The following is a 57671-nucleotide window of genomic DNA, read 5'->3' on the forward strand; positions in this document are numbered from 1 at the left end:
GATGAGGCGGGTCGCGGTCGAGACATGGGTGCAGTGGCACCGGCTGCTGATCTCGTGGCGACACGACCCGCGCACTGTCATCGAGGCCCTGCTGTTGCCGGTGATGTTCCTGCTGGCAGTCGACCTCGTGTTCGGGCGGCCGGTGACCGCGGTCTCCGGCCACGATGCGCTCTACGGCACCGTGCCGATGACGGCTCTCGTCGGCGCGGTCTTCGGATCCTCCGCTGCCGGCATCGCGCTGATGCGGGAACGCGATGAGGGTCTGCTCGCGCGGATGTGGGTGTTGCCGATCAGCCGGTCCTCGGGCCTGTTGGCCCGTTTCGCCGCTGAGGCCGCACGCATCCTGTTGAGTGTGGCGGTGGTGCTCGTCGCCGGGGTCGCGCTAGGTTTCCGCTTCACAGAGGGTATTTGGGTGCTGCCGCTGTACGTGTGCATACCGGTGTTGTTCGGACTCGGCTTCTCGGTGCTGGTCGTCACCGTGGCTGTGCGGCTGAGCAATGTCGTGGTCGCCGAGGCGACCGGACTGGGCATCGCACTTCTTGTGTTCTTCTCGACCGGGTTCGTCCCGCTCACGCAGTACCCGGCGTGGTTGCAACCGGTGGTTCAGTACCAGCCGATGAGTTGCGCCATCGATGCGATGAAGGGCCTCGCCCTCGGTGGTCCGGTGGCTGCCCCTGTATTGGGCGTGCTGGTGTGGTCGGTCGGTACGGCGGCGGTGTGCGCGGCGCCGATGGTCGCCGGCTACCGCAACGCAAGCACCCGGTGAGCTAGCTCCGTCAGGCGGCTTTCGCGATCTCGACGGCGATGTGGAGTTCGACGTGGCTGTCGTAGATCTCGATGGTGCCCGGGGGTGGTGGTGCGGTGGAGTGGTAGATCCCGCCGGTGGGGGTTTTGAAGGTGGCGCCGTGGATGCGGTCGCGTTCGGTGGTGGTGACCTGCCAGCCGTCGGCTTCTTTGGTGTAGTTGCAGGCCGCGCATTCGCCGAGGCCGTTGAGCGCGCTGGTGGGTCCGCCGTGGCAGTGGGGCTGGGCGTGGTCGTGGTGGCGGATCGGGGCGTCGCAGTACGGGGTGCGGCAGGTCTGGTCGCGCAGGTCGATGAATGTCGCCAACGCTTTCGGGAAGCAGCGTGAGCGGGACTCCATCGCCACCAACGCATTACTTCGCGGGTGCCGGTAGAGCCGGCGCAGGGTGGCCTTGGACCGCTTGTCACGCACGGCGGCGTTGACCAGGCCCCGGCCGACGGCGGCCGGGATGGGGCCGTAGCCCTGCAGATGGGCCGGTGTCTCGTCGCCGCCGAGCAGGGTCTGATCGGAGATGACGAGGTTGACCGCGACCGGCGCCGCGACGTCGGCGGGGGTGCCGGTGATGCGTTCGACGAGGGTGTCGGCCATGACCTGGCCGCGGGAGCGGTCGTCGAAGGTGGTGTCGGCGGCCCTCTTCAACGCGGCATACACCCCCACACCTTGGGCTACGGGCAGCAGTGCCGTCACATAGGTCATGGTGTCGGGCGCGGGGCGAATCGTCACCGTGCGCTCACCGACCGCCTTGGCGGCCCGGTCGACGACGGCCTGGGGGTCGAGGCGGTAGGCGATCGTCTTGGCCTCGGAGGTGATCCGCTTGTCGCCCTTGCCGGCCAACTGCCGCACGTTCCCGCACAGTTCGGCATCGAGGGTGCCGCGGTCGGCGATGCTCAGGCAGGCCGATTCCCGCACGATGAGGGTGGCGCGCCACTCCGAGAGCGCCCCGCATTCCAATGCTGCCAATGTGTGCGGCATTTCGTGGACCAGGGCGCGGGCGAATCCGAGGTGGCGGCCACCGCGGTTGGGGGAGTCGCGGCGGGCCAGCGCGATCTCGGCGGCCAGCCCGCGGCCCCGCTTGGCGGCGGGCACTCCGGCGGCAGCCTCGGCGGCGCGACGCATCCGGTCCAGTTCGGCGGTGACCCGGGCCTGACCGGCCGCGGCAGCGGATTTCGCCGCCTCCAACTCCTCGAGGCGTGCCCGCAACCCCGCCTCATCGGCACTGGGAGGCACCGTCGCCAACTGTTCGAACATGTGTTCGATCATAAACCAACCCTCCGACACGCGCCAGATGCGACATCCGCGCGGAAGTCCCGCCGGTCAGGCGGGCGGCGCGGGTGCGGCGGGGTCGGCCGGTGCGGGCAGCGCCTCAGCGGTCACCGGGGCCTGGCAGGACAGCGAGCCGAAATCCGGGTCGTCGCGGTTGGGGATCAGTCGCGGCGCGACGAAGTCGTCCGCCTGGGCCACCAACTGGTCGTCGACCAGGATCTCGCAGTGCAGGTTCGCCGAATACGGCCACTTGACCTGGACCTTCATCGTGGCAACGCCGGAAGCGGGCAGCACGGTGTTGATGTCGACCACCCGACCGGGAACCATCGTCGGGTTCGCGGTCTGGGTCTGGTCGCCCTCCGCGGCGTAGGTGATCGTCGCCCCGCGGGACACACCGTCGACGCGGGCCCGGTAGACGATGTTGTGCAGCACCTCGGTGCCCGTGGGCGGTGCCTCCACCTGCGGTTGGCCCTCGGGATCGGCCGGCGCGAGAGCCGGGGTCAGCTGCGCGCCCGCGAACAGCGCGGCCGTCGCGGCGGCCACCATCCATCCGCGCTTCACGAAACTCATGAGCCGACCTTACTACCCGCGCCACGTCAGGGCCACGCCGTTGTCCGCCAGCCAGCTGTGCAGGTCATAGCCGTGCCGGGTCAGTCCTTCGACCGTGTCGAGCGCCGTCCGCACCGCCTTTTCAGCAACCTCGGGAGCGAGCAGGCCGTCGCGGACCGCGGCCAGCAATTCGTCGACGTCCTGCACGTCGACTCCGCGGCCCGTGCGTACCGCCAGGTCCAGGTAGTGGTCCTCGGACCGCCAGACGTCGGGCCCGGCGGTGAAGTGGCCGACGTCGAGATAGTGGTCCTGGTCGCGTTCGTGACCCGGGTTGAAGTGGAACACGGTGGCCCGCAGGTTCAGCGCGGGAAGCAGCCACGACTCGAGATAGTGGAACTGCTCGCGGCCGGGCGTCGGGCGCGCGAGGTACAGCCCCCACGGTGTGACCGTGTAGACGTCGACGGCCCGCACGATGCCCTTGGGGTCGGTGTTCGTGCGGGCGCGCAGGTCGAATGTCTCGGTTTTCGGCGGGTGGATGGCGTCAGGATAAGGCGTGCGGACGGCCGCGGGAATGAACTTGTCGTACCTCGCGCTTACCCTGGTGAACATGGCTTTCGCTACCGAACATCCCGTACTCGCGCACTCCGAGTACCGGCCTGTCGAGGCGATGGTGCGCACCGGTGACCGGTTCGAGGTGGTCAGCCCCTACGACCCCGCGGGTGACCAGCCGGCGGCCATCGAGGAACTCGAGCGCCGGGTCAGGGCGGGGGAGCGCGACATCGTCCTGCTGGGCGCCACCGGCACCGGCAAGTCGGCCACCACCGCCTGGCTCATCGAGCGGCTCCAACGCCCCACGCTGGTGATGGCGCCGAACAAGACACTGGCCGCTCAGCTGGCCAACGAGTTGCGGGAGATGTTGCCGCACAACTCGGTCGAGTACTTCGTGTCGTACTACGACTACTACCAACCCGAGGCGTACATCGCGCAGACGGACACCTACATCGAGAAGGACAGCTCGATCAACGACGACGTCGAGCGGCTGCGGCACTCGGCCACGTCGAGCCTGCTGTCCCGGCGCGACGTCGTCGTGGTGGCTTCGGTGTCCTGCATCTACGGACTGGGCACGCCGCAGTCCTACATGGACCGGTCGGTGGAACTGCAGGTCGGGCACGAGGTGCAGCGCGACGCACTGCTGCGCCTGCTGGTCGACGTGCAGTACACCCGCAACGACATGTCCTTCACCCGTGGCTCGTTCCGGGTCCGCGGCGACACCGTCGAGATCATCCCCTCCTACGAGGAGCTGGCGGTGCGCATCGAGTTCTTCGGCGACGAGATCGAGGCGCTCTACTACCTGCATCCGCTGACCGGTGACGTGGTCCGCAAGGTCGACTCGCTGCGCATCTTCCCGGCCACCCACTACGTCGCGGGGCCCGAGCGGATGGCCCAAGCCATCTCCAGCATCGAGAAGGAACTCGAGGAACGGCTGGCCGAACTGGAAGGCCAGGGCAAGCTGCTCGAGGCGCAGCGGCTGCGGATGCGGACGAACTACGACCTCGAGATGATGAAGCAGGTCGGGTTCTGCTCGGGCATCGAGAACTATTCGCGGCACATCGACGGTCGCGGACCGGGCACCGCACCCGCCACGCTGATCGACTACTTCCCCGAGGACTTCCTGCTCGTCATCGACGAGTCGCATGTCACCGTCCCGCAGATCGGCGGCATGTACGAGGGTGACATGTCCCGCAAGCGCAATCTCGTCGACTTCGGCTTCCGGTTACCCTCCGCCGTCGACAACCGCCCCCTGACGTGGGAGGAATTCGCCGACCGCATCGGCCAGACGGTGTACCTGTCGGCGACCCCCGGGCCCTACGAGATGAGTCAGACGGGCGGCGAGTTCGTCGAGCAGGTCATTCGTCCCACGGGGCTGGTCGATCCGCAGATCGTCGTCAAGCCGACCAAGGGCCAGATCGACGACCTCATCGGCGAGATCCGCAAGCGCACGGCGGCCGACGAGCGTGTGCTGGTCACGACGTTGACCAAGAAGATGGCCGAGGACCTCACCGATTACCTGCTGGAGACGGGCATCCGGGTGCGTTACCTGCACTCCGAGGTCGACACGTTGCGCCGCGTCGAACTGCTGCGGCAACTGCGGCTGGGGGAGTACGACGTGCTCGTCGGCATCAACCTGCTGCGCGAAGGTCTCGACCTGCCCGAGGTCTCGCTGGTGTCGATCCTCGACGCCGACAAGGAAGGGTTCCTGCGCTCGGCGCGCAGCCTGATCCAGACCATCGGTCGCGCGGCGCGCAACGTGTCCGGTGAAGTGCACATGTACGCCGACAAGATCACCGACTCGATGCGGGAGGCCATCGACGAGACCGACCGCCGTCGGGCCAAGCAGGTCGCGTACAACGCGCAGCACGGGCTCGATCCAAAGCCGCTGCGCAAGAAGATCGCCGACATCCTCGACCAGGTCTACCGCGAGGCCGACGACACCGACGCGACCGTCGAGGTCGGCGGTTCGGGTCGCAACGCCTCTCGGGGCAGGCGCGCGCAGGGCGAGCCAGGGCGGGCAGTGAGCGCGGGGATCATCGAGGGCCGCGACACGTCCAACATGCCGCGGGCGGAATTGGCCGACCTGATCAAGGACCTGACCGAGCAGATGATGACGGCCGCGCGGGATCTGCAGTTCGAGCTGGCCGCCCGGATCCGCGACGAGATCCACGATCTGAAGAAGGAACTGCGCGGCATGGACGCCGCGGGGCTGAAGTGACCGGCCGCGGGCTTGACCTGAACAGCGGTTGAGCTCCTAGCGTGGCGGATGTGAATGACGTGAGCACCGTCCCGGCCGGCAGTTGGCGCGCGCTGCTCGGCCGCGAACGACTGGGAACCGCAACGCTTCTGGCGGGCGGCGTCGGGCTGTACGCGACGAACGAGTTCCTCACCATCAGCCTCTTGCCCAGCACCGTCGCCGACATCGGCGGCCAACGGTTCTACGCCTGGGTCGTCGCGGTGTACCTGGTGGGCTCGGTGGTCGCGGCCACCGCGGTCAACCCGTTGCTGCTGCGATTCGGCGCGCGGGCGTCATATCTGGTCACGCTGACCTCGTTCGCGGTGGGCACCGTCGGCTGCGCGTTGGCCCCGTCGATGGAGTTGCTGCTCCTCGCCCGCACGCTGCAGGGTGCCGCGGGAGGCGTGCTGGCCGGACTCGGCTACGCGGTGATCAACGCCGCGCTGCCGAGTTGGCTGTGGACCAGGGCGTCGGCGCTGGTGTCGGCGATGTGGGGTGTCAGCGTGATCATCGGCCCGTCGATAGGTGGCCTGTTCGCCCAATTCGGGCTCTGGCGATGGGCCTTCGGCTCACTGGCGATCCTGGCTGTGGCGATGATGGCCCTGGTGCCGATCGCGCTGCCCGACACCGGCGGCGAGGCGCCGTCGGTGCGCACCGGGATCCCGCTGTGGTCGCTGCTGCTGCTCGGCGCGTCGGCGTTGGCCATCAGCGTCGCCGGCGTGCAGCAGCACCCCGCCGCCACGGCGGGCATGCTCGCCGCAGGCGTCCTGCTGATCGCCGCGTTCCTGTTCGTCGACCGCCGCGCGAAGGCCCGGGTGTTGCCCCGTGCGGCGTTCGAACCCGGACCGCTCAAGTGGATGTACCTGACGATCGGCATCCTGATGGCCGCGACGATGGCCGACATGTACGTGCCGCTGTTCGGCCAACGGCTGGCCGGCATGGCGCCGGTGGTGGCGGGATTCCTGGGCGCGGTGCTGGCGATCGGCTGGACCACGTCGGAGATCATGAGTGCATCGGCGCACGGACGGCGCGCCGCCCGGCTGGTCGCCGTCGCGCCGTTGCTGATGACCGTCGGGCTCGCGGTGACGGCACTCACGATCGACGACGGCCCACGGTGGCCGGTGATCGCGGTGTGGGCGGTCGGTCTGTTCGTCGCCGGTGTGGGTGTCGGAGTGGCGTGGCCGCATCTCTCCGCCTGGATCATGGGGGTCGACGACGACCCGGTCGAGAGCGGTGCCGCCGCAGCGGCCATCAACACCGTGCAACTGGTGTCGGGCGCCATCGGCGCAGGGTTGGCCGGCGTGGTGGTGAACATGGCCGACGGCGGCGATGTGGGCGCAGCCCGATGGCTGTTCGCCGTGTTCGCGGCCTTGGCGGCGATCGGTCTGCTCGCCTCCTACCGCGCGAGTCGCACCACCTAGTCGGGGTCGTCCTCGAGTTGGCGGATCGAGGTGACGCCGTCGATCGCGGCGAGCACGGTCGGCGCGTTGAGAATTCCGTTGCCGGACAACGTCAACAGCACACCGGCACTGTGGGCGGGCGCTCCGAGGGGCTCGCCGCCGGTGTCCGAGGCGAGTTCGGAGAGCTGCCATCCCCGCCGGTCGCAGGCAGCGAGCACGTCGCGCATCACGCTGCGGCCCTCCGCATACGTCAGGTGCAGGCGGATCGATCCGCTCAACCGGGCGGCGAGGCGGCGCGTCAGTGGCATGAACCCGAGCACGATCAGGAAGTGCATGGCCGTCACGGTGCAGGCGAGGAGCAGCAGACCGGCGCCTGCGGCCATGCCGATCGCGGCCGACTCCCACACCGCGGCCGCGGTGGTCAGCCCGTGTACCGAGCCGCGACGGAAGATGATGATGCCTGCGCCGAGAAACCCGATGCCCGAGACGATCTGGGCTGCGACCCGCGACGGGTCCACCTCGACGGTGCCCGGCACCACGACGTCGAGGAACCCGTACTTGCTCACCAGCAGGATCAGCGCCGCGGCGGTCCCGACGATGGTCTGGGTGCGCAACCCGGCGCTCTTGCCCTGGATCTCGCGTTCGACGCCGATGAGCGCGGTCAGGCCGAATGCGACGAACAATTCGACGATCTGCCGGGGCCCCTGCCCGGGACCGCCGAAGAACGGGTCACCGGCCGCCAGCCACGCCTCCATGCCGATCAAGTTAGCTGCACCCGCGGCCGGGCCCGGTGTGCCGCGCCGACCGCCGATCACGGTGATCGAAACCCTGGCGCAGGCGTCCACCTGCTGACATGGTGGGGAACATCGCGGGTGTGGCTGAGTGGCTAGGCACCGGCCTGCAAAGCCGTTTACACGGGTTCGAATCCCGTCATCCGCTCCGAATAAGGCGCTCGTGGCGTCACGTCGAAGCTGCGGGCCCCCAGTATTTCTCGCCGTTGCTCCGGCGAAGATCCGCGAGTGCTCTCGTGATCGACTCCACGTCCGAAGCGTCGGAGAACAATCGTTCGATCAGTTCGAGGTTCGCACGCGCCCAGTCGACTTCCTCGGGGGCGGACAGGTAGCGGATGTCGTCGTCGCGCAGCACGTACTGCCTGATCAACGAGATTCCGAAGCCGTCGCCGGGAAGACGGGTCGATGACGCAGACAGCTCGAGCTGTCCGCGGTCGAGGACGATCAACCAGGTCAGATCGGGCCCCGAAACGGTCAGCGATGCGTTCGGCGCGTGGGTTCGCGAGTCGGTGAACCGGTACCGCGGATCCGCGTAGATGAACTCGAAGTGCCCCAGGAAGATCTCGAGCAGCTTCTTCACACCGCGACCGTGGCCGGTGTGAAGCGGACGGGCATCGACTTGATCCCGTTCATCAGCACTGAACGCACCCGCTCGACCGGTCCGGCCAGTTCCAGGTCGGCCATCCGGGTGAGCACCTCGGGGAAGATCGCGGCGGCTTCCACCCGCGCGAGGTTGGCGCCCAGACAGAAATGCGTGCCGCCGCCACCGAAGGCCAGGTGCGTATTCGGTGTCCGGCCGACGTCGAAGCGGTCCGGATCGTCGAAGTGGGCCTCGTCGCGGTTGGCGGACGGGTAGAACATCGCCACCCGTCCGCCCGCCCGGATCGGGATGCCGCCCAACGCGGTGTCGCAGGTCGCGGTCCGGGTGAATGCCGCGACCGGACTGGTGTAGCGCAGCATCTCCTCGATCGCCGACGGCAGCAGCGACGGGTCGTCCATCAGCCGGGCCCGCTGGCCGGGGTGCTCCAGCAGCGCGACAGTGCCTCCGGCGATCAGGTTCCGGGTGGTGTCGCCGCCCGCGTTGAGCAGCAGCAGGAAGAACATGTTGAACTCGAAGTCGGTCAGGCGCTCGCCGTCGACCTCGGCATGCAGCAGCGCACTGGCGATGTCGTCGGCGGGCTCGGCGCGCTTCCGGATGGCCAGGTCGTTGGCGTACTCGAAGACCTGCATCTGAGCCCGCTCAACGGCCGGGCTCATGTCCCCGGTGTTCATCTGTTCGGAGAGCGCATACAGCCGGCGGCCGTCCTGCAGCGGGATGCCGAGGAGTTCGGCGATGACGTACGACGGCAGCGCCCCGGCGACGTCCTCGACGAAGTCGCATTCACCACGCTCGATCACGTCGTCGACGATCTGCCGTGCCATGTCGGTGAGGTGGCTGCTCAGCCGGGCGACGTGGCGTGGGGTGAATCCCTTGCTGACCAGCGCGCGTAGGGCCGTGTGCCGCGGCGGGTCCATGCTCACCATGATCAGTTCGAGCTGGTAAGCGTTCTCGGGACGGGGCACGTCGAAGAACACCCCGGTCGCCTGCGACGACCACGTCGCGCTGTCCCGCGACACTGCGCGCACCTCGTCGTAACCGGTCAGTGCCCAGAAACCGCTGTCGCCGTGCGGGTGCCAGGCCACCGGGGCGTGGCGGCGCAGCGCGGCGAAGGCCTCATACGGCGCGCCGCGTGCATAGGTCTCCGGATCGGTGAAATCCACACCGCCGATGGTGATGGCGTCCTCGGGCATGCGGAACCTCCCCCCGGCGTGGAAAAGCCACACCATGGCGAACGTTAGCGCCGACGCGAGCCGCCGTGGCGATTTCGGCGGATCCGGCTCAGCGCACCGCGGGCAGCTTCAGCAGCAGCCGGGCGCCACCCATTGGGCTTGTCTCCAAAGACGCTGTCCCACCGTGCAGCTCGGCTTGCTGCGCGACGAGTGCCAGACCAAGGCCCGACCCCGACCGCGAGGCGGTCGACCCGCGGGAGAACCGTTCGAACACCAGCGTGCGTTCCTGCTCGGGCACGCCGGCGCCGTTGTCGTCGATGGCGATCTCCACGTTGTCGCCGGAACGTAGTGCGCTCAAGCGGATCTCGGTCGCCTTGCCGTGTTTGACGGCATTGGCGATGGCGTTGTCGACCACGAGGCGCAGGCCGGCGGGCAGGCCCAGGATGTGCACGGGCGCCGACGGCACCAGCGACAGATCCAGTCCCGGGTAGCTGCGCACCGCGTCGTGGGCGGCCCGGTCGAGGAGTTCGGTGACGTCGACGGGCACATGGTCCGCCGCGGTCATCAACTGACCCTGTGCCAGCCGCTCCAGCGCGGTCAGGGTGGCCTCGATGCGGCTCTGGGTCCGGATCACGTCGCCGATGACCTCTGCGCGCTGATCGTCGGTCATCTCCAGCGTGGCGAGCACTTCGAGGTTGGTGCGCATCGCGGTCAGCGGTGTCCGCAGTTCGTGTGAGGCGACGGCGGCGAAGTCGCGCGCCGATTCGAGCGCCGCCTTGGTGCGTGCCTGCTCGTCCCCGATGCGTGCCAGCATGCCCTCGACAGCCTCGGCGATCTCGACGGCCTCCCACACGCCACGCACCTGCACCTCGTCGGGATTGGACTGGGCATTGATGGCCCGGGCCTGCTCGGCGAGCAGCCGGAACGGGTTGATCATGATCAGCCACATCACCCAGACGACGACCACGGTGGCGGTGAGGACGCCGCCGCAGATGAGCAGTACCCGAAGGTGCAGCTGATCGATCCGCTTCTGCGTCTCGGCCAGCGGCGCGCCGAGGGCGATCGACGCCGGCCCGGCAGTGAAGGTGCGCACCCGGTACTCGACGCCGTCGATCGTGGTGTCGGCGTAGCCGTCCGGCAGCTGGGGCAGCACGGTCTCGCGGGGCACCGACAGCGTGACGCCGCTGATGCGGGCGGTCCGGATCAGGGTGCCGTTCGGGATCGTTCCCCCGGTGGGCAGCGGCTGCGGGTTGAGCAGCGTGCTGATGTCGCCCAGGCTGCTCACGGAGTCGAGCTGCCGGTCGAGCTGGCTGTACTGGTCGTTGGTGACGCCGACCCACACCCACACCCCGAGGGTGATCACCAGTGCGGCCACCGACACCGCGGCGACGATCACGATCGTGCGCAGGGACAACACCGGCATCGGCGATCGCAGCAGCCGGTAGATGCGGTCATCGACACGCATCAGCGACCCTGTCCGTCCACGTGGTCATCTTGCCTGACCGGGAGGCGGCGGTGAGCCGCGCCGCGCGGCGTCGGGCATGATGCCCCGGTGCAGTCCCCGCAGCTGGCCGACATCGTCGACACCCTGGACGTCGCGCAGGTGGGTGAGGACGCGTTCCTCGCCACGCAGCTCGACAACGCCCACCACCACATCGTGGGTGGCCACATCGCCGGTCAGGCGCTGGTCGCCGCGGGAAGAGCGGCGACCGGCCGGTTACCGCACAGCTTCCACGTCTTCCTGCTGCGTGCGGGCGACGCCCGTTACCCGGTGGAGTTCGAGGTGAGCCGGCTGCGCGACGGCGGCACGCTGGCCACGCGGCGGCTGACGGGCCGCCAGGACGGCAAGGTGCTGCTCGAGGCACTCGCCTCCTTCACCACGCCGGTGGACAGCCTGGAGTATCACCAGCCGCTGCCCGAGGTGCCCGCGCCCGAGGACCTGACGCCGATCCAGGAGCAGCTGCGGCCCTACGCCGAGGAGGTGAACGGCTACTGGGTGCGGCCGCAGCCGTTCGACCTTCGCTACGCCGACCCGCCGCCGCGGCTCGCGCTCGACCTCCCTGAGCCGTCGCCGCGGATCCGGATGTGGTGGCGACCGGCGGGCGACGCGGACATCCTGGCCGGGGCCGACCCGCTGATCCACACCGCGCTGCTCGTCTACGTCTCGGGCACCACCGTGCTCGAGACCACGATGACGATGCGGCGCACCACGCAGACCAGTGTGTTCAACGCGCTGATCGACCACGCGATGTGGTTCCACCGGCCGCCCCGGCTGTCCGACTGGATCCTCTCCGATCAGGTCTCGCCGAGCGGTGTGGACGGTCGCGGGCTGGCCACCGCGACGATGTTCAACCGCGGCGGCGAACTGCTGTGCACGGTGACCCAGGAGGTCTACTTCGGCCGAGCCTGATCCAGCAGGCCTGCGGCCACCCGCAGGTCGGCGGTCAGGCCCTCGAACGCCTTCTCGCGGTCCTCGGGCGGGCCTCGCAGCACCGATGACGGGTGCACGGTGGCGACGACCTGCGGGTCGACGTCCAGGCCGGTGGTCGACGGCGGCAGGCGCAGCACCTCGCCGCGGTGGGCCGTGACGCGGAAGTCGTTGCCCAACAATGCCTTCGCGGCGGTGGCGCCGAGCAGCACCACCACATCGGGTTCGACGGCATCGAGTTCGGTGATCAGCCACGGGCGGCAGGCCACCACCTCGGTGCGGCTGGGCGTCTTGTGGATCCGGCGCGTGCCCCGCTCGGGCAGCGTGAACTTGAAGTGCTTGACGGCGTTGGTCACATAGACGGCGTCGCGGTCGATTCCGGCGGCGACGAGCGCCCGGTCGAGCAGCTTGCCTGCCGGACCCACGAACGGCGCACCCGCCCGGTCCTCCTGGTCGCCGGGTTGTTCGCCGACCAGCATCATCGTCGCCGCTTTGCTGCCCGCCCCGAAGACGGTCTGGGTGGCGTCGAGGTACAGGTCGCAGCCCTTGCAGCCCTGGGCTGCCTCGGCGAGCACCGCGAGATCGGCGGTGGCGGGGACGAACTCCTGAGCGCCGGGTGGACGAGCGGCCATGTCGGCAGGACTACCCGCCTCTACGGAGTTCTATCGGGCTACCGGGTCGACTTGGTCACCTGGGCGAAGCTGAACTGCCAGCGCTCGACGACGTGGAAACCCATCCGCTCCGGCACCCGGTAGGCCGGCGCCCCGCCCAGCCGCGGCCCCGGTTCCAGCGCCGCCCCCGACTCGCGGTCGGGCACCGTCTCGTCGCGCTCGGAGACCGTCCACAGCACGGTGCACTCGCGGATGCGGTCGGCGACGCCCCGGATGCCGAGGTGGGTGTCCCACAGCCAACCCCGCTCTGCGGCACGCCGGCCTCGCCCGGGATCGACCAGCTGTGCATAGGCCGCCGGACGTGCGGCGGTCAGCGGCCGGATCGGGCCGGGCAGCCAGTCGGTGGTGTTGTCCAGCACCAGGCAGTCGCCCGGTCGCGAATGGGCGGAGACGACGTCGGCGACCTGGCTGAAGTCCATGCCCTCCTTGGCATACGGCCCGCGCTGGACGAACACGTAGTTCGGTGTGGCGGCCACCGCGAACACCGCCAGCCACGCGGTGATCCGCTCGCGGCTGCGGCCGACGGTGGTGACACACACGCCGAGCAGCAGCGCCATCGCCGGTGCGGTGAAGGTCAGGTAGCGCGGATAGTAGATCGGTCCGGCCAGCGCCGAATAGGCCACCAACACCGCGGTCGGGAGCGCGATCCACGCGGCGGCAAGGACGGCCAGCCGCCGGTCGCCGTCGGTCATCAGCCGGACCCGCCGCAGCACCACCGGAGCCGCGAGCGTGAGGCCGGCGAGGACCGCGAACGGAACGCTGTGGTCGAAGTACTGCTCCTCGGCGATCTCGACCACGGTGTCGGTGCTCAGGGGAGCGATCCACCGCACCTGGATGATCTGCGTGCGGCAGTAGATGAGGAACGGTGCCACCGCCAGCACCGCTGCAGCGGTGGCCGCCAGCCAGCCGAGCACCGCGGCGCGCCGGGGAGCGAGCACGGCCAGCAGAACCGCATGCACCAGCGCGAGCAGCACCAGGAAAACGTTCAGCACCGTGCACAGGATCAGCGCGCAGGAGTAGACCGCCCACCACGAGCGGCGCCTTCGGCGGACGGCCCCGACGAGAAGCACGCTCACCCAGACCGCGGCCAGTGCCGACAGGGCGTAGGACCGGCCCTCGATCCCCGCCCAGGTGACGCGCGGCAGGATCGCGAAACATATCCCCGCGCAGACCGCCGCCGTCCGGCCGGAGAACTGCCTGGCGAGCACCACCACGCCCGCCGCCGCACCCGCCACGGCCAGGCAGCTCGAGAACCGAATCCAGAACTCGGTTGCCGGGAACACGGCGAACCACCCGTGCATGAGCAGGTAGTAGAGGCCGTGCACCGCGTCGATGTTGTGCAGCAGCCGCCACAGATCCGCCACCGGCCTCGTCGCGGCAGAGATCGTCGCCGCCTCGTCGAACCACAGCGACGGCCGGGCGGCGCCCGCAGCGCTCACCACGCCGGTGAACAACGCCACCGCCAGGGGGTCGAACCGACCGGCTCGCAGTGCTCGACGGGCGTCCTCACGACGCTCCGGTTTCAGTGACAGATCCACGCGCTCGACTCGTTACCCTCTCGACGACCGGCAAAACCGTAACCCGGCGGATTCCCGTTCGCCCGTCCGTCCGCTCCCGGTGCGTCGCCCGCAGCGGCGTCTGCTGGGCATCACCGCCGAAAGTGCCCACCGACCGCGGTGCCCCAGTAAGGTCCTGCATGTCTTTGCTGGGGATTCGGGGCGACAGGAGTGGGGCACCGCGCGATGCCGTTCCAGGATTTCCGGGAGTTCCTCGATGCACTGAGGTCCCGAGGCGAGTTGATCGACGTCACCCGGCCCGTCGCACTCGAACTCGAGGTGTCCAAGGCGATGCGCAAGAGCGCGTCGGTCAGCGGCCCCGCCGTCGTGTTCCGGGACAACGGAACCCGATTCCCGTTGGTCGGCGGGGTGTACAACTCGCGGGCCAAGGCGCTGATCGCGTACGGCTGCGACGAGGACGCCGTGATGGCGCACATCCTCGAGGGACTGGGCCGGCGGATCCCGCCGGTGGTGGTCGAGGACGCCCCCGTGCACGAGAACGTGATCCTGGGCGACGACATCGACCTGACGACGTTGCCGGTGCCCCGCTACAGCCCCGACGACGGCGGCCCCTACATCACGCCGGGCATCGTGGTGAGCCGCGACCCCGACACCGGCGTGCCGGACATCGGGCACTACCGGTTCGAGGTCATCGACTACCGCACGCTGTCGTTCCTGGCGATGCCCAACCACCGCTTCGGCAAGCATCTCGCCAAGGCGGTCGCCCGTGGCGACAAGACGTTTCGCGCCGCGCTGGTGATCGGCGTCGATCCGATGCTCGCCTATACCGGCCCCATCCAGGTGCCCGAGAACACCAATGACTTCGAGGTGGCCGGCGGCCTGCGCGGCGCGCCCGTCGAACTGGTGCGCTGCCGCACCATCGATCTGGAGGTGCCTGCGCGCGCCGAGTTCGTCATCGAGTTCGAGGTGGACTTCACCGAGACCGTGTTCGAGGGTCCGCTGGGGGAGTACACCGGGTACTACACGCCGGGTTCGATGAAGCCGATCGCGCGTCCGCTGGCTCTGACCCACCGGAACGACCCGTACTTCCAGGCGCTGCTCACCGGCAAGCCGACCACCGAGAACCACGTCCTCAAGCAGTTGGCGTTCGAGGCGTCGTTCCTCAAGTCGATGCAGGCGACGTTCCCGACGATCGAACGGGTGGCGATCCCGCCGTCGGGAGGAGTGAACTTCCGGGTGGTGATGGCGATGCGCCCGCGGTTCACCGGTGAGGCGCGCAACGCCATCCTGACCGCGATGGGCTCGAACGTCCGGCCCAAGACGGTGATCGTCGTCGACCCCGACATCGACGTCCAGGATCCGGGTGAGGTCGAGTGGGCCATCGCGTTCCGCTCCCAGCCGGCGCGTGACGTGATCATCGTCGACGGACTGCCCGGAGGGCCGCTGGATCCGACGCTCGACGAATCCCTGGAGCCCGACCGCCGCACCGGATCCGCACTCGGTATCGACGCGACCTACCCGTACGGCACGGTGGTGAAGATCGCCGGCGACGCCTGCGGTCCCGCCCTCGCCGAGCACGGCGCCGAATTCGTCGGCCACTTCACAGAAGTGGCCGACGTCCCGGGATGGCGCGACTACGACTTCCCGGAACTGGCGCCCTGATCACCCGCAGAGACGAAAGGCCTCTCGATGCCCGAGATCCATCACGAGATCAAGATCGCCGCGGCACCGGAGCGCGTGTTCGAGGCGTTGACCACCCGCGACGGCGTGGCCGGGTGGCACACCCCTGCGGCCGAGGGCACCGGTGAGGTGGGTGCCGAATGGGTGTTCCGCTTCGCGGATCACCCCGAATTCGGTTGGGAGATCGTCAGTTCCGACTCGCCACGCCTGGTCGAGTGGCGGTGTACCCGCGGTCCCGGCGACTCGGTGGGGACCACTGCCACGTTCACGCTGACCGGAACCGACGACGGCCGCACGCTCGTCGAGCACGTCCACGCCGGCTGGCCCGGCACCCACGGCAACTTCCGCAAGTGCAACACGACATGGGGCGTGCTGCTGCACCACCTGCGGGACTACGTCGAGACCGGCGACGCCGCACCGGCATTCGAGTGAGGAACGCGTCATGCCCCAGCAGAGCCTGAGCGAGTTCGTCGACGAGATGGAGAAGGCGGGGATGCTGGTCCGCATCACCGACGAGAAGCGGGTGGACGAGCTGCCCGCGGTGATGGAGGCCAACCCGCTGACCGCGGTGCTGGTCGAGCACGTCACCGACTGCGAATTCCAGTTCCTGGCCAACGCGTACTCGAATCAGGACCAGACGGCGTGGGCGCTGGGCTGCGAGAAGAGTGAGACCGGCCGGCGGATGGTCGAGCTCGGCAAGGGCCGGATCAAGCCCGAGGTCGTCGACACCGCACCGTGCAAGGAGGTCATCCTCACCGGCGACGACGTCGACCTGACCCGGCTGCCGCTGTTCCTGCACCACGATCGTGACGGCCACGCGTACACGAACGACAACCTGGTGGTGAGCAAGCACCCGGACACCGGTGTCTACGACTGGGGCATCTACCGCAGTATGTTCCGGACCAGGACCGAGAAGATGTTCGACATGACGTGCACGTCACACCGGGCCCGCCTGAATGCCCAAGCGGCACAGGCCAAGGGGCACAACCTCGAACTCGCGATCGTCCTGGGCGGGCCGCTGGTGGACAAGGTGGCCGCACTGACCGGCGTGCCACCGGGTACCGACGACTTCGAGGTGCTCGGCAGCTTCTACGGTCATCCCGCGAAGCTGGTGCAGTGCGAGACCATCGACCTCCTGGTGCCGGCCAACGCGGAGATCGTGCTCGAGTGCGAACTGATGGCGACGGAGGGGCTGACGCACGACGAGGGCCCCTACGGCGAGTTCACCGGCATGTACGGCGGCGGGATCAAGGCGAACTACCGCGCGGTGGTCAAGGCGATGACCTTCCGCAGCGGTGGCATCTTCCAGCACGCGACGATCGGCGGAAAACACCCCTGGTACACCGACAACATGTTGCAGCTGCCGATGATCGAGTCCGATCTGTACGGCGGCCTCGCGGTGGCGGGAATCGACGTGAAGGAGGTCCGCGCGCCACTGGGTGGGCTGTCCAACATCGTCTACGCGAAGATCAGGCCGCGCGGTGCCGGCGACTCGAAGCAGGCGCTCGGGGTGATGCTGACGTGCTCGAAGCAGGGGCTCCCGAAGATCGCGATGGTGTTCGACGAGGACGTCGACATCTGGGACGACAACGCGGTGCAGTTCGCGATGGCGTTCCGGTACATGCCGCATCTCGACACGGTGACCATCCCGAACGGCAACACGATGACGGTCGACCCGATGATCGCCGAGGACGCGGCGCCCGGCACCGCGTCGAAGATCGGTTTGGACTGCACCATCCCGATCAGTCCGAAATTCGTGCGCTCGCATTTCGACCGGAGCACGGTGTTCGAACTCGGTGATCCGCCACCCGACGTCGTGGTGATGTCCGAGGAGGACCTGACCGCCGACATGGGCGACTTCATCCGCGCGGCGCCGCGGACCTGGAAGGAGATCCTGCAGCAGTACAACGGCCAGCCCTACAAGGTGGTCTACGGGGCGTTCAGCAATCTGCGGCCCCAACTGGGCCGCTGCGGTGACGAACCGTGGTACCGCTACACGTTCTCCGACACCGACTTTGCCGTCGACGTCGGGGAGGCGCCGTCGTCCAATTTCGATCCCCGCCACCGGGAGACGTGAAACTCGTTGTGATGACCTGGATCACGTCGGGTCCGCGGATGCGAGTTCGCCGCAGCGGCGGGGCAGTGGGTCGCGTTGGTCACCGTATGGCGCGGTGCGCAACGCCGGGTGACTAACATCAGTGCCGGTAGAACGGCTGACGCCGGGACCGGACGCCATCGCCGGGTGTCGTGAATCGCACCGATTCCACGGCGGCGCGGGTTACTGTCTCGGGTGGCGGCGATGCAACTGACACTTGGAGGACATGGATGAGCGCCTATCAGACCGTGGTGGTCGGCACCGACGGTTCGGATTCCTCGTTGCGCGCGGTGGACCGCGCCGGCCAGATCGCCGCCGGGTCGGGTGCGAAGCTGATCGTGTCGACGGCGTACTTCCCGCAGAGCGAAGACCAGCGGGCCGCTGACGTGCTCAAGGACGAGGGCTACAAGATGTCGGGCAACGCCCCCATCTACGCCATCCTGCGTGAGGCGCGCGACCGTGCGAAGGCCGCAGGCGCCGAGAACATCGAGGAGAAGGCCATCGTCGGCGCCCCCGTCGACGCCCTCGTCGAACTCGCCGAAGAAGTCAACGCCGACCTGCTCGTCGTCGGCAACGTCGGTCTGAGCACCATCGCGGGCCGGCTGCTCGGATCGGTGCCCGCCAACGTCGCGCGCCGGTCCAAGACCGACGTGCTGATTGTGCACACCACCCCCTAGGGGCCGCCTCCCCGTGTGACAATCGGGCTGTCGAGGAGGTCAACGATGACGTCTACGGTCAGCCCGATCGGCCTTTCTCCGCGGGAGAACGGCGCTCCGCCACCCGAGGTGCCGCTGCGCGACATCGACCTCGGGTCGCTCGACTTCTGGTCGTGGGACGACGATCGCCGTGACGGCGCGTTCGCCACCCTGCGGCGGGAGTCGCCGATCACCTTCTTCGAGGCGCCGCAGTTCCCGGGCTTCCCGACCGGCGCCGGGCACTGGGCGCTGACGTCGCACGCCGACGTGCACTTCGCCAGCCGCCACCCCGACCTCTTCAGCTCCAGCCCGACGAGCACGTCACTGGGCGACCAGGCGCCGGAGATCTCGGAGTTCTTCGGCTCGATGATCACGCTGGACGATCCGCGCCATCAGCGCCTGCGCTCGATCGTCAATCGGGCCTTCACGCCCAAGATGCTGGCGAGGATCGAGGCCAGCGTGGCGGAGCGGGCCCGCCGCCTGATCGACGACATGATCGCCGCACACCCCGACGGCAGCGCCGACTTCGTCGCCGAGGTGGCCGCACCTCTGCCGCTGCAGATCATCTGCGACATGATGGGGATCCCGGACGAAGACGAGGAAAAGGTCTTCCACTGGACGTCGATGATCATGGGGATCGGCGACGACGAGGCGTCCGGCGACTTCGACGAGATCGTCTCGGTGGCCACCGAACTGGCCGGCTACGGCATGCAGCTCGCCGAGGACCGGCGGTCCCGGCCCGGCGACGACCTGACCACGAACCTCGTGCTGGCCGAGGTCAACGGCGAGCGGTTGTCCTCGACGGAGATCGCCTCGTTCTTCATCCTGCTGTGCGCGGCAGGCAACGAGACCACACGCAACGCCATCAGTCACGGCATGGTGGCCCTCACCCGGTATCCGGATCAGCGCCGCACCTGGTGGTCGGACTTCGACAACGTCGCACCCACCGCGGTCGAGGAGATCGTCCGCTGGGGTTCACCGATCATGTACATGCGCCGCAATCTGACCCGCGACGTCGAGTTGAGCGGCGTGCAGATGAAGACCGGCGACAAGGTGTCCATGTGGTACTGCTCGGCCAACCGTGACGAACGGGTCTTCGACAACCCCTGGTACTTCGACGTCACCCGTTCGCCGAACGCGCACATCGGCTACGGCGCGGGCGGCGCCCACTTCTGCCTCGGTGCGAACCTCGCGCGCCGCGAGGTCCGGATGCTGTTCGGAGAGCTGCACCGCCAGGTGCCCGACATCGTCGCCACCGGGGAACCGGCGATCCTGCGGTCGGCGTTCGTGCACGGCATCAAGCGGCTGCCGGTGGCCTGGACCCCGCCCGCCTGACGCGTCCTACCAGCCCATCGAGCCGGGCACGCCCTTGAACGGGCCGGCCACCCGGCTGGTGATCCAGCCGCCGTAGAAGCCGCCCGGCTGCGGGGACACCTCTTCGCCGTCGACGGTGCAGCGGTCCATCTGCGCCGCCATCACCGCCACCGCGCCGGCGAGTGGGCGGAATCCCGCGGTCGGCTCGGGGTAGGTCCACGCGGCCCGCGGCGTCACCCGGTCGCCGCCGACGACGTCGTAGTAGCGGGCGTGGCCCTTCCATTCGCACCACGACGCGCCGTCGGCGGCCCGCAGCGCGCCGGGACGGAAGTCGTCGATGGGCAGGTAATAGGTGGGCGGGTGGCTGGTCTCCAGCACCCGCCAGCCACGGTTGGTGGACGCGACGGTCTCGCCGCCCAGCTCGACGGTGATCCGGCCCGGGAACTCCTCGAGCCGCGGCGGCCGCGGGTAGTCCCACACCGACTCCTGGCCGGGCAGCGGCCTGTCCGGGGTCGGCCTACCAGCCACGTTCGCGCCACTCGCCGAGGTGCGGCCGCTCGGTGCCGAGCACCGTGTCGTCGCCGTGGCCGGGGTACACCGTGGTGGTGTCGGGGTAGACGTCGAAGACCCGGCTGGTGACGTCGCCGAGCAACTGCTCGAAGTCGCCGGGCTGCCACGTCTTGCCGACGCCACCGGGGAACAGGCAGTCACCGGTGAACAGTTGCACGCTGTCGCCGGCGGCGGGTCCGCTCAGCGCCAGCGCCACCGAGCCCGGCGTGTGCCCGCGCAGGTGGATCACGTCGAAGGTGAGGTCACCGATCTCGATGGTGTCGCCGCCGTCGATGAACCGGTCGGGCCGCACCGGCAGCGGATCGGCGTCCAGCCGGTGGGCCGCGGTGGGCGCGCCGGTGATGTCGACGAGGTCGGACAGCGCCTGCCAGTGGTCGAAGTGCTGGTGGCTGGTGACGATCAGCGAGAGGTTCGGCGCCTGCATCTCCACCAGTTCGGTCAGCAGGTCGGCATCGTTGGCGGCGTCGATGAGTAACGACTCGCCGGTGCGGGAACACGTGATGAGGTAGCTGTTGTTGTCCATCGGGCCCACCGACATCTTGATGATCGTGGCGCCAGGCAGCGTGCGCTTGGCGGCGGTCTGGGGTTCCACGTGACCGGTGTAGTCGTCGTCGATGGCAGTCATGACCGCAACGGTATCCGACCACCGGCCGCCGTCCGGGCGGGTTGTCGGACCGGGCACATAGCATGGGCTTGAGCTGTGTCATGCGGGTCCGCGACACAGACGGAATGGGAGAGAGAACCGTTGGCTGACCGCCTGATCGTCAAGGGTGCTCGCGAGCACAACCTGCGCAGTGTGGACCTTGACCTGCCGCGCGACGCCCTCATCGTGTTCACCGGCCTGTCGGGCTCGGGCAAGTCGTCGTTGGCGTTCGACACCATCTTCGCCGAGGGCCAGCGCCGGTACGTCGAGTCGCTGTCGGCCTACGCACGCCAGTTCCTCGGGCAGATGGACAAGCCGGACGTCGACTTCATCGAGGGCCTGTCTCCCGCGGTGTCGATCGACCAGAAGTCCACCAACCGCAACCCGCGGTCGACCGTGGGCACCATCACCGAGGTGTACGACTACCTGCGGCTGCTCTATGCCCGGGCCGGCACCCCGCACTGCCCGGTCTGCGGTGAGCGCATCGCCCGTCAGACGCCCCAGCAGATCGTCGACCAGGTGCTCGCGATGGACGAGGGGCTGCGGTTTCAGGTGCTGGCCCCGGTGGTGCGCACCCGCAAGGGCGAGTTCGTCGACCTGTTCGACAAGCTCAACACGCAGGGCTACAGCAGGGTGCGGGTCGACGGCGTGGTGTATCCGCTGACCGACCCCCCGAAGCTGAAGAAGCAGGAGAAGCACGACATCGAGGTGGTGGTCGACCGCCTCACCGTCAAGTCCACCGCCAAGCAGCGGCTCACCGACTCGGTGGAGACGGCGCTCGGTCTCGCCGACGGCATCCTGGTGCTGGAGTTCGTCGACCGCGACGACGACCACCCGCACCGCGAGCAGCGCTTCTCGGAGAAGCTGGCGTGCCCGAACGGACACCCGCTCGCCGTCGACGACCTGGAGCCGCGGTCGTTCTCCTTCAACTCTCCCTACGGCGCCTGCCCGGAGTGCACCGGCCTCGGCATCCGCAAGGAGGTCGACCCCGACCTGGTCATCCCCGATCCGGACATGACCCTCGCCGAGGGCGCGATCGCACCGTGGTCGATGGGGCAGACGGCCGAGTACTTCACCCGGATGCTGGCCGGTCTCGGCGAGTCGATGGGCTTCGACGTCGACACCCCGTGGAAGAAGCTGCCCGCCAAGGCGCGCCGGGCGATCCTCGAGGGCTGCGACGAGCAGGTGCACGTCCGCTACCGCAACCGGTATGGCCGCACCCGGTCCTACTACGCGGACTTCGAGGGCGTGATGGCGTTCCTGCAGCGCCGGATGGAGCAGACCGACTCGGAGCAGATGAAGGAGCGCTACGAGGGATTCATGCGCGACGTGCCGTGTCCGGTCTGCGAGGGCACCCGGCTGAAGCCGGAGATCCTGGCCGTCACCATGGCCGCCGGCGACCACGGGGCGAAGTCGATCGCCGAGGTGGCCGAACTGTCGATCGGCGATTGCGCCGACTTCCTGAACGCGCTCACCCTCGGGCATCGCGAGCAGGCCATCGCGGGACAGGTGCTCAAGGAGATCCAGTCGCGGCTGGGCTTCCTGCTCGACGTGGGCTTGGACTACCTGTCGCTGTCACGGGCGGCGGCCACCCTGTCCGGCGGTGAGGCGCAGCGGATCCGGCTGGCCACGCAGATCGGGTCGGGCCTCGTCGGCGTGCTCTACGTGCTGGACGAGCCGTCCATCGGCCTGCACCAGCGGGACAACCGCCGGCTGATCGACACGCTGCTGCGGCTCAAGAGCCTCGGCAACACCCTCATCGTCGTCGAGCACGACCTCGACACCATCGCCCACGCCGACTGGGTGGTCGACATCGGCCCGGCTGCGGGCGAGCACGGCGGCCGCATCGTGCACAGCGGCTCCTACGCCGACCTCCTGAACAATCCCGAATCGCTCACCGGCGCCTACCTGTCGGGCAAGGAGAGCATCGAGGTCCCGGCGCTGCGGCGGCCCATCGACCGGAAGCGGCAGCTCACCGTCGTCGGCGCCCGTGAGCACAATCTGCACGACATCGACGTGTCGTTCCCGCTGGGCGTGCTCACCTCGGTCACCGGTGTCTCGGGGTCAGGGAAGTCGACGCTCGTCAACGACATCCTCGCCTCGGTGCTGGCGAACAAGCTCAACGGGGCCCGGCAGGTGCCGGGCCGCCACACCCGGATCAACGGCGTCGACCAGCTCGACAAGCTGGTGCGGGTCGACCAGTCGCCGATCGGACGGACTCCGCGGTCCAACCCGGCCACCTACACCGGCGTGTTCGACAAGATCCGCACCCTGTTCGCGGCCACCACCGAGGCCAAGGTCCGCGGCTACCAGCCGGGCCGGTTCTCGTTCAACGTCAAGGGCGGCCGCTGCGAGGCGTGTTCGGGCGACGGCACGATCAAGATCGAGATGAACTTCCTGCCCGACGTCTACGTGCCGTGCGAGGTGTGCCACGGCGCCCGGTACAACCGGGAGACCCTCGAGGTGCACTACAAGGGCAAGACGGTGTCCGAGGTGCTCGACATGTCCATCGAGGACGCCTCGGAGTTCTTCGAACCGATCAGCTCGATCCACCGGTACCTCAAGACCCTGGTGGACGTCGGTCTGGGCTATGTGCGGCTCGGGCAGCCCGCGCCGACCCTCTCCGGTGGTGAGGCGCAGCGCGTCAAGCTGGCCGCCGAACTGCAGAAGCGGTCCACCGGGCGCACGGTGTACATCCTCGACGAGCCGACCACGGGCCTGCACTTCGAAGACATCCGCAAGCTGCTCAAGGTCATCAACGGCCTCGTCGACAAGGGCAATTCGGTGATCGTCATCGAACACAACCTCGACGTCATCAAGACGTCGGACTGGATCATCGACATGGGTCCCGAAGGCGGCGCGGGCGGCGGCACCGTCGTGGCGCAGGGGACGCCCGAGGAGGTCGCGGCGAACCGCGACAGCTACACCGGCCACTTCCTGGCGGAGATGCTCGACCTGCCCGCCCCGACGCGCAAGCGGCGCAAGGTGAGTGCCTGACCGCCGTCAGGCGGGCGTGGTCTCGTAGGCGTCCAGGTCGAACTGCCGGGTCTGGCGCCGGAACCGGAAGGTGAAGTCCGGCCACAGCGTGGTGTTGTTGCCGTGCGCGTCGAGGTACCAGCTCGCGCACTTGCCGTTCATCCACACCGATCCCGCCAGCGCCTTCTGCAGCCGGTCGTTGTAGGTGTCCAGGGCGTGCTGCTTGACCTCGACGGTGCGCAGGCCGCGGCGGCGCATGGTGGTGACGGCGTCGACGACGTAGTTGATCTGCGACTCGATCATGTAGACCATCGAGCTATGGCCCAGGCCGGTGTTCGGACCGACCAGCACGAACATGTTCGGGTATCCGGCGATCGTGGTGCCCTTGTAGGCGCGCATCCCCTTGTCGGTGAATTTCTGCGTCAGGCTCGCACCGTCTGCGCCGCAGACCGTGTCGAACATCGGTGAATCGGTGACGTGGAAGCCGGTGGCCACCACCAGGGCGTCGACTTCGCGCGACGTGCCGTCGGCGGTGACGATCCGGCGGCCGTCGATCTGCTCGATGCCGTCGGTGATCAGGTCGACGTGGTCGCGGTCGAGTGCGGGATACCAGTCGTTGGAGATGAGCATGCGCTTGCAGCCGATCCGGAAGTTCGGCGTCACCTTGCGCCGCAGCTCCGGATCCTTGATCTCGCTGCGGATCTTGGACCGCGAGATCAGCTCGAAACCCTTCATCAGGTTCGGGTTCTTGGCCAGCCCGACCACCTGCGTCTCCCGGCCGGCATAGATCCCCGCGCGAGCCAGCCGCAGGAAGCCCGGCACATTGCGGAACGCCCACCGCTCGGGTGCGGTGAATGCGCGGTCGAAGCGGGGCAGCAGCCACGGCGCCGTGCGCTGGTAGACGTCGAGGTGGGTGACCCGGTCGACGATCGCAGGCACGATCTGGATGGCCGACGCGCCGGTGCCGATGACCGCGACGCGTTTGCCGGCGAGATCGGTGTCGTGATCCCACTGGGCGGAGTGGAACAGGTCGCCACCCGCCTCTGCGAAGGACTCGATGCCCGGAATGGCGGGCAGCGACGGCTCGGCGAGCGAGCCGAATCCCGCGATCAGGATGTCGGCGGTGTAGGCGCCCTTGGCGGTCGCCAGTTCCCAGTGGTTTCTCTCGGCGTTCCACGCCGTCCGGCGCACCTCGCATCCGAAGACGTGCCGGTCGAGCACGTTCGCGCGCTGCGCCACGCCGCGCAGATAGCTCTCGATCTCCGGCTGGGTGGAGAACGACCGCGTCCAGTCCGGGTTGAGGGCGAACGAGTACGAGTACAGATGTGACGGGACATCGCAAGCAGCGCCCGGATACGTGTTGTCCCTCCAGGTTCCGCCGACGTCGTCGCCGCGCTCGAACACCAGGAAGTCGCGATGGCCGGCCTCGTCGAGGCGGATCGCCGCGCCGAGTCCGGAGAAGCCGCTGCCGATGATGGCGATCGCCACATGAGTCACGTCGAGACCTCCTCGTCCACGAGACGGTAGGTTACCGGCCGGTAGTACGACTGGACGGGACTTCGCGCCGACCGGCTCTCATGAGTGGCGACGGGAAGCGCGGGCTGATCCGGACGCCGGCCAGCCACTCGGTCAGTTCGGCGGCCCGGCGCTCGAGGGCGAGGCGGCCGTCCCGCGCGAGGTCGTCGAGCAGATGCAACACCACCCGGCCGTCGGAATCCTGCCCCCACCCGCCGACGATGCGACCGTCCCACCATGCGGTGGGGCCGGCGTTGCCGTTGCTGTCGAAGACGTGGGGCCGGTGGTCGCCGAGATACCAGGAGCGGTCGAACCACCCCATCGAGGTGACGTCGAGGCCGGGAAGCAGCGCTGCCCACGGTGGCGCAGGAGGTTCGGGTTCGAGGTCGTCGGGCAGCACCCAGCCCGTGGTGTCGGCACCGCCGTCGTCCCCGAGTCCCACTTCCACGGCGCCGACGTCGCGCAGCGCGGCGCGCGCCCATGTCAGGGTGTTCCCGAACCACCACTTCACGTCGGTCAGCGTCGCGGGGCCGAACGCGTACAACCAGCGCCGGACCAGATCCGCGGCCGCCGCAGCTGCCGGGACGGGGTCGCCGACGGAGCCCAGCCAGTCCGCTGCCGGCGTCCAGCGTGGCCTGCTGGCCGTCCATGTGCCGTCGTTGGGCCCGCGGACGATGTCGCCTCGCACACCGAGGACCGTGAGAACCCTTGGTGCGAGAGGACTCTCACCGCCCCACGGTCGACCGGGCGCGTAGTCGTACCGGCCTGCGAGCTCGGGCAGGGCGATGCGCAGATCGCGCGCGCTGGTGGCGCCGTGTTCGGCGAGGTGGGCCAGCACCGCGGCGCAAGCGGTGTCGAGCCAGGTCTCGCCGTCGGGCGGCAGCCCCGCCTTCTCGGCGTCGGCGATCAACCGCCTGCGCTCGGTGGCGGCCACCCGGTCACTGGCCGCGGACTGCACTGCAGGCAGGTCGGTCGCCCGGATCACCCACAGTGTCCGGCGCATCGCGAGGTGCTTGAGCAGCGTCCGCTCGTCGTAGAGGTCGCGCTGCAGATCGGCGACGGCGAACCCGGGGATCCGGGCCCACAGCGAGAGGTACGGGGTGGCCGGGTCGGTGGCGTGCAGCCCGATCAGCCGGGCCGCGACGTCGGCGCCGGAGGCCGCGGCGTCACCGGGACAGAAGAAGTGTCGCCGCGCGAGTCTGGCCCGTCGTTCGTCGGGCGTGAACGAGCGCAACGGTCAATCGGATTCGGAGCGCATCGACTCCCGGATCTGCGCCAGCCGCTCGGCCGCGGCCCGCTGACGCTCCTCATAGAGTTCGTCGGCCGCACGGCCCTCGGGGGTCTCGGCCGCCAGTTCGGAGGCGCCGACCGATGTGCCGAACCGGTTCTCGATCTTTTCCCGTACCGCGTCGAACGTCGGCACACCGCCGGGCGTGTAGCCGGTGTCGAGGGCCTCTGCCGGCGGCGGAGGCGGCGGCGGGGCAGCGGTTTCCGGCTCGGGGGTGGATTCGTCGGACATGGTGGTCACCGTACTCGGCGATGCCGACGGTCCGAGGTAGTTGGGATCGGTAGCGATGCGGCCGGATTTCACTTGTGCCACGACGACGCCATCGGGGCGGCGCGCGAATGAGGGAGAAAAACGATGAAGCGAGTTGTCGCTGGTGTGATCGGTCTGGCCGCAGCCACCGCTGTGCTGGTGGGTTGTTCGGACGACAAGCCGGCCGCCGCGCCGGGCACGCAGGTGAGCAACGGTGGCAGCACCGAGGTGAAGGTCGAAGGAAATGACCTCGCCGGTCTCGACACCAACTCGGTCACGTGCGTGAAGCAGGGCGGGAAGATCACCGTGGGCAGCGGCGCCGTAGGCGGCCAGCAGGGCCTCGGCATCGTGATGACCGACGAGGCCACCCCGAAGGTCGAGACCCTCGGGCTGGTCGTCGACGGGAACGCGCTGGCCGTCAACAACATGATGGGCGCCAAGGTCGGCTCGGCGGAGGTGAAGGTCGACGGCGACACCTACACCATCAGCGGCGAGGCCAGCGGCGCCGACATGAAGAACCCGATGGCCGGAATGATCTCCAAGCCGTTCACCGTCACGGTGACGTGCAGCTGAATCGTCCGCACCGCTGCGGCGGGCGTGCTGGGCTATTCGGCCTGGCGCGCCCGCCGCTTCCCTATGATTCGACCGTGACCATCGGCTCCGGTCTGGCGCAGGCCCGCTCGCTCACCTTCGCGGGAGACGAGGCGGCGGCCCGTGACCTGTTGCTGTCGCTGATGCCGGACATCGAGCGCGCCGACCGCGACGACCTGATGCTCGAGGTGTTCGCCCAGCTGGGGGAGATCTACCTGGTCCGCGGCGCCGAGGACGGCGTGACCGAATGCGTGCGCCGGATCCGGGACTGCCTTGCGGTCTATGCGGCGATCCTCGAAGGCAACGGGCCGGACGTTCCGGTCACGATGACCGACGCCGACATCCGCCGGATGGTGGCGCGCTACACCCGGCGTGCCCGTTACCTCGACATCGGACTGGCGGCGGCGGCAGGCGAGCACGAGCGTGCCGCGGAGCAGCTCGAGCAATTCGCCGCCGAATCCGAGGACGGCTCCACGGCCGACGATCCGGACCTGGCCGACGAGCTCGGCTACTTTCGCGCCCGGGCACTGATGCTGTGCGCCGCAGCCCTGTGCGACGACGACCTGCACGCGCAGTCCATCCCATTGTGGCAGCGCGTCCTCGAAGCGATCGCGCGACCCGGTGACGGTGAGGCGGCCGATCACCTGCTGGTCACCGGTGGCACCGGCTACGGACGGTTCTGCGTCGAGACCGGGCGGCTGCCGGAGGCCGAGCCGTGGCTGCAGCGGGCCGGGGCGCGTGCCCACGCCCGCGGCTGGCGTTTGGCCTCGGCGAGAACGGTTCTCGAGCGCGCCGCCGCCGCATGGGCGGCCGGAGATCACGAGGCCACCGAACAGTTGATCACCGAGGCGCAGCCGGTGCTCGCCGAACACGCCCATGCCGACGACGTCGCGCGTTGCCTGCTGTACTACGGGTTCGCCCGCATGGCGCTCGGGGAACTAGCGGTCGCCGACGACTGCTGGACCAGGGCCGAGCAGCACTGGCGGGAGTCGGGCAGGCCGCTGCGCATCCACCGGATCATCCTGCAGCGCAGCTGGATACCGATCTTTTGGGGCCGCTACGCGGAGGCCGTGGAGCTGGTGGCGCAGGCCCGCGATTGGCTCGACGCGTCGAACCGGAGCAGCTGGCTGCAGTACGCCCGCCTCGATGACCACCTGGGCACGGTGTGGCGGGCCGACGCGCTCGCCGATCTCGGCTTCGACGCGGCGGGCGATCCGGACGACACGCTGGAGGAGGTCGAGAAGCGGCACGTCGCCTCACTCGGCGTCATCGACGGCGACGCACCGGCCGACCGGCAGCGCAGCGCCGTGATGAAGCTGGAGCAGGCCGCCGAACTGAAAGTGCCCGCCGCGCTGGCTGTCGACTCGGTGCGGTACGCACTCGCCGACCCCGATGCCCGCAACCGGTGGGCGTCCACCGTCTCGGCGCCGATGCTGGCGGGCGCCTTCGCCGTGGTCTGGGAGTGGGAGAACACCGCCCTGCTCAGCGAGTTGATCGAATACCACAGCGCGCGAGGCGCATTCACAGTGGCCGTGGACGCCGCCGGCGGGTCCGGGATGCCGGACGCGGCGACCGTGGCGGTGCCGCTCGACGACGTCGACGCGCCGGCGTTGGTGGCCGGAGGCGGTCAGGCGCCTGCGCCGGGTGGTGATCCGCTGCTGCGTCTGCGTCCACTGCCGCCGCTCGTCATGGAGCCGGGCGCGGCGCCGGTGCTCGCGCACTACCGCGCGCTCGCACAGCAGCGGTACGGCCGCGCCGTCACTGCCGACGAGCCGGTGTGGCGCACATGGCCGTGACCGGGCCGCCCCGGCTGGTGCTGCGGTTCGCCGACGTCGGCATCGCCACGTACGCCAGCCTGCGCATCGTCGGCAGGCCCGAGCGGACGGTCACCTGGGTCGTCGAGGTGCCCATCCTGCTCGCCGCCCTGCAGGAACTGGCCGACGCGCTGCCGGACGCCGGGGCGGGGGAGACCGCGGGCGACGCCCTCGAACGCGCGGTCCGGCGGAGCCCGTTCGCCACGCCGCGCGGCGAGCTGACCCTCGCCTACATCCTGGGTGTGCTGCTGATCGCCGCGCCGGCCTGGCAGCTGCTCAGCGAGTGCGTATCAGACCCGCGGGCAACGCTGTTCGTCTCGCCGAGCGCGCGGCTCGCGCGGGTGCCGTGGGGGCTGCTGGCCATGCCGACGTCGGGCCCGACCGCCCGCGAGCTGGTGCACGCGCGGACGGAGGCGATGACGCGGACCGGTCCGACGGCGGCCCGGATTCCCTGGCAGCTCACCGACGTCACCGAACACACCGACGGCCACCGGCTGATGGAGCTCGTCGACGTGTTGATGACGGTGCCGCCCAACATCGTGGCGGCGCACCGGTTCCCGGCTCGCTGGGAAGACCGCCGTGACGCTCCGGTGCTGCTGGTCCTCGACCCGAGGGTGCCCGGCCAGCGTCCGGACTCCGCGCTGGGATCGGTGCTGGGCAGGCCGTCCGGCGAGCTGCCCGTGGTCGCCCACTTCGGCGACCTGATGGGACGGCGACCGGTGCTACCCGAGGTGGCAGGCGCGGTGGAGCTGTTCCGGCGGACCGACGCCGACCGGCACTGGCTGGCCGAGCAGCTGCGGCGCGAACCCGGGCGGCTGGTGTTCGTCGGCCACGCGACCGCCGCCGACGACGACAGCGGCCGCGCCGACCGCGCCGCGCTGCACCTGGCCGAGGCCGACCCGCTCACCGCTGCCGACATGATCACCGCGGCGTTGCCGCTGCCGCCGCGAGTGGCGTTGCTGGCGTGCGCATCCGGAGCCGACTACCGGTTCGACGAGGCGACCGGGCTGGTGGCCGCAATGGTCCTCGGCGGTGCGCAGACCGTGACGGCGACGCTGTGGTCGCTGCCCACCACCCGCGGCTACCGCCAGTTCACCGCCGATCAGCCTGCCGCAGCGGCGGATCCGATGTCCGAGGTGATCATCGCGGTGGATCGTGCACATCAGGAGGACGCCGCCGGGTGCGCGGTGAACCGCTGGCAGCGCGAACAGATGCGCCGCTGGCGCGACGGCGACGCCGGTGCGCACCCGCTGTACTGGGCCGCCCTGGTCACCTTCGCGGTCGACGGAACCCGGTGACGGTCAGGCCGGTGGCACGCACACCGCCACCGACGACTCGTCACGGTAGTAGGTGACGATGACACTGCCCGGGCTCACCCGGTCCAGGGAGCTGGCGGGCACCAGGGTCGTCTCCTGCACCGGGAACTGACCGCCGTCGCGCCTGCTGACCATCAGGTCGAGCTCCACCTCGCGGTAGTCCTCGCGTGCCTCCCCGGTGGTGCGCATGGCCGTCACCACACCGCGGGACCTGGTGCCGCGCCGGATGGTGTCGAACTGGTCGGTGGTGAGCAGCCCCTTGTCGATCAGCATCTGATCGAATGCCGCACACACCGTGTCGATCTCGTCGACCGAGATGAGACGCTCCTCGGACTCCGCGGGAGCTTCGGCGCAGCGGCAGCCGGCGGGGCGGCGCGATCCGGCGGGGAGCAACATGGCAGCGACGGCGACACAGAGGGCGCCGACGCTCGGGATCAACAACGTGGTGGACATGCATTGAAGGTTCGGCCACCACACGCGCTACCGAACCCAACTTCTGCGCTGTTCCTCATCGCCGACAACTCCTATCCTGTGCCAATGACCACGAGCCCGGAGACCGCGCCGCAGGTGGCGCTGATGCACCCGCGCCGCTCGGTCGTCGACCGCGCATGGCGCGCGATCGGCCCCGGCGTCGAGGTGCTCAGTGGCGACGACGGCGGGCCGTTGCGGCGCACCGTGAAACGCATCCTCGATCCACTGGTGCTGCGGCTGCGGGCCAATCCCGAGTACTCCGCCCCGGTGGTGAGTGCCGACGTCGCGGCCGCGATGCACGATGCGATCGTCGGGCAGGCCGACCGGTTGCGCGCGGCTGCCGAATGGTTCGCGTTGCTCAAGGCCGAGCGGCGGCGGCTGCGCATCACCGCGGGCAACGCCCAGGAGCTGTACTTCCCGGTCTGCTTCGAGCTGGCCGTCACTCGGGGCGCGCCGCAGGCCGACGGTGTGCAGGCCGCGGGTGCGGTGCTGGCGGATCTGCACGGCGAACGTGACCGGACCGGCATCGAGGTGCTCAACCGCTACGCCGCCGATCCACGGGTGGTGGCCCGGCTGACCCAGCAGCTCGAGCGCAGCTGGGCCGACGTGCGGGCAGACGACGCGATCACCGGACCGTTCCTCAGCGGGCTGACCACGGTGCTCGGACCCGCCGAGGGGCACCGTGCCGCGGTTGCGCGGCAGCGGGTGTGGACCGCGCTGATCGCCGATGCGACACCGCACAACCTCGGTGCGCTGGCCCGCGGCGACGGTGCGGGCCTGCCCTGGTCGATCGTCGATGCCGGGCTGTCGTCGTCGGTGCCGCAACGCCCACCACAGGTCGGCGGGGATCCCGGTAGTGACCGGCCGCTGGACCGGACCGTGCTCGACCGGGTGCGTGCCACGCTGCGCCGGGCGCTGGACCGCGACGAACTCCCCGACATCCCGCTGCTGTGCGCCGAGGAGGTCGATCGCGCCTGTGCGCCATGGGGCCTGATGGCCGAGGACAAGCAGGCCGCGCTGGTGGCCGGTATCGAGATCGCGATGCAACTGTCGCCCCTGCACGACGGCGCGGCGACGCGATACGACCTGGCGGCCCAGATCCAGGCCCGGCTGCGCAGGGAGGCCTACGTGCTGCACGCCCGGCGGTGCCTGCTGGACACCGCGCCACTGCACCCGCGCCAGCAGCAGGTGGTCGACGACCTCGCCGCGTTCGCCCGGCCCTATCTCAGCCGGTTGTGGGCCAGGTTGCACGGGCGCGACGTCTGGCAGGAACCGTGCGACGACGTCGATGACGTGCGGGCCCTGCTCGAAGGCGTGGCCAGGTCGGTCAGCCTGGACCACCGGCAGCGCATCAAAGCCATGTTGGAAGTGCAGGCAGCCGCATGAGACTCATTGCTGGAGAAGGGCTCTGGAGCACCGGTTCACCCGCGGTCGCCACGCCGCTGACCGCGGTGCTCGAGGTGAGCGGCGCGGTGCTGTCGTGGCCGGTCGACGAGTCGGACGCCCCGGCGCACGTCGCGTTCACCGACGTCACGCGCGCCGACTGGCTGTGGCGGGTGGTCGGCGACACCGGGCATGCGGCGCTGCTGGCGGCCGCTGCCGACAGCCCCGAGGACGGCGCACTGCTCGAGGTGGCCGAGGCGGACATGCCCGCCGCCGCGGTGGCGCCGCTGCGGCGGTTGGCGGTGGGCCACTGGCTACGCCGGTGGTGGCCGGCCAGCAGGCTCGACGGCATCGCCGGTCTCGACCGTGCGCTGCTCGACGCCGAGATCGCCCTGCTGACCGCGGCGGCCGAGGACTTCTTCACCGATGACACCGTCGACAGCGATGCCGCCGAATTCCTGCAACCCCATGTCGGCGACCTGGCCGGACTGGCGCGCGAGGGTGACCCGAGGGTGCTCGACATCGTCGCCCGCTGCGCCGAACTCGCGGAGGACCTCGGGGTCGCCGGCCTCGAATGGCCGCTTCCGGCCGCCGACATCGCGGTGCCCGCGGGCGGGCGTGACGACTACGCGCTGGTGGCCGGCGCGGACACCCGTGGGACGGGCACCGGTGTGATCGCCCGCGGTGTCGGCCCGATCATCTGGAGCGCGGTGCCGCCCGGCGTCTTCGACGCGGCCGAGGACTCGGTGTACTGGAGTGTGAGCGGCGACGGGCCGGCCGCGGAGCAGGTTCGCGCGGAGGTGCAGACCGCGCTGCTCGGAGCGGCCTCTCCGGCCGGCCTGCCGGTGCGGGTGTCGTCGGGGCCGGTGTCTGGCACGGGTGCGCTGGACGCCGACGGCCACGCGACGGTGCCGCTGTACGACGGGGCCGGCGTCGCGTTGTCGGCCGGTGCGGCGTGGGACCACGACTGGCAGCCGACGGTGGTGTCGGTGGGGGCAGGCCCGGCCGCCGCGGGGAACGAGACCCAGGAGACCCGCGACCGGGCAAGGGCGGTGGCGCGGCGGCGGCTGGCGCGGCCCGGTGCCGACGCGTTCCTCGCCGAGATCCTCACCGCGGAGGCCGATTACTGACTCAGCGGGCGACGGGCTGCACGTGCGTCGCGCCGGTCGCCGCCGCGGGCATGGGCCACGGCGGCGATCCGGGTGTCTCGAGTTGTCCGGCCAGCCATGGCAGCGCCGCCGAGAACGCCTGCGCGGCGAACGGCCAGTCGTGCTTGCCGGGCTGGACGTGCACCGCGCACGCGATGCCGTGCGCCGTACCCAGGCCGCACAGCGAGTTCGCCGCCGCCAGTTGATCGTTCGCCGTGGTGTTGATGTCGAACCAGCCCGCCACATCGTTGTAGCCGCCGTGCCGGGTGATCACCGTGGAGGGATCCCAGTCGGCCCACGCCGCCTCGTTGCCACCGAACAGCCGCGCGATGGTCTGCTGCCGGTCGCCCGAATTCGGTCCGAGGTCTCCCGCGATGTCCTCGAACGCGCTGAACATCTCGGGGTGCATGACGCTGAGGTCGACGGCACACGTGCCGCCCATCGACCAGCCCACGATGCCCCAGCGGGTGCGGTCGGCGCTCACCCCGAATGCATGCTCCATGTAGGGCACGACGTCCTTGGTCAGGTGGTCGGCGGCGTTGCCCCGGCTGCCGTTGACGCATTCGGTGTCGTTGTTGAAGGTGCCGCCGGAATCGACGAACACCAGCACCGGCGCGAAACCCCGGTGCGCTGCGGCGTAGTCGTCCACGGTCTTCACCGCGTCGCCCGCACGCAGCCAGTCCGCAGGCGTGTTGAACTCGCCACCGATCATCATCACCGTCGGCAGCGGTGGCGGGGGATCGGTGGCGTACCAGGCCGGCGGCAGGTAGACCAGTTCGCCACGATGCCGGAAACCCGAAGCGGTGTCGGCGATGTCGACGGTGACGACGGTGCCCCTGGCCGGGATCTTGCCCTGCCGCTGCATCGCCGCGACCGTCACCTGGTCGGTCTGGTCGGGCAGCGGGCCCGCGGTCAACTGGTTCCATGCCACCCCGACGGTGGGGAAGTACCCCACCCACAGGTTGAGCGCGAGTGCCGCCGACAGGGCACACAGCGGTACCGCGAGCACCGCCACCCCGCGCTGCCACCAGCGGGTGGCGCGCCACCCGGTGACGAGCACGGCGACCGCGGCGCCGGACAGGCCGGTCCACAGCCACAGTGATTGCGGCGCCGGTTCGCCGGCCAGTCCCTCGGCCGCGACGTACCAGTACGCGCACACCGCGAGGGTCGCCCCGACGAACACCGCCCACGGCAGCCACGTCATTCGCCACCGCCGAGACCGCCGGCTCACCGCGGCCAACAACGCGACGCCCGCGAGGATCTGCACCGTCACCGGGATCCACCCGTGCATCAACGACAGGTTGTGGCGCAGCGAATCGGCCAGGGTCACGGCTGCCATCGTGGCCGACCATCCTTCGGGACCGCTGTGGGTCCACTGTCAGACGGATCAGACCATGTACTCGAGCTGGGCCGGCCCCTCCGCCTCGTCGGCGCGGGGACGGTCGAGGATGGTTTCCGCGACCCGCCGTGCCTGCCCGCGCAGCTCGGGTACGGCGATCGTCTCCCAGAACGTGCCGCGCAGCAGCGGACCCAGCGCCAGCAGCCACGCCGACCGGTCGCCGTCGGCGGTCAGCGCGGTGTGGTCGGGGTCCACGGCGACCCCCATGTTCGTCGCGTCCGGCGCGATCAGGCCGCGGCGCAGAAGGTTGTGCAACAGCACCGAACTGGTGCCCGTCAGCTTCGTCGAGGGGCCGGTGGCGTTGATCACCACGTCGCCGGTGAGCGTCTCGCCATCGGCCAGATGCACGCGGATCTGCGCGCCGTGGTCCTCGAGCTTCTCGATCCCGGCGGCACGCACCCGCAGCTGCCCCGTCAGCTGCAGATGCGTCAGCTGCGCGTGGATGTCCGGAGAGATGCGGTGGCGGAACACATTCCATCGCGCTGCGTGGTGCTGCGCGAACGCGAGGCGCTCCGCTGTGCTGAAGCTGCTCCAGATGCGCTGGGTCTGTGCGCGCAGCTTGTCGACGATGATCGCCGGGTGGGCGTTGCGCTCGTGCAGTTCCGCACAGTGCGCGCGGACGAGGGCCACCAGCCGGTCGAGGCCCAGCGTGGTCAGATCGACGTCCTGAGGCGGGAACTCGGGGTACTCGATGCCGCGGAAGTGTCCGTGCGGCAGCCAGCCGTGCCTCGACACGGCGTGGATGTCGCCGCGCCACCCGATGGTGCGCAGGGTGATGATGGCGTCGACGGCGGTCAGTCCCGTGCCGAGCACCACGACGGTCGAGTTCCGCTCGGGCAGGCGTTCCTCCCAGGCCTGCCACGGGTCACCGACCCAGGCGGGATGGTCGGTGAGGCTCTCGGCGCCGGGCAGGGCCGCCGGTGTCTCGTTGCCGGTAGCCAGCACGACCCGGTCGGCCTCGATCGCGGTTCCGTCGGCGAGGCGGACGGAGCAGCCGAAGTCGCCGGGTTCGACGTCCACCGCGGTGCCGACGACCAGCCTGGCCGGTGCCGGACCGGTGCTCAGGTAGCGCTGGGTCAGGGCGCGCAGATAGTCCCCATAGGTCTGCCTGGCGATGAACCGCTCGCGCAGGTCGATCTGCGGCACCGCTTCGAACTGCGGTTGCGCGCTGACCCAGCGCAGGAAGTGGTCGGGTTCGTCGGGAAACGCCGACATGTTGCGTGCCGCGACGTTGAGCAGGTACTCCGGTCGCCGCCGCCGGTAGGCGATGCCCCGGCCGACGGGCTCGCGCTCGTTGAGCACCGTCAGGTCGATCGGGACCTCGGCGAGCCGCGCCAGGTTCACCGCGGTCATCGTCCCGCTGAAGCCGCCGCCCACGACGACGACACGGGCGGGCTGCTGTCGTGGTTCGGCGTCGTCGGGCATGCAGGTAGCTGACGGCCTCGATGCCGCGTTGTCACGGGTTTCGGCGACCGTGATCGGAAATCGGTTCTCGGCCAGGGTCGGCCTACCGCGGTTTGGCCAACGGGAACGGCAGGGTCTCGCGGATGCTGCGCCCCGTGATGAGCATCACCACCCGGTCCACGCCCATGCCGAGGCCGCCGGTCGGCGGCATCGCGTACTCCATCGCCTGCAGGAAGTCCTCGTCGAGTTCCATCGCCTCCGGGTCGCCGCCCGAGGCCAGCATCGACTGCTCCTGCAGGCGCCTGCGCTGTTCCACCGGGTCGGTCAACTCGCTGTACGCGGTGCCCAGCTCGACACCCCACGCGACGAGATCCCACCGCTCCGCCACGCCCGGGATGCTGCGGTGCGGGCGGGTCAGCGGCGACACCGACGTCGGGAAGTCCTTGTAGAACGTCGGCTGCTCGGTGCGGTCCTCGACCAGGTGCTCGTACATCTCGAGCACCACGGCACCGGCGTCCCAGTGGGTGAGGTAGGGGATGTGCGCCGCATCACACAACCGGCGCAGTGCCGGCAGTTCGGTGTCGATGTCGACGTGTTCGCCCAGTGCCTCCGACACCGCCCCGTGCACCGTCTTGACCGCCCACTCGCCGGAGATGTCGACGGGGGCGAGTGTGCCGTCCTCGCGGGGCCGCAGGAACACCTGCTCACCGTTGGCGGCCAGGGCTGCGTTCTGGATGAGCTCGCGGCAGCCGTCGATCCACACGTTGTAGTCGGCGTGCGCCTGATAGGCCTCCAGCAGCGTGAATTCGGGGTTGTGGCTGAAGTCGACGCCCTCGTTGCGGAATGCCCGGCCGAGTTCGAAGACCCGCTCGACGCCGCCGACGCACAGCCGCTTGAGGTACAGCTCGGGTGCGATCCGCAGGTACAGGTCCAGGTCGTAGGCGTTGATGTGGGTCATGAAGGGCCTGGCGTTGGCGCCGCCGTGGATCTGCTGCAGGATCGGTGTCTCGACTTCGAGAAAACCCTTGTGATACAACGTGTCCCGGATCGCATGCAGCACGCCGCTGCGTGCTTTGATCAGGTCGCGCGCCTCGGTGTTGACGGCCAGGTCGACGTAGCGGGCCCGGACACGCGCCTCCTGGTCGGTCAGTCCCTTCCACTTGTCGGGCAGCGGGCGAAGGCATTTGCCGATCAGGCGCCACCTGTGCACGAGCAGTGACCGCACGCCCTTGCGGCTGTAGCCGATCACGCCGGACACCTCGATGAGGTCGCCCAGGTCGAGGGCGGCCGTGAAGTCGGCGGAAGTCCCGTGTTCGAGCTGCGCATTGTCCAGCAGCAGTTGCACTTCGCCGGACCAGTCGCGCAACTGGGCGAACAGCACGCCGCCGTAGTCGCGCATGCGAAGCACCCGGCCCGCCACCGACACCGCGGTGTCGTCGGCCGCGTCGTTCGCCTGGGCCACCGTGTGGCTCGGCGCCCGGCCCACCGGGTAGGCGTCGACACCGCTGTCCTGCAGCGCCTTCAGCTTGGCCATCCGCACCCGGACCTGTTCGGGCAGCCGGGGCACGGCGGCCTCGTCGGCCATGCCTGCCTGCAGTCCGGACACATCGGGGGCGCTGCCGTCGTGGTGCAGCAGTCCACTGGCCATCAGGGCGTCGGGCGCCGACACGTGGTGGCCGGTGTGCTGCTTGTTCCGCCGGGAGAACGGCAGCACCAGGAAGCCTTCGGCGATCACCGACGCGACGCCGACCCGCGGGACGAGCCGTGCGTCCTCGTAGCAGGCGAAGCGGGGCACCCATTCGGGTTGGTACTTCATGTTGGAGCGGTACAGCGTCTCGAGCTGCCACCACCGGGAGAAGAACACCAGCAGCCAGCGCCACAACCGCGCCACCGGTCCGGCGCCGAGCTGCGCGCCCTGCTCGAAGGCCGACCGGAACATGGCGAAGTTCAGCGAGATCCGGGTGACACCGAGGCCCTCGGCCTGCATGCACAGCTCGCTGACCATCAGCTCGATGGTGCCGTTGGGCGACGTCGGCGACCGGCGCATCAGGTCGAGTGACACCCCGTTGGTGCCCCACGGCACCAGCGAGAGCATCGCCACCACGTCGCTGTTTCCCGGGTCGCTCCGCTCCGGCCCGCCGGTGCCGCCCTGCACCGTCTCGACCAGCAGGCAGTCGCGATCGGCCGGATCGCCGAGCCGGCCCAGTGCCATCGAGAAGCCGCGTTCGCTCTCGGTGTCGCGCCACGCGTCCGCGCGGGCGGTGACCTCGGCCATCTCCTCAGTGCTGAGGTCGCGGTGGCGGCGGATGCGCACCGACGCGCCGGCCCGGCGGGCCCGGGTGACGGCCTGCCGGACCGCGCGCATGTCCGGTCCCGACAGCCGGAAACTGTCCGGGTGCAGGATCGCCTCGTCGCCGAGTTGCAACGCGTTGAGGCCCGCTTCACGGTAGGCCGCGGCACCGGTGAAGCTGGCGCCCATGACGCCCGGCGCCCAGCCGTAGGTCTGGCACAGCTGCAGCCACGCGGCGATGGCCTGCGGCCACGCCTTCGGATCGCCGACGGGATCACCACTGGCCAGGCACACCCCGACCTCGACGCGGTAGGTGATCGCGGCCCGGCCGTTGGGCGCGAAGACCACCGACTTGTCGCGGCGGGTGGCGAAGTATCCCAGCGAGTCGTTCTTGCCGTAGAGCTCGAGCAGCCCCCGGATCGCCGACTCGTCCTCGCCGGTCAGCGCGTTGTCCGCGCGTTGCGACTGGAACAGCACCACCGCGGCGGCCATCAGCGCGAGCGCGCCGAACAGGCCGAGCGCCGCGTTGACCAGCACGTGGGAGTGCTGCCCGTCGAACGCCGCGGAGTCGACGCCGGCGAAGGCCACCACCCGGTTGGCGGCGTAGGCCAGTCGGTAGTCCCGCTCGAGCGTGCCGGGAAACAGTTCCACCAGCGCCCAGCCGACGAGGATGCCCAGCGCCATGCCGGCGGCCAGCGTTCCGACGGCCTTGACCAGCGCCGCCCGCCGGACCCGGGCCCAGAACTCGGGGCGGGCCAGCAGCAGGAAGGCGATCGCGGCGACGTGGAAGGCCAGGCCGATCACCTCGCCGATCTCCTCGATGATCGACTCGTCGCCGGTCAGCAGGTCGACGACGTTCCAGCCGACCGCGGCGACCATGTAGATCAGCAGCACCCACCACGCGATGCGTTTGCGGGCGGCCAGCGCGGCGGCGAGCAACGCCAGCACGAACGCCCACGCGAAGCTGGTGTCGGGGAAGTTGAAGATGTAGTCGTTGACGAACTCGCGGGGGACCCGGATGGTCCACCGCACCAGGGGCGAGACGCTCGCCAGCAGCGACAGTGTGGCGATGATTCCGACGGTCCACCCGGCGGCGGCGGGAACCCAGGGATATCGGGTGGTCGACCGCGCCCTCGGCGTATTGGTGAGGGTCATAGGCCGCGAGGATATGCGCTCACCCCGGCAAATGGGTGGCAGAAACTACCAGACGGGGCCGGTGTATTTCTCGCCTGGACCGTGCCCCGGCTCGTCGGGCGCCGCGCTGGCTTCTCGGAACGCCAACTGCAGCGACTTCAGACCGTCCCGCACCGGTCCGGCGTGCGGACCGAGGTATTCGACCGACGCTGTCACCAGGCCGGCAAGCGCGGTGATCAGCCGGCGCGCCTCGTCGAGATCGCGGTGCGGGCTGTCGTCGGGGTCTTCGGCGGAGAGCCCCAGCTTCTCGGCCGCCGCGCTCATCAGCATCACGGCCGACCGCGTGATCACCTCGACGGCGGGGATCTCGGCGAGCTCGCGGACCGGCGGTGTGGCCGCCCCTTCGTCGAATGCAGGAACCTCGGTCATGCCTGCTAGACTGGCATGCGCGACCGTCCCGGCTTACGCCAGGGACAGCAAGTGGAGTCCCACTCCCACCGTTGGCCACGGAGATTTCCGAAGGCTCAGCGGTCCGGTCGGACATCGGCAGATGTCTGTTCTGGTCGGCTTGGGCCCTGCTGCGAGCAGGGCTTTCTCTGTCTTACGGGCAGAGACGCTGATGGCGTGGGCTCCTCATAGGTAGACAACTATAGGAGGCCCCATCAGCACTGAGACCCGCGTCAACGAGCGCATCCGCGTACCTGAGGTCCGCCTGATCGGACCGGGCGGTGAGCAGGTGGGCATCGTGCGCATCGAAGACGCCCTCCGCGTCGCCGCGGACGCCGATCTCGACCTTGTCGAAGTTGCACCGGACGCCAAACCGCCGGTGTGCAAGATCATGGACTACGGCAAGTTCAAGTACGAGACGGCTCAGAAGGCGCGCGAGTCTCGCAAGAACCAGCAGCAGACCGTCGTCAAGGAACAAAAGCTGCGTCCCAAGATCGACCCGCACGACTACGAGACCAAGAAGGGTCACGTCGTCCGCTTCCTCGAGGCGGGGTCCAAGGTCAAGGTGACCATCATGTTCCGCGGACGTGAGCAGTCCCGGCCCGAACTGGGCTACCGACTGCTGCAGCGCCTCGGCGCCGACGTCGCCGACTACGGATTCGTCGAGACGTCCGCCAAGCAGGACGGCCGCAACATGACGATGGTGCTGGCACCGCACCGCGGCGCGAAGACCCGTGCCAAGGCGGCGCACGACGCCGACGCGCCTGCCGCGCAGCGCGCGAGCGCCGAGCCGGCCGAGCCGCCCAACCCCACCTGATCCGAACACGAGAAACAGAGGACGACATGCCCAAGGCCAAGACCCACAGCGGTGCATCGAAGCGATTCCGCCGCACCGGCACCGGGAAGATCGTGCGCCAGAAGGCCAACCGCAGGCATCTCATGGAGCACAAGCCGAGCAACCGCACCCGCCGGCTGGAGGGCCGCACCACGGTGGCGGCGAACGACACCAAGCGCGTCAACAAGATGCTGAACGGCTGAGTGCGCCACCGCGCTCCACGCCGTCCCGACACTTTCCAGCCCGCACGAGAATAGGAATCACCCATGGCACGCGTAAAGCGCGCAGTCAACGCCCAGAAAAAGCGGCGCACCATCCTGGCAGCATCCAAGGGTTACCGCGGACAGCGGTCACGCCTGTACCGGAAGGCCAAGGAACAGCAGCTGCATTCGCTGAACTACGCCTACCGCGACCGCCGCGCCCGCAAGGGCGAGTTCCGCAAGCTGTGGATCTCGCGCATCAACGCCGCCGCACGCGCCAACGACATCACCTACAACCGGTTGATCCAGGGCCTCAAGGCCGCAGGCGTCGAGGTGGACCGTAAGAACCTCTCCGAGATCGCCATCAGCGACCCGGCCGCGTTCACCGCGCTGGTCGAGGTGGCCAGGGCCGCGTTGCCGGAGGACGTCAACGCGCCGTCGGCCGGAGAGGCCGCCTGACGCTGACCGAACGCTCCGCCCGGGTGGCGGCAGCGATCAAACTGCACCGACACGTCGGACGCCGCCGCGCCGCACGTTTTCTCGCCGAGGGACCCAATCTCGTCGAGTCAGCGTTGCGGCGCGGAGTGGTTTCCGAGGTGTTCGCGACGGAGTCGGCGGCGGAGCGCTTCGGCGACCTGCTCGACGGCGCGCCGGTGCACCTGGTCACCGAACGCGCGGCGAAGGCGTTGTCGGACACCGTCACCCCGGTCGGACTGGTCGCGGTATGCGAGCTACCCACGGTGACCCTGGCCGACGTACTGGCCGACGGGCCGCGGCTGGTGGCGGTTCCGGTGGAGATCTCCGAGCCCGGCAACGCCGGCACGCTGATCCGCATCGCCGATGCGATGGGCGCCGATGCGGTGGTGCTCGCCGGGCACAGCGTCGACCCCTACAACGGCAAGTGCCTGCGCGCCTCGGCGGGCAGCGTCTTCACCATCCCGGTGATCTCCGATCCCGACGCGGTTGCGGTGGTGGGGGAGTTGGCCACCGCCGGGCTGCAGGTGCTGGCCACCACCGTCGACGGCGAACTCGGCCTCGACGCACCAGAACTCGACGCAGCTCTGACCGCGCCGACCGCATGGCTGTTCGGCCCCGAAGCGCACGGACTGCCCGCCGAACTGGCCGCGCTGGCCGACCACCGGGTGCACATCCCGATGCCGGGCAACGCCGAGAGCCTCAACGTCGCGTCGGCGGCGTCGATCTGCCTGTACCAGAGCGCGCGGGCGCTCGCCCGGACCCGCTAGTTCGACTTCAGCAGCCGCTCGGACACCTGCAGCATCAGCGTCCGGGGGGTGAACCGGTACCCGGTCGCGAGCAGTGAGTTCTTCCAGCCGGACACCACGGTCGGGGTGGACTTGTCCAGCGCGGACATCGCGGTGTCCACCACCTGCTTGGAGGTCTGCCTGCCGCTGGTGAGGAACTCCTCGCCGGTGCGGGCGAAGAACTCGGTCTCCGTCGCTCCGGGACACAGCGCAAGCACCCGGACACCGGTGCCCTTGCACTCCTGCCACAGCGCCTCGGTGTACGACAGCACGAACGCCTTGGTGGCGCCGTAGACGGCCATCCCGGGTGTCGGCTGGAACGCCGCGGTGGACGCCACGTTGACCACCACGCCGTGGCCGCGCTGTGTCATCGACGGCAGGAAGCGCGCGGTGAGATCGACCAGCGTGCCGCAGTTCAACTGGATCTGGGCGGCGTTCGGCTCGGGCGGCTGGCCGGCGAACGCCCCGTGCAGGCCGATGCCGGCGTTGTTGATCAGCACGTCCACCGTCCGGCCGAGCTCGCGGACCTTCGCCTCGAGTTCGGCGCCGGAGCCCGGCTCGGACAGGTCGGCCGCGACCACGTCGACCGTCAGGCCCGGATGGGCCGCCAGCAGTGTGTCGCGCAGCGCGGCGAGTTTGTCCTCCCGCCGCGCGACGAGCACCAGATCGGTTCCGCGCCGCGCCAGCTGGACGGCGAACTCCTCGCCGATGCCTCCGCTCGCGCCGGTGATCAATGCGGTGTCATTGCTGAGGTCCACCTGGCGCTCCTGCGGTCGTCGGTGGAACCAGGCTAGCCCCTGACCCCGCTGTGGGGGTCCGGCAGGAGATCTACGCCAGCAGCCCGCGCGCCACGTGGGTGATCTGCACTTCGTTGCTGCCCGCGTAGATCATCAGCGACTTCGCGTCGCGCGCCAGCTGCTCCACCCGGTACTCGGTCATGTAACCGTTGCCGCCGAACACCTGGACGGCCTCCATGGCGACGTCGGTGGCGGCCTGCGAGCAGTACCACTTGATGGCCGAGGCCTCGGCCAGTGAGATCGCCGTGCCGGTCTGCGCGGCCTCGATGACGCGGAACAGCATGTTGCGCACGTTGATCCGGGCCACCTCCATGCTCGCCAGCTTCAACTGGATGAGCTGGAACTGCCCGATCTCCTGGCCCCACAGGGTGCGGGTCTTCGCGTAGTCAACGCACAGCCGCAGGCACTCCTCGATGACGCCGAGGGCCATCGCGGCCACCCCGATGCGTTCGGCGGAGAAGTTCGACCGGGCGCTGGCGCGGCCGTCACCGTTCTCGCTGTGCTCACTCTCGCCCAGCAGCCGGTCGCGGCCGAGGCGGACGTTGTTGAAGAACAGCTCGCCGGTGCGCGAACTGTGAATGCCCATCTTGCGGAACGGCTTCGACTGGACGAAGCCCTCCATGCCGCGGTCGAGCACGAACGTCAGCACCTTGCGGTCGCGCTTGCTCACACTCGGGTCGCCCTCGTCGAGCTTGGCGTAGACGACCACCACGTCGGCGTCGGGGCCGTTGGTGATGAAGGTCTTCTGCCCGTTGAGGATGTAGTCGTCGCCGTCGCGCACCACGTAGGACTTCATGCCGCCGAACGCATCCGAACCCGAGTCGGGCTCGGTGATCGCCCATGCGCCGACCTTTTCGTAGGTGACCAGGCCGGGCAGCCAGCGCTCCTGCTGGGCCGGCGTGCCCCGGCTCATGATCGTCGGCACCGTCAGGCCCAGGCTCACGCCCATCCCCGCGACGATGCCCATGCACACCCGGCACAGTTCGCTGACCAGGACGAAACCCATGCCCGCCTGGTCGGGCCCGCCGCCGAACATGCCGCCCGAAGCGCCCCCACCGCCTCCTTCGCCGCCGCCGTCGCGCAGCCGGGCCAGCCGCTTGTCCAGCGACTCGCGTGCCATCGCGTCGATCCCGAACGCCGCGAACAACTTCCGGATGATCGGGTACGGCTCCATCTCGCCGCTCTCCAGCGCGTCGACGTGCGGCCGGATCTCCTTGTCGACGAATTCCCGCACGGCGTCGCGCACGGCGATGTCCACGTCCGACCAATCCAGCATCGCGTCAGTCTCCCAGAGGTCGTTCAGGCCGCCGTGCGGCGGGCACGGGCCGGGCGGAGACCGGCGAGTGAGAACGTGGTGTGCACCAGGGAACCGGCCCGGTCCAGGATCGTCTTGCCGCGCGGCACGTAGTGCATCGGCAGGCCGCGCCGGTCACGCGGCGGCCCCATGAACGCCGGCGCCTCGACCAGCGGCGCGTCCTCGGGCAGCCGGCCCTGCGCCCGCCGGTAGGCCGCCAGGGCGCGCGGGTGCAGCCGGATCTCGTCGGGCACCGCGACGAAGGCCAGCTCGACCAACTTGCCGAACAGCCGCAGCACCACCTCGTCGCCGGGCGTCCAGCGCATGCCGGCCTTCTCCCGGACCGCCGGGTCGAACAGGCCGGCGGCGATCCAGCGCTGACCCGCCACCATCGGCCTGAACAGCTGGTCCCACAGCGGCGTCGGCATCAGCACGAATCGCGGCTTGGGGATCCTGATGTCGAAGATGTCCAGGGTGGCCTTGTTGATCTCGAGTTCCTCGCGGCACTTCCGGTCCCAGTACTCGCAGAACTCCTCCCAGGTGTCCGGCACCGGTCGCATGCTCATGCCGTACATCGCGTACCACTGCACGTGCTCGTCGAAGAGCTGGCGCTTCTCGGCCTCGGTGAGTCCGCCGCAGAAATACTCGGCGGTCTTGATGATCAGCATGAAGAAGGTGGCGTGCGCCCAGTAGAACGTCTCGGGATTGAGGGCGTGGTAGCGGCGCCCGGCGCCGTCGATGCCCTTGATGGTGGTGTGGTAGCCCTTGATCTGTTCACCGGTGTCGGTGGCCCGCGGCCCGTCGTAGACGACGCCCATGATCGGGTAGACCGAGCGTGCGACGCGTTGCAGCGGCTCGCGCAGCAGCACCGAGTGGTCCTCGACGCCTGCACCGAGCTCGGGGTACATGTTCTGGATGGCGCCGATCCACACGCCCAGCATCCCGGTGCGCAGGTCGCCGAAGTACTTCCAGGTCAGCGACTCGGGTCCGAGCGGCGCGGGCGTCCTGGCGCGAAGGTGCCTGCGGGCGGCGACCGGGCTGCCGCCGAGATCATCGGGTGACGTGGCCATCTGTCCTCGCTGACTCCAAACCCACGGTATGTCCTCACGATAGTGCTGACAACGCCCGTTGTCGACGTTTGACGCGGGCGTCGAAGAGCCTGTGACACAGCTGCTATCGACTCGGCGCACGGCCGTGACCAGCTGCTTCGACCGTCCGGTCGGCGTGCCGCCGGGCCGGCTGACCGCGCGAGCCCGTGCGACCGTGCGCATAGTGGCCTGCCGTTTCGCCTTCGGTCGATTGCCGGTCTTCGAAACCGCCACCTAGGCTGGCGCCGTGAATGTCGAATCGTTCGAGGAACGATCCGGCCGAAACGGTGAGATGGGACAGGTGGCCGATCCCTCACCGGACGGCAATCCAGGACCGCGAGGATGGCTGCGCAGGACCAACCACAGCCCCAGTCTCATCACCTTCGTGAAACGCGCCCGTCGCGCGTTGCCGGGCGACCCGGAGTTCGGCGATCCGCTGTCGGCCGCGGGCGTGGGCGGCCCCCGCGCCGCCGCGCGGGTCGCGGACCGGTTGCTCGACCGCGACGCCGCCTCGCGGGAGGTGAGCCTCGGCGCGCTGCAGGTGTGGCAGGCGCTAACCGAACGGGTTTCGGGTAAACCGGCGAACCGTGAGGTCACGCTGGTGTTCACCGATCTCGTCGGCTTCTCGCCGTGGTCGCTGCGTGCAGGCGACGACGCGACGCTGCGGCTGCTGCGTCGTGTCGCGCAGGTCGCCGAGCCGCCACTGCTCGAGGCAGGCGGTCACATCGTCAAGCGGATGGGCGACGGCATGATGGCGGTGTTCTCCGATCCCGTCGTGGCGGTGCGCGCGACGATCACGGCGATGGAGGCGGCCAGGGCCGTCGAGGTGGACGGCTACACCCCGCGGATGCGGGCGGGCGTGCACACCGGCAGGCCCCAACGCATCGGCTCGGACTGGCTGGGGGTGGACGTCAACATCGCCGCGCGGGCGATGGATCGGGCGACCCGCGGCGGACTGGTCGTCTCGCAGACCACGCTGGAGCGGATTCCCGACGACGAATTCGACTCACTCGGTGTCACGGTCAAACGCCAGCGCAGGCCGATCTTCACCACCAAGCCGGACGGTGTCCCGTCGGATCTGTCCATGTACCGGCTGCGCAGCCGCAGGGGCCACGAACCCGCCGACGAATCGGCCGACGACTGACCGGACGACGGCGCAGCGGGCGCACCTGACGGGCGCGGAGGCGACTCCGGTGATCCCCTATGATCGCCGGGTGGCCGAGCAGCCCGATCACGTGGCCGAACCCCTGTCCGAAGAAGCGCTGACCGAGGCGGTCAGCGCTGCCCGGCACGCCTTCGGGCTCGCCGCCGACCTCGACGCGCTGGCCAGGGCCAAGACCGAACACCTCGGCGACCGCGCGCCGATCGCGCTGGCCCGCCAGGCACTGGGCGGACTGCCCAAGGCCGACCGCGCCGACGCGGGAAAGCGGGTCAACGTCGCGCGGACCGAGGCGCAGCGCAGCTACGACGAGCGTCTCGCGGTGCTGCGCGCCGAACGCGACGCCGCGGTGCTGGTCGCCGAGCGCATCGATGTGACGCTGCCCTCGACGCGGCAGCCCGTCGGCGCCCGGCACCCGATCACCATCCTGGGCGACCACATCGCCGACACCTTCGTCGCGATGGGCTGGGAACTGGCCGAGGGGCCCGAGGTCGAGACCGAGCAGTTCAACTTCGACGCGCTGAACTTCCCGCCCGACCATCCCGCGCGCAGTGAGCAGGACACGTTTCACATCGCGCCGGACGGCTCGCGTCAGGTGCTGCGCACGCACACCTCGCCGGTGCAGGTCCGGGCGCTGCTGGAACGCGAGCTCCCGGTGTACATCATCTCGATCGGCCGCACCTTCCGTACCGACGAGCTGGATTCCACCCACACCCCGGTCTTCCATCAGGTCGAGGGAATGGCGGTGGACAAGGGGCTGACGATGGCGCACCTGCGCGGCAGCCTCGACGCGTTCGCCAGGGCGCTGTTCGGGCCGCAGGGCCGCACCCGGTTCCGGCCGCACTTCTTCCCGTTCACCGAACCCTCCGGTGAGGTGGACGTGTGGTTCGAGGGCAAGAAGGGCGGCGCCGGCTGGGTGGAGTGGGGCGGCTGCGGCATGATGAACCCGAACGTGCTGCGCGCCTGCGGGATCGACCCCGAGGTCTACTCCGGTTTCGCCTTCGGCATGGGGCTCGAGCGCACCCTGCAGTTCCGCAACGGCATTCCCGACATGCGCGACATGGTCGAGGGTGACGTCCGGTTCTCCCTGCCGTTCGGGGTCGGCGTCTGATGCGCATCCCGTACAGCTGGCTGCGTGAGGTCGTCCGCGCCGGCGCCCCGGACTGGGACGCCTCGCCGGAGGAGCTCGAGCAGACGTTCATCCGGATCGGTCACGAGGTCGAGGGGATCATCCCGGTCGGACCGGTGACGGGTCCGCTCACCGTCGGCCGTATCGCCGAGATCGAGGAGCTCACCGAGTTCAAGAAGCCGATCCGGGCCGTCAAGGTCGACGTCGGTGAGCCGGAGCTGCGCGACATCGTCTGCGGCGCCACCAATTTCGCCGTCGACGACCTCGTCGTGGTGGCGCTGCCCGGCACGGTGCTGCCCGGTGACTTCAGCATCGCCACCCGAAAGACCTACGGCCGGACGTCGGACGGCATGATCTGCTCGACCGCCGAACTGCGGCTCGGCGCCGACCAGGCCGGCATCCTGGTGCTGCCGCCGGGTACGGCGGCGCCCGGAACCAACGCCGTCGAGCTGCTCGGCCTCGACGACGTGGTGTTCGACCTGGCGATCACACCCGACCGCGGCTACTGCCTGTCGATCCGGGGGATGGCCCGCGAGATCGCCTGCGCCCACGACCTGGCCTACGCCGATCCCGCCGACGTGCCCGCGCTGCCCGTCGAGGGTGAGGCGTGGCCGCTGACCGTCCAGCCCGGCACCGGCGTGGTGCGTTTCGGTCTGCGTCCGGTCACCGGCATCGACCCGGCGGCGGTGTCGCCGTGGTGGCTGCAGCGCCGGCTGATCCTCTGTGGAATCAGGGCCATCTCGCCCGCGGTCGACGTCACCAACTACGTAATGCTCGAACTGGGCCATCCCATGCACGCCCATGACCGCAGCCTGATCAACGGCGGCCTCGAGGTCCGGGTGGCCGGCGCGGGGGAGACGGTGGTCACCCTCGACGACGTGAAGCGCACCCTCGCTGCGGGTGACGTGCTGATCGTCGACGACGCGGCGACCGCTGCGATCGGCGGCGTGATGGGTGCGGGCACCACCGAGGTCCGCGACACGACCACCGACGTGCTGCTCGAGGCCGCGGTGTGGGACCCGGCCGCGGTGTCGCGGACCCAGCGCCGGCTGCGGCTGGCCAGCGAGGCCGGCCGACGCTACGAACGGTCGGTCGATCCGGCGATCTCCGTCGCGGCGCTCGACCGGTGCGCCGCGCTGCTGGCCGAGATCGCGCACGGCACAGTCGAACCCAAGTTGACCGACTGGCGGGGTGATCCGCCGCGTGAAGACTGGGCCCAGCCCGCGGTGAGCATGGCGGTGGACCTGCCCGATCGCATCGCCGGTGTCGACTACGCCGAGGGCACCACACGGCGCAGGCTCACCCAGGTGGGCGCCGACGTGACCGTCGACGGCGATCGGCTCACCGCGATCCCGCCGAGCTGGCGGCCCGACCTGCGGGAACCGGCCGACCTCGTCGAGGAGGTGCTGCGGCTGGAGGGTCTGGAGGCGATCCCCTCGGTGCTGCCTGCTGCGCCGCCCGGCCGCGGCCTGACGCCGATCCAGAAGCGGCGCCGGGCGGTCGGCACATCGCTCGCGCTCGCTGGATTCGTCGAGATCCTGCCGTCGCCGTTCCTACCCGCCGGGGTGTTCGACCAGTGGGGGCTGCCCGCCGACGATCCGCGGCGGCGCACCACCGAGGTGCTCAACCCCCTGGAGACGGACCGGCCGCACCTGGCCACCACCCTGCTGCCTGCGCTACTGGAGACGTTGAGCCGCAACGTCTCCCGCGGCGCGGTCGATGTCGGGCTGTTCGCCGTCGCCCAGGTGGTGGAGCCGACGGAGAACACCCGTGCGGTCGACCGCATCCCCACCGACCGGCGGCCCACCGCCGAGGAGATCGCGGTGCTCGACGCGTCGCTGCCCCGTCAGCCCGAGCACGTCGCCGTGGTGCTGGCCGGATTGCGGGAACCTGCGGGCCCGTGGGGTCCCGGCAGGCCGGTCGAGGCGGCCGACGCGTTCGAGGCGGTGCGGGCCATCGGACGGGCCGCCGGTGTGGAGTTCGCGCTGCGGTCCGGTGAGCGACTGCCCTGGCATCCGGGCCGGTGTGCCGAGATCCTGGTCGGTGACAGCAGCGAGGGCGTGGTCATCGGCCACGCCGGTCAGTTGCATCCCGCGGTGATCGAGCGGACCGGCCTGCCCAAGGGGACCTGCGCGGTCGAACTCGATCTCGACGCCGTGCCGATCGTGGAATCGCTACCCGCCCCGTTGGTGTCGCCGTTCCCCGCGGTGTTCCAGGATGTCAGTCTGATCGTCGGAGAGGACGTCGCGGCGCAGAGTGTGGTGGCGGCGGTACGCGCCGGCGGGGGCCCACTGCTGGAGGACGTCCGGTTGTTCGACGTCTACACCGGCCCGCAGGTCGGCGAGGGCCGCAAGTCGCTGGCGCTGGCCCTGCGATTCCGCGCCACCGACCGCACGCTCACCGAGGACGAGGCCAGCGCGGCCCGCGACGCCGCCGTGGCGGTGGCCGCCGAAAGGGTCGGCGCGGTGCAACGCCGCTGAGTCCCTAGGCCTGTTGATCGGCGAGATCGAATTCCGCTGCGACGGCGGCGATGTGGTGGCGCCGCCTGAATTCCTCTGCGGCAACGGCGTCGCCTCGACGTCGGGCGATGAGTGCGCTCAGCCGTAGCCGCGGCAGCTCGTCGAGAATGAGCCCGCTGTCGGCGCCGGCGGCGGCGAGCCGGTCTACGGCGGCCGCAGACTCCGCGAGGTCGTCCGCGTCGCCCCGTGCCAACAGTGATTCGACCAGGACGGTGGTCGCGATGCCCCTGGAGAGCACTTCGCCATTGGTGGCCATCCTGGCGATCGCGTCCCGGGCGAGGTCGATCGCCCCGTCGACATCGCCGTGCGTTGCTCGGTACCTCGCCTTCGCCGGGTCGATCAGCGTCGCGGCGTTCATCGTGAACCGGCGGCGCAGGGTGGTGTCGTGTGCCTGCTCGAGAAGGTCGATGCCCTCCTGGCCCGGATCGTTTCCGTACACGAGCACCAGACCCCTTCCGGTGCGGGCCAGGGTCAGCGAGTGCTCGTCGCCGGCCTGCTCGGCGACCCGCAACGCGTCGGCCGTCTCGCACCTCGCCTGCTCGTCGACCCGGCGGGCGCCCGCCGGAACAGCCAGGATGTACTTGTACAGGATGCTGCTGACGCGGCTCGTCGGATCGAGACCGCGGGCCATCGCGACCCCGGCGTCACCATCGGCACGCCAACCCTTCACGCCGAGGCACAACCGGTACAGGCCCCGCATGCGGGTCGCGCCGGCCAACGGCGAGGCGAACAGGACTCTGCCTCTGGCCAGGTCGCCGTCCGCCAGGTCGATGACCCGCTGTACGAGGTGCAGCGCTTCGCCGAGTTCGCCGACTTCGGACTTCGCGTACGCCACGGCCAGCAGCAGGGCGCAGCGCAGGGTCGGTTCGTCGATCAGCTCCAGCAGCGTCATCAGCTCGCCGACGAGATCCATCGCCTCGCGGTGCCGATGTTGTCCGCTCATCGCCATGACGACGCCCGCCGTCGCGATCGCCAGTGATCGTCGGTCACCGGACTTCTCGCACAACCGCCGCAGCTGGTCGTATCCCGTCGTGGCGATGTCCCCGCCGGTCTTCCACACCTCGCTGCACAGTCTGGTCAGAACCCCCGTCTCGAGCAGAGTTCGGTCCGGATCCGCCACGGGCAGATGAGTCGCCGCCTCGCGCGCCCGCTGCCAGCGCGCCCACGCGGCGATGCGGTCGCGCTCGTTGAGCCAGCTGCCGGCGCGCATGTGCCAGTGGAAGGCCTGGCGAAGGTCGCCCGCCCGGTGCAGATGGTCGGCGATCAGCGCGGCATTCTGCTCCACCGCATCGGCGTCCGCTGCCTCGATGGCGGCGGCGACTCGGCGATGCTTCTCCGCCCGCGCGGCTTTCAATTGTGATTCGTAGGCCACTGCTCGAAGGAGCGGATGCCGGAACACGTACGCCGTTGGCGGGGAGGGAACGGCCTCGATCATTTCTGCGTCGCTGAGATCGGCAAGCGCCAGGGATATGCCATCGACGTCGTGCAGCACCGCTTCGAGAAGATCGGTGCTGAAGCGCATGCCGATGACTGCACCCGTGTAGAGCACCGACTTGCACGAGGGCCCGAGCCGATCGATACGGGCGGCGAGCGTGGCATGCAGCGTGGGCGGCACGGTGATGTCCGCGGCTTCGTCAGCGCAGCGGTACAGTCCACGCAGGCCGGCGAGGACGCCACGCTCTGCGAGATCACGCACTGTCTCGGTGATGAAAAAGGGGTTTCCCGAACATCTCCCGACGATCCGGTCGGCCAGCAGCTTCACGGATGGGTCAGATCCCAGTAATTCGGTGACCAACGTCGCCGCGTCCGGCTCGGTCAGCGGAGTGAGCACCACGCTGTGCGCGGCAGGCGTCTGCGCCAAGGCTCCGCGGTAGTCCGGGCGGTAGGTGATCAGCAGCAACGAGCGCGTCCGAGGCAGCACCTCGACGAGTTCGGCGAGTATCGCCTCACTCGCCTCATCGATCCAGTGGGCGTCCTCGACGACGAAGAGCGTTGAGGTGCTTTGCTCCAGTAGCCGTCTCGCCAGAGAGGTCAAGCGACGTCGCCTTGCCTCGGGGGAGATCTCGGGGGCAGCGGCCGACGGATCGCCGATTCCGAGCAGGTCTTCCAGGAGGAGCAGGTCGTCGACGTCGTCGACCGCCATCTCCGAGCGCACACGCGCGCGGGCAACCTCGGGTGGCACCCCGGTGACCGCGAACACCGCCCGGAGAAGGCGTCTCATCGCGCGGTAGGGCACGCCGCGGGTATGGGATTCGCAGAACGTCGTATAGGAGGGGACGCCGCGCTGCGCGGCCAGTCGGCGGGTTTCGTCGACGAGACGGCTCTTCCCGATGCCCGCAGGCCCGACGAGTCGTACCGTCGATCCACCGGCGTTCCGGCACCTATCGATGTGCGTCACCACGGTGGAGAGCTCCGGCAACCGTCCGACCAACGCAGGGTCGCGCCGTGCGCGGTGGTGGGGGTTCTCCGTCGCGATCCGATGGAGTAGGCGCGCCGGCACCGGGGTTTCTCGGCCTTTCACGGTCACCGCGTCAAGCGGGCCGAGTGCGGCGACGTCCTCGACGAGACGGGCCGTCGTCGCACTGAGCATCACGCCGTCGGCCGGCGCCGCAGATTCCATCCGCTGCGCCAGACCGACCTGTTCCCCGATTGTGGTGTAGCCCAGTGCTCCTGAGCCGATTTCGCCTGCGACCACCTCACCGGAGTTGAGTCCGATACGCACCTGGAACACGATGCCGTCACGCTCCTGCAGATCCACGGCGAGTGCGCGTGCCTCGTCACGGATCCGCAACGCGGCAAGGCAGGCGAGAAGTGCGTGATCCTCCAGAGCGTTCGGTACACCGAACACCGCCATCAGCCCGTCGCCGGTGAACTGGTTGACGACGCCGCCGTAGCCGTTGACCACGCCCGCCGATCGGCGGATCAGGGCGGCCATGATCTCGCTCAGCCGCTCCGCGCCGACCGCTGCGGCGATGTCCATCGATCGCACCACGTCGGCGAACATGACTGTCACGTGCTTGTACTCGGCGTCACCGGCGCCGGGCGCCCGTGCTCCGCAACCGTCGCAGAATCGGGCGCTCTCGCGCAGCAGCAGGCCGCAGGCTCGGCAGGATCGCGGCACCATCAGACCCTCCGGAGAAAGGGGACGATCTTCACCCTAGGTGCAGGCCTACGAGGTTCGGTGGTTTCGGGCGAACTGGCGATCGGGCGGTTCGGCAGAGATCGCCGGGCAGGAACGTCTCTGCGAGGGCACCCGTATCAGGCCACCAGCAGGCGCGCCGGGCTGCGGCCCAGCACCTGACGCCACGGGATCTCCGCCGGCGCCTCCGACAGCCGTAGCCGCGGGTCAACGGCGAGAACCGATCCACGCACTCGTGCATGGTCAGCCTCGCCAGCGCCGTACCGAGGCAGTAGTGCACCCCGGCTCCGAAGTTCACCAGCTTTGGCGGTCCGGCCGGGACGAAGGTCGGCGGCCCGCAATGGACAGAAGAGGGAGGGACCGCTTGACGACTCAAGAGATGGCCGACCGGGCGTCGCGAGCGGGAACGTCACGACGATTTCGGCCCGAAAACGTCGTGACGTTCACACTCGCGCGGCGACCCGAGCCGCTACGCCACCGGGTTGGTCAGGTCGGCCAGTCCGTCGCCGAGCTCGCAGCGCACCACGTCGCCCGCCTCGATACCGACCGCGCCGGGCGTGCCGGTCGACAGGATGTCGCCCGGGTAGAACGGCATCACCTGGCTGTGGAAGCTGAGCAGTTCGGCGGGGGAGAACGTCATCCCCGAGACGGTGTCCTTGCGGTGCACCGCACCGTTGTGAATCGTGGCGACGCGCAGGTCCTCCAGTGGCCCATGGGCGAGCAGCTCGTCCATGGTGATGAGGTCGGGGCCGAAGGCGAAGAAGCTCGGGTAGTTCTTCACCCGGGTCAGATAGCGCGGATTCTCCAGCAGCACCGCCTCGGCGGTCTGGTCGAGCACCGGCACCACGCCCGCCACGTAGGACAGCGCCTCCTCGACGCCCACCTGGTAGCACGTCCGCCCGATCACCAGTCCGAGTTCCGCCTCCGAGGTCACCTTGCCGATCCCGGGCGGCACGACGATGGGCTCTCCCGGACCGACGATGGTGTGGTCGCCCTTGATGAACGACGCCGGCGACGTGCGCGGGGCCTGCTCGCCCAGATCGCCGGCGTGTGCGCCGTAGTTCAGCCCGATGCCGAGGATCTTGCGGGGGCGTGTCCACGGCGCGAGCACCGGCGCGGCCGGGTCGGCACATGCGTCGTCCGAAATCCCGGCGGCCACGGCGGCGGCGAGTGCGTCCAGCGCGTCGGCCTCGAGCAGTGCCATCAGGTCGCCGGGCGCGCCGGGCAGCACGCGGTCCACCCGGGCCAGGCGCCCGTCGGCGAGTGCGACGCAGGCGGTGGGTCGGTCGTCGAGTCGAACGGTACGGAGGCGCAACGGAACTCCCTCGGACGAAGTGTTGGGTAGGTCAGACGACGCTGCGGATCAGCCCGCCGTCGACGCGGATCACCGTGCCGGTGATGTAGGAGGCGCGGTCGCTGCACAGGAACGCCGCCACGTCGGCGTACTCGTCGGGCCTGCCGTACCGGCCGAGCGCCGTGGTGGCGGCACTGTCGCGTGCGACGTCCTCGACGCTGCGGTCCTCGCGGGCGGCCCGGCGTTCGTCGAGGAACTGGGTGCGGTCGGTGGCGATCCGGCCCGGCACGATCACATTCGAGGTGATGCCGTCGCGCCCGACCTCGTCGGCGAGGGTCTTCGACCAGGCGTGCAGGCTCGCGCGCAGCGTGTTGGACAGCCCCAGGTTCGGGATCGGGCTCAGCGCGCCCGACGACGTCGAGGTCAGGATGCGGCCCCAGCCGCGTTCCCGCATGCCCGGCACCACCCGGTCGGTCAGCGCGATGACGGACAGCACCATCTTCTCGAAGCTGTCCCGCCACGTGGCGTCGTCCTGGCCGGCGACCGGGGTGGGCGGCGGTCCGCCGGTGTTGTTGACCAGGATGTCGACCGGCCCGAGGGTGCGTTCCACCTCGGCCACGGTGGGCTCCCTCCGGTCGGCGTCGCCGAGGTCCCACACCAGGGGCAGCGCCTTGACGCCGGCCTCCTCGATCCTCGCGGCGGTGGCGGCAAGGGCTTCTTCGGAACGACCGGTGACCGCGACGTTCGCGCCCTCCTGGGCGAGACGGACGGCGATCGCGCCGCCCAGCCCGCCGCTGCCGCCGAGCACCAGGGCAGTGCGTCCGGTGATGCCGAGATCCATGTCGAATTCCCTTCAGCGAGGCGCGGATTGGATTACGGGCACGCTGCTCAGCTGCTGTTCCAGCAGCGGCACCAGCGATGCGGGCAGGGGTGTGGCGGGTGGCCGGACGCGTGCACAGGCGATGACACCGCGCCGGCGCAGCAGTTCCTTGCGGATCGCCAGGCCGACGCGCAGCTGCCCCTCGAAGTTGGCCAGCGGCAACCACGGCGCCCATGCCTCCCGGGCGGCGTGGAATCCGCCGTCGCGCTGGGCGCGCAACACCGCCGCCAGCGCGGCGGGATGGCTGAAGCCGGTCATGGCGCCTGCCGATCCGGCGGCCAGTTCGTCGAGCAGTCCGACACCGCCGAGCCCGCCGAACACCGGCACGTCGAGCCGGGGCGCCAGGTGGGCGATCGCGACCGACGTGGGCGGCGTCTCGGATTTCACGCCGACCGCGAAGGGGCACGCCCGCACCAGCTCCAACACCTGCTCGTCGGTCACACGGATACCCGACACGACGGGGTAGTCCTGCACCAGCACGCCGATCCCGGTGCCGTCGTACAGCCGGCGCATGGCGTCGGCAGCCACGGCGGGGTCGGCGTCGCCGATCTGGGCCATCAGCGCCACCGGCGGCCGGGGCACCGCCCCGAGCAGCCGCTGCGCCTGCGTGACCACGGCGTCGGGGTCACGTTCGGAGAGCCCCAGCACGTACGGCAGGTCGGTGGCCGCCGCGACGGTCTGCGCGACGGCGTCGGCCTCGTCAGGTCGCAGCGATGCCGCCTCGCCGAAGACGCCGAGCGCGACCAGGCCGCCGCAGCCGTCTTCGGCGAACGACGCGACCTCGTTGCGCAGCGATTCCAGGTCGATGTCGAGCTGGTCGTCGAACGGGGTGGCCAGCACTCCCCAGAGGCCGCCGGCGATGACGTCGGTCACGGGCGACCCTCGAGGGTGGAGACGACGTGCTCGGCGATGGCGAGCGCGGAGGTGGCCGCGGGCGAGGGCGCGTTGCGTAGCACCACGATGCGGTCGCGGATGCTGATCCGGAAGTCGTCGACGAGTCCGCCGTCGGCGTCGAGTGCCTGCGCGCGGATCCCCGCCCGGCCCGGGACGACGTCGTCGTCGCCGAGTTCGGGGACGTAGGCCCGGGCGGCCGCGACGAACCGCCGCTTGCTCAGCGAGCCGTACATCTCGCGGATGCCGGTGCGCCAGTGCTGCCGGGCGAACCGCCAGAACGCCGGGGTGCGGGCCACGCCCGCGAGGTCGGCGGGGGACACGTTGTGCCACGTGTAGCCCTCGCGGGCCAGCGCGAGCACCGCGTTTGGACCGATCAGCACCTCACCGTCGACCCGCGGCGTGACGTGCACGCCGAGGAACGGGTAGCGAGGGTCGGGCACCGGATACACCAGGCCGTTGACCAGCCCGCGGCGCTCCGGCTTGAGTGCGTAGTACTCGCCGCGGAACGGCATGATCACCGGATCGGGTCCGTCGCCGGCCATCTCGGCCAACCGGTCGCTCTGCAGGCCGCCGCAGGCGACCACCTGATCGAAGGCGCTGCGGTCGGTTCCGCCTGCGGTCCGCGTGGTCAGCACCACCTCGGCTCCCTGGACCTGCATCCCGGTGACCTCGTGGCCCAGCAGGATCTTCGCGCCCGCGGCGACGGCGTCGGCGGCGAGCGCCTGGGTCACCTCGGCGAAGTTCACGATCGACGTCGACGGCGAGTGCAGTGCGGCGAC

The 57671-nt window shown here is 69.9% G+C and carries 50 protein-coding genes and 1 tRNA gene (2 of these 51 running past the window's edge); 24 read left to right on the forward strand and 27 right to left on the reverse strand.

Translation table 11 applies throughout. The features are described 5' to 3' along the window. Window positions 1–5: the end of an ABC transporter permease gene (locus ACPCHZ_RS24055; protein ID WP_423487041.1), read on the forward strand. Its footprint begins 790 nt before the window's first position; the window shows 5 of its 795 coding nt (coding positions 791–795); the start codon falls outside the window, past its left edge; it ends in the stop codon at window positions 3–5. Beyond that, complete coding sequence (locus ACPCHZ_RS24060) at window positions 2–766, forward strand: ABC transporter permease (RefSeq protein ID WP_423487042.1); 765 nt, start codon at window positions 2–4, stop codon at window positions 764–766. The genes ACPCHZ_RS24055 and ACPCHZ_RS24060 overlap by 4 nt, the downstream gene beginning before the upstream one ends. Before the next feature lie 10 nt (window positions 767–776). Here ACPCHZ_RS24060 and ACPCHZ_RS24065 read toward each other — a convergent pair whose 3' ends face one another. The 3 genes from ACPCHZ_RS24065 to ACPCHZ_RS24075 form a co-directional block, all read right to left on the reverse strand. Next, a complete protein-coding gene (locus ACPCHZ_RS24065; RefSeq protein WP_423487043.1) occupies window positions 777–2051 on the reverse strand; it encodes an HNH endonuclease in 1275 nt (424 codons plus the stop codon). Window positions 2052–2117: 66 nt separating this feature from the next. After that, window positions 2118–2636, reverse strand: a complete 519-nt coding sequence (locus ACPCHZ_RS24070; protein ID WP_423487044.1) for a hypothetical protein — start codon at window positions 2634–2636, stop codon at window positions 2118–2120. Between the two features lie 12 nt (window positions 2637–2648). Then, on the reverse strand, window positions 2649–3086 hold the full coding sequence (locus tag ACPCHZ_RS24075) for a DUF402 domain-containing protein (protein WP_423487114.1): 438 nt from the start codon (window positions 3084–3086) through the stop codon (window positions 2649–2651). Between the two features lie 136 nt (window positions 3087–3222). Here ACPCHZ_RS24075 and uvrB point away from each other — a divergent pair, with 136 nt between their 5' ends. Beyond that, on the forward strand, window positions 3223–5385 hold the full coding sequence (gene uvrB, locus ACPCHZ_RS24080) for an excinuclease ABC subunit UvrB (protein WP_423487045.1): 2163 nt from the start codon (window positions 3223–3225) through the stop codon (window positions 5383–5385). A gap of 50 nt (window positions 5386–5435) precedes the next feature. After that, a complete protein-coding gene (locus ACPCHZ_RS24085) occupies window positions 5436–6824 on the forward strand; it encodes an MFS transporter (RefSeq protein ID WP_423487046.1) in 1389 nt (462 codons plus the stop codon). On the opposite strand, the gene ACPCHZ_RS24090 is transcribed toward ACPCHZ_RS24085, so the two are convergent. After that, window positions 6821–7558 (reverse strand): MgtC/SapB family protein, encoded by a 738-nt coding sequence (locus ACPCHZ_RS24090; RefSeq protein WP_423487047.1) that lies wholly within the window; start codon window positions 7556–7558, stop codon window positions 6821–6823. The two genes, ACPCHZ_RS24085 and ACPCHZ_RS24090, sit on opposite strands and share 4 nt — an antisense overlap. A gap of 113 nt (window positions 7559–7671) precedes the next feature. Here ACPCHZ_RS24090 and ACPCHZ_RS24095 point away from each other — a divergent pair. Then, window positions 7672–7742 (forward strand) — tRNA-Cys (locus tag ACPCHZ_RS24095). A gap of 21 nt (window positions 7743–7763) precedes the next feature. On the opposite strand, the gene ACPCHZ_RS24100 is transcribed toward ACPCHZ_RS24095, so the two are convergent. The 3 genes from ACPCHZ_RS24100 to ACPCHZ_RS24110 form a co-directional block, all read right to left on the reverse strand. Beyond that, window positions 7764–8174 (reverse strand): hypothetical protein, encoded by a 411-nt coding sequence (locus ACPCHZ_RS24100; protein WP_423487048.1) that lies wholly within the window; start codon window positions 8172–8174, stop codon window positions 7764–7766. Then, window positions 8171–9385, reverse strand: coding sequence for a cytochrome P450 (locus ACPCHZ_RS24105; protein ID WP_423487049.1), 1215 nt, complete (start codon window positions 9383–9385; stop codon window positions 8171–8173). The genes ACPCHZ_RS24100 and ACPCHZ_RS24105 overlap by 4 nt, the downstream gene beginning before the upstream one ends. A gap of 88 nt (window positions 9386–9473) precedes the next feature. After that, entirely contained in the window at window positions 9474–10829 is a 1356-nt protein-coding gene (locus ACPCHZ_RS24110; RefSeq protein ID WP_423487050.1) for a sensor histidine kinase, read from the reverse strand. Between the two features lie 87 nt (window positions 10830–10916). Between ACPCHZ_RS24110 and ACPCHZ_RS24115 the strand changes: the two genes are divergently transcribed. Continuing rightward, entirely contained in the window at window positions 10917–11774 is an 858-nt protein-coding gene (locus tag ACPCHZ_RS24115) for an acyl-CoA thioesterase (protein WP_423487051.1), read from the forward strand. Here ACPCHZ_RS24115 and ACPCHZ_RS24120 read toward each other — a convergent pair. Further along, complete coding sequence (locus ACPCHZ_RS24120) at window positions 11756–12424, reverse strand: UdgX family uracil-DNA binding protein (protein ID WP_423487052.1); 669 nt, start codon at window positions 12422–12424, stop codon at window positions 11756–11758. The two genes, ACPCHZ_RS24115 and ACPCHZ_RS24120, sit on opposite strands and share 19 nt — an antisense overlap. Before the next feature lie 38 nt (window positions 12425–12462). Next, window positions 12463–14001: a glycosyltransferase family 39 protein gene (locus ACPCHZ_RS24125; RefSeq protein WP_423487053.1), complete on the reverse strand. Its 1539-nt coding sequence runs from the start codon at window positions 13999–14001 to the stop codon at window positions 12463–12465. 204 nt (window positions 14002–14205) lie between these two features. Between ACPCHZ_RS24125 and ACPCHZ_RS24130 the strand changes: the two genes are divergently transcribed. The 5 genes from ACPCHZ_RS24130 (at window position 14206) to ACPCHZ_RS24150 (ending at window position 19785) form a co-directional block, all read left to right on the forward strand. Next, window positions 14206–15642 (forward strand): UbiD family decarboxylase, encoded by a 1437-nt coding sequence (locus ACPCHZ_RS24130; RefSeq protein ID WP_423487054.1) that lies wholly within the window; start codon window positions 14206–14208, stop codon window positions 15640–15642. Between the two features lie 27 nt (window positions 15643–15669). Then, a complete protein-coding gene (locus tag ACPCHZ_RS24135; protein ID WP_423487055.1) occupies window positions 15670–16092 on the forward strand; it encodes an SRPBCC family protein in 423 nt (140 codons plus the stop codon). 10 nt (window positions 16093–16102) lie between these two features. Further along, window positions 16103–17737 (forward strand): UbiD family decarboxylase domain-containing protein, encoded by a 1635-nt coding sequence (locus ACPCHZ_RS24140; protein WP_423487056.1) that lies wholly within the window; start codon window positions 16103–16105, stop codon window positions 17735–17737. Window positions 17738–17985: 248 nt separating this feature from the next. Beyond that, entirely contained in the window at window positions 17986–18432 is a 447-nt protein-coding gene (locus ACPCHZ_RS24145; protein ID WP_264013418.1) for a universal stress protein, read from the forward strand. A gap of 45 nt (window positions 18433–18477) precedes the next feature. Next, window positions 18478–19785, forward strand: a complete 1308-nt coding sequence (locus ACPCHZ_RS24150; RefSeq protein ID WP_423487057.1) for a cytochrome P450 — start codon at window positions 18478–18480, stop codon at window positions 19783–19785. A 6-nt stretch (window positions 19786–19791) separates the two neighbouring features. On the opposite strand, the gene ACPCHZ_RS24155 is transcribed toward ACPCHZ_RS24150, so the two are convergent. Together ACPCHZ_RS24155 and ACPCHZ_RS24160 are read right to left on the reverse strand one after the other, a co-directional pair. After that, complete coding sequence (locus ACPCHZ_RS24155) at window positions 19792–20292, reverse strand: DUF427 domain-containing protein (RefSeq protein ID WP_423487058.1); 501 nt, start codon at window positions 20290–20292, stop codon at window positions 19792–19794. Further along, complete coding sequence (locus tag ACPCHZ_RS24160) at window positions 20282–20959, reverse strand: MBL fold metallo-hydrolase (RefSeq protein WP_423487059.1); 678 nt, start codon at window positions 20957–20959, stop codon at window positions 20282–20284. Before ACPCHZ_RS24160 ends, ACPCHZ_RS24155 begins: the two co-directional genes overlap by 11 nt. 120 nt (window positions 20960–21079) lie before the next feature. On the opposite strand from ACPCHZ_RS24160, the gene uvrA reads away from it, so the two are divergent. Next, window positions 21080–23974, forward strand: a complete 2895-nt coding sequence (uvrA, locus tag ACPCHZ_RS24165) for an excinuclease ABC subunit UvrA (RefSeq protein ID WP_423487060.1) — start codon at window positions 21080–21082, stop codon at window positions 23972–23974. A 6-nt stretch (window positions 23975–23980) separates the two neighbouring features. On the opposite strand, the gene ACPCHZ_RS24170 is transcribed toward uvrA, so the two are convergent. The 3 genes from ACPCHZ_RS24170 to ACPCHZ_RS24180 are packed head-to-tail and all read right to left on the reverse strand — an operon-like array spanning window position 23981 to window position 26987. Then, window positions 23981–25441, reverse strand: a complete 1461-nt coding sequence (locus ACPCHZ_RS24170; RefSeq protein ID WP_423487115.1) for a flavin-containing monooxygenase — start codon at window positions 25439–25441, stop codon at window positions 23981–23983. Between the two features lie 40 nt (window positions 25442–25481). Next, window positions 25482–26702 (reverse strand): winged helix DNA-binding domain-containing protein, encoded by a 1221-nt coding sequence (locus ACPCHZ_RS24175; protein ID WP_423487061.1) that lies wholly within the window; start codon window positions 26700–26702, stop codon window positions 25482–25484. A gap of 3 nt (window positions 26703–26705) precedes the next feature. Further along, on the reverse strand, window positions 26706–26987 hold the full coding sequence (locus ACPCHZ_RS24180) for a hypothetical protein (RefSeq protein WP_364980239.1): 282 nt from the start codon (window positions 26985–26987) through the stop codon (window positions 26706–26708). A gap of 123 nt (window positions 26988–27110) precedes the next feature. Between ACPCHZ_RS24180 and ACPCHZ_RS24185 the strand changes: the two genes are divergently transcribed. The 3 genes from ACPCHZ_RS24185 to ACPCHZ_RS24195 all read left to right on the forward strand — a co-directional run bounded on the left by ACPCHZ_RS24185 (window position 27111) and on the right by ACPCHZ_RS24195 (window position 30708). Then, window positions 27111–27578, forward strand: coding sequence for a lipoprotein LpqH (locus ACPCHZ_RS24185; RefSeq protein ID WP_423487062.1), 468 nt, complete (start codon window positions 27111–27113; stop codon window positions 27576–27578). A 74-nt stretch (window positions 27579–27652) separates the two neighbouring features. Next, a complete protein-coding gene (locus tag ACPCHZ_RS24190) occupies window positions 27653–29392 on the forward strand; it encodes a hypothetical protein (protein WP_423487063.1) in 1740 nt (579 codons plus the stop codon). Beyond that, window positions 29383–30708, forward strand: coding sequence for a CHAT domain-containing protein (locus ACPCHZ_RS24195; protein ID WP_423487064.1), 1326 nt, complete (start codon window positions 29383–29385; stop codon window positions 30706–30708). The genes ACPCHZ_RS24190 and ACPCHZ_RS24195 overlap by 10 nt, the downstream gene beginning before the upstream one ends. 3 nt (window positions 30709–30711) lie before the next feature. Here the strand turns inward: ACPCHZ_RS24195 and ACPCHZ_RS24200 are convergent, their stop codons facing one another. Further along, a complete protein-coding gene (locus ACPCHZ_RS24200; RefSeq protein WP_423487065.1) occupies window positions 30712–31179 on the reverse strand; it encodes a hypothetical protein in 468 nt (155 codons plus the stop codon). 84 nt (window positions 31180–31263) lie between these two features. Between ACPCHZ_RS24200 and ACPCHZ_RS24205 the strand changes: the two genes are divergently transcribed. Together ACPCHZ_RS24205 and ACPCHZ_RS24210 are read left to right on the forward strand one after the other, a co-directional pair. Further along, window positions 31264–32583, forward strand: a complete 1320-nt coding sequence (locus ACPCHZ_RS24205) for a hypothetical protein (RefSeq protein ID WP_423487066.1) — start codon at window positions 31264–31266, stop codon at window positions 32581–32583. Further along, entirely contained in the window at window positions 32580–33710 is a 1131-nt protein-coding gene (locus ACPCHZ_RS24210; protein ID WP_423487067.1) for a hypothetical protein, read from the forward strand. Before ACPCHZ_RS24205 ends, ACPCHZ_RS24210 begins: the two co-directional genes overlap by 4 nt. A 1-nt stretch (window position 33711) precedes the next feature. Here ACPCHZ_RS24210 and ACPCHZ_RS24215 read toward each other — a convergent pair whose 3' ends face one another. The 4 genes from ACPCHZ_RS24215 to ACPCHZ_RS24230 form a co-directional block, all read right to left on the reverse strand. Next, window positions 33712–35067 (reverse strand): alpha/beta hydrolase, encoded by a 1356-nt coding sequence (locus ACPCHZ_RS24215; protein ID WP_423487068.1) that lies wholly within the window; start codon window positions 35065–35067, stop codon window positions 33712–33714. A gap of 48 nt (window positions 35068–35115) precedes the next feature. Further along, complete coding sequence (locus ACPCHZ_RS24220) at window positions 35116–36552, reverse strand: FAD/NAD(P)-binding protein (protein WP_423487069.1); 1437 nt, start codon at window positions 36550–36552, stop codon at window positions 35116–35118. Between the two features lie 82 nt (window positions 36553–36634). Continuing rightward, the gene (lysX, locus tag ACPCHZ_RS24225) at window positions 36635–39976 is read right to left on the reverse strand and encodes a bifunctional lysylphosphatidylglycerol synthetase/lysine--tRNA ligase LysX (RefSeq protein WP_423487070.1); all 3342 of its coding nucleotides are present in this window, start codon (window positions 39974–39976) and stop codon (window positions 36635–36637) included. Between the two features lie 45 nt (window positions 39977–40021). Next, on the reverse strand, window positions 40022–40384 hold the full coding sequence (locus ACPCHZ_RS24230; protein WP_364980269.1) for a DUF1844 domain-containing protein: 363 nt from the start codon (window positions 40382–40384) through the stop codon (window positions 40022–40024). Window positions 40385–40616: 232 nt separating this feature from the next. On the opposite strand from ACPCHZ_RS24230, the gene infC reads away from it, so the two are divergent. From infC to ACPCHZ_RS24250, 4 genes are all read left to right on the forward strand, one after another. After that, on the forward strand, window positions 40617–41219 hold the full coding sequence (gene infC / locus ACPCHZ_RS24235; RefSeq protein WP_264013448.1) for a translation initiation factor IF-3: 603 nt from the start codon (window positions 40617–40619) through the stop codon (window positions 41217–41219). 26 nt (window positions 41220–41245) lie between these two features. Continuing rightward, entirely contained in the window at window positions 41246–41440 is a 195-nt protein-coding gene (gene rpmI / locus ACPCHZ_RS24240) for a 50S ribosomal protein L35 (protein ID WP_364980272.1), read from the forward strand. Between the two features lie 63 nt (window positions 41441–41503). After that, window positions 41504–41896, forward strand: coding sequence for a 50S ribosomal protein L20 (rplT, locus tag ACPCHZ_RS24245; protein WP_264013400.1), 393 nt, complete (start codon window positions 41504–41506; stop codon window positions 41894–41896). Window positions 41897–41919: 23 nt separating this feature from the next. Next, window positions 41920–42681 (forward strand): TrmH family RNA methyltransferase, encoded by a 762-nt coding sequence (locus tag ACPCHZ_RS24250; protein WP_423487071.1) that lies wholly within the window; start codon window positions 41920–41922, stop codon window positions 42679–42681. On the opposite strand, the gene ACPCHZ_RS24255 is transcribed toward ACPCHZ_RS24250, so the two are convergent. The 3 genes from ACPCHZ_RS24255 to ACPCHZ_RS24265 all read right to left on the reverse strand — a co-directional run bounded on the left by ACPCHZ_RS24255 (window position 42678) and on the right by ACPCHZ_RS24265 (window position 45860). After that, window positions 42678–43457 carry an SDR family NAD(P)-dependent oxidoreductase gene (locus tag ACPCHZ_RS24255; RefSeq protein ID WP_423487072.1) on the reverse strand — a complete coding sequence of 260 codons (780 nt, stop codon included), beginning with the start codon at window positions 43455–43457 and terminating at the stop codon, window positions 42678–42680. The genes ACPCHZ_RS24250 and ACPCHZ_RS24255 overlap by 4 nt on opposite strands. Window positions 43458–43527: 70 nt before the next feature. Continuing rightward, entirely contained in the window at window positions 43528–44772 is a 1245-nt protein-coding gene (locus ACPCHZ_RS24260; protein WP_423487073.1) for an acyl-CoA dehydrogenase family protein, read from the reverse strand. A 23-nt stretch (window positions 44773–44795) separates the two neighbouring features. Then, entirely contained in the window at window positions 44796–45860 is a 1065-nt protein-coding gene (locus ACPCHZ_RS24265; RefSeq protein ID WP_423487074.1) for an oxygenase MpaB family protein, read from the reverse strand. A gap of 265 nt (window positions 45861–46125) precedes the next feature. Here ACPCHZ_RS24265 and ACPCHZ_RS24270 point away from each other — a divergent pair, with 265 nt between their 5' ends. The 3 genes from ACPCHZ_RS24270 to pheT all read left to right on the forward strand — a co-directional run bounded on the left by ACPCHZ_RS24270 (window position 46126) and on the right by pheT (window position 50646). Then, a complete protein-coding gene (locus ACPCHZ_RS24270; protein ID WP_423487075.1) occupies window positions 46126–47022 on the forward strand; it encodes an adenylate/guanylate cyclase domain-containing protein in 897 nt (298 codons plus the stop codon). A 91-nt stretch (window positions 47023–47113) separates the two neighbouring features. Continuing rightward, entirely contained in the window at window positions 47114–48148 is a 1035-nt protein-coding gene (gene pheS / locus ACPCHZ_RS24275) for a phenylalanine--tRNA ligase subunit alpha (RefSeq protein WP_423487116.1), read from the forward strand. Then, window positions 48148–50646 (forward strand): phenylalanine--tRNA ligase subunit beta, encoded by a 2499-nt coding sequence (pheT, locus tag ACPCHZ_RS24280; RefSeq protein WP_423487076.1) that lies wholly within the window; start codon window positions 48148–48150, stop codon window positions 50644–50646. Before pheS ends, pheT begins: the two co-directional genes overlap by 1 nt. A 4-nt stretch (window positions 50647–50650) precedes the next feature. Here pheT and ACPCHZ_RS24285 read toward each other — a convergent pair whose 3' ends face one another. From ACPCHZ_RS24285 to lhgO, 5 genes are all read right to left on the reverse strand, one after another. After that, window positions 50651–53809: an ATP-binding protein gene (locus ACPCHZ_RS24285; RefSeq protein WP_423487077.1), complete on the reverse strand. Its 3159-nt coding sequence runs from the start codon at window positions 53807–53809 to the stop codon at window positions 50651–50653. A gap of 484 nt (window positions 53810–54293) precedes the next feature. Then, window positions 54294–55139, reverse strand: a complete 846-nt coding sequence (locus ACPCHZ_RS24290) for a fumarylacetoacetate hydrolase family protein (protein ID WP_423487078.1) — start codon at window positions 55137–55139, stop codon at window positions 54294–54296. A 31-nt stretch (window positions 55140–55170) separates the two neighbouring features. Beyond that, window positions 55171–55959 carry an SDR family oxidoreductase gene (locus ACPCHZ_RS24295; RefSeq protein ID WP_423487079.1) on the reverse strand — a complete coding sequence of 263 codons (789 nt, stop codon included), beginning with the start codon at window positions 55957–55959 and terminating at the stop codon, window positions 55171–55173. Window positions 55960–55971: 12 nt separating this feature from the next. Further along, complete coding sequence (locus ACPCHZ_RS24300) at window positions 55972–56871, reverse strand: dihydrodipicolinate synthase family protein (RefSeq protein WP_423487080.1); 900 nt, start codon at window positions 56869–56871, stop codon at window positions 55972–55974. Then, window positions 56868–57671 carry the 3' portion of an L-2-hydroxyglutarate oxidase gene (gene lhgO, locus ACPCHZ_RS24305; RefSeq protein WP_423487117.1) on the reverse strand. It continues 405 nt past the right edge of the window, so only the last 804 of its 1209 coding nucleotides appear in the window; its start codon lies beyond the right edge, outside the window — the gene reads right to left on this strand; it ends in the stop codon at window positions 56868–56870. The genes ACPCHZ_RS24300 and lhgO overlap by 4 nt, the downstream gene beginning before the upstream one ends.

It is taken from the genome of Mycobacterium sp. NPDC050041 (assembly GCF_049541695.1).
GTDB lineage: Bacteria > Actinomycetota > Actinomycetes > Mycobacteriales > Mycobacteriaceae > Mycobacterium.

Coding starts and splice junctions, on each gene's coding strand:
- ACPCHZ_RS24295 (WP_423487079.1), bottom strand. CDS start 55,959: ATGGATCTCGGCATCACCGGACGCACTGCCCTGGTGCTCGGCGGCAGC.
- ACPCHZ_RS24205 (WP_423487066.1), top strand. CDS start 31,264: ATGACCACGAGCCCGGAGACCGCGCCGCAGGTGGCGCTGATGCACCCG.
- rplT (WP_264013400.1), top strand. CDS start 41,504: ATGGCACGCGTAAAGCGCGCAGTCAACGCCCAGAAAAAGCGGCGCACC.
- ACPCHZ_RS24070 (WP_423487044.1), bottom strand. CDS start 2,636: ATGAGTTTCGTGAAGCGCGGATGGATGGTGGCCGCCGCGACGGCCGCG.
- ACPCHZ_RS24145 (WP_264013418.1), top strand. CDS start 17,986: ATGAGCGCCTATCAGACCGTGGTGGTCGGCACCGACGGTTCGGATTCC.
- ACPCHZ_RS24215 (WP_423487068.1), bottom strand. CDS start 35,067: ATGGCAGCCGTGACCCTGGCCGATTCGCTGCGCCACAACCTGTCGTTG.
- ACPCHZ_RS24135 (WP_423487055.1), top strand. CDS start 15,670: ATGCCCGAGATCCATCACGAGATCAAGATCGCCGCGGCACCGGAGCGC.
- ACPCHZ_RS24060 (WP_423487042.1), top strand. CDS start 2: ATGAGGCGGGTCGCGGTCGAGACATGGGTGCAGTGGCACCGGCTGCTG.
- ACPCHZ_RS24140 (WP_423487056.1), top strand. CDS start 16,103: ATGCCCCAGCAGAGCCTGAGCGAGTTCGTCGACGAGATGGAGAAGGCG.
- ACPCHZ_RS24130 (WP_423487054.1), top strand. CDS start 14,206: ATGCCGTTCCAGGATTTCCGGGAGTTCCTCGATGCACTGAGGTCCCGA.
- pheT (WP_423487076.1), top strand. CDS start 48,148: ATGCGCATCCCGTACAGCTGGCTGCGTGAGGTCGTCCGCGCCGGCGCC.
- rpmI (WP_364980272.1), top strand. CDS start 41,246: ATGCCCAAGGCCAAGACCCACAGCGGTGCATCGAAGCGATTCCGCCGC.
- ACPCHZ_RS24220 (WP_423487069.1), bottom strand. CDS start 36,552: ATGCCCGACGACGCCGAACCACGACAGCAGCCCGCCCGTGTCGTCGTC.
- ACPCHZ_RS24090 (WP_423487047.1), bottom strand. CDS start 7,558: ATGGAGGCGTGGCTGGCGGCCGGTGACCCGTTCTTCGGCGGTCCCGGG.
- ACPCHZ_RS24285 (WP_423487077.1), bottom strand. CDS start 53,809: ATGGTGCCGCGATCCTGCCGAGCCTGCGGCCTGCTGCTGCGCGAGAGC.
- ACPCHZ_RS24160 (WP_423487059.1), bottom strand. CDS start 20,959: ATGACTGCCATCGACGACGACTACACCGGTCACGTGGAACCCCAGACC.
- ACPCHZ_RS24065 (WP_423487043.1), bottom strand. CDS start 2,051: ATGTTCGAACAGTTGGCGACGGTGCCTCCCAGTGCCGATGAGGCGGGG.
- ACPCHZ_RS24180 (WP_364980239.1), bottom strand. CDS start 26,987: ATGTCCGACGAATCCACCCCCGAGCCGGAAACCGCTGCCCCGCCGCCG.
- ACPCHZ_RS24105 (WP_423487049.1), bottom strand. CDS start 9,385: ATGCCCGAGGACGCCATCACCATCGGCGGTGTGGATTTCACCGATCCG.
- ACPCHZ_RS24110 (WP_423487050.1), bottom strand. CDS start 10,829: ATGCGTGTCGATGACCGCATCTACCGGCTGCTGCGATCGCCGATGCCG.
- ACPCHZ_RS24185 (WP_423487062.1), top strand. CDS start 27,111: ATGAAGCGAGTTGTCGCTGGTGTGATCGGTCTGGCCGCAGCCACCGCT.
- uvrB (WP_423487045.1), top strand. CDS start 3,223: ATGGCTTTCGCTACCGAACATCCCGTACTCGCGCACTCCGAGTACCGG.
- ACPCHZ_RS24195 (WP_423487064.1), top strand. CDS start 29,383: ATGGCCGTGACCGGGCCGCCCCGGCTGGTGCTGCGGTTCGCCGACGTC.
- lysX (WP_423487070.1), bottom strand. CDS start 39,976: ATGACCCTCACCAATACGCCGAGGGCGCGGTCGACCACCCGATATCCC.
- ACPCHZ_RS24150 (WP_423487057.1), top strand. CDS start 18,478: ATGACGTCTACGGTCAGCCCGATCGGCCTTTCTCCGCGGGAGAACGGC.
- ACPCHZ_RS24230 (WP_364980269.1), bottom strand. CDS start 40,384: ATGACCGAGGTTCCTGCATTCGACGAAGGGGCGGCCACACCGCCGGTC.
- ACPCHZ_RS24120 (WP_423487052.1), bottom strand. CDS start 12,424: ATGGCCGCTCGTCCACCCGGCGCTCAGGAGTTCGTCCCCGCCACCGCC.
- ACPCHZ_RS24200 (WP_423487065.1), bottom strand. CDS start 31,179: ATGTCCACCACGTTGTTGATCCCGAGCGTCGGCGCCCTCTGTGTCGCC.
- ACPCHZ_RS24265 (WP_423487074.1), bottom strand. CDS start 45,860: ATGGCCACGTCACCCGATGATCTCGGCGGCAGCCCGGTCGCCGCCCGC.
- ACPCHZ_RS24260 (WP_423487073.1), bottom strand. CDS start 44,772: ATGCTGGATTGGTCGGACGTGGACATCGCCGTGCGCGACGCCGTGCGG.
- ACPCHZ_RS24210 (WP_423487067.1), top strand. CDS start 32,580: ATGAGACTCATTGCTGGAGAAGGGCTCTGGAGCACCGGTTCACCCGCG.